Source organism: Mesonia sp. K4-1 (assembly GCF_008017825.1).
Taxonomy (GTDB): Bacteria; Bacteroidota; Bacteroidia; order Flavobacteriales; family Flavobacteriaceae; genus Mesonia.
Map to the genome: position 1 here is coordinate 1 of NZ_VRLS01000016.1, position 45,415 is coordinate 45,415.

Below are 45,415 nucleotides of genomic sequence, written 5' to 3' on the forward strand. Positions count from 1 at the left end.
CCTTTAGGTGGTTTAGAGCCATCGCCTATACAACGACTCTGATGGACCTACCATCATCTTATTTACAGCATTCAACCCTTTTATTGCCATGGTTGATTCTTGGCACACTATGGTTAGTTGCGTGGTTGGGTAGCTAATTTAGCAAACTTTTACTTGCCAGAGAAAATTCCGCAGGAATTTTCGTAAGTAAGCACAAAAAAGCAATTAATTATACACGTTGTTGCCAACCGTTTTTTATTCAGATCATTAATTTTAATTTCAAATATTATGTCAAAATTCAAACAACTTAAAACTCCAGAAATATTATTTATTGACGATTCCGATGTTCAATATAATTTCCGTAAGCTATTACAAAATCAGAATCGTTATCGGAAAGTTCGATTTTATTCAATTCGGATTGGTCTTTTGATTTTATTTTTTCTCGGAATTTATGGAATCCTGCAACTGATTTAGGCGACATAGAGTCCGCAAACACGTCAAAATGTTTGTCTAAATCCGTTTGATAATTTATAAATCCAATATTCACATTTTTTAAATCCCAACTTATGTTAAACGCAACAACATATTTTCCCGTCGAAAACATTCCAGAAGGTAATTTAGTCGTTTTTGGTGTTTCACTCAATATTTTTTCAAAAGTCAGTCCGTGTACTGCTAAAATATATTCAGCTTTTTTTAAGTCAGTCGTAAAACCTCCTAAATCATATTTTTCTAATTTATCTACGAATAATGTCATTTTTCAGAGTGTGATTGGTAAATGGTTGGCAACTGGTTATATCAACTCAAATATAGTCGTTTATAACTATTATTTGCCGGATAACAACACTTTTTTGTTTTCTTACCCCCTACTCTAATATTATCTAAAATCTATTTTAAGAGGTGAATTTATACTTTTAGATAAAAGCCAGCAATATGAAGTCACTTTTCAAAAAGGTGAATTTGTAGATGCTCATTTAGAAACTAACAAACGTTTTGCCCTATACGCAGTAGATATGTTTTAAGAAAAGAGTGTGAGAAACTAATACGTTTTTAAGATTTCTCAAGCAGCTTTTTTTGACATTGAATCTGTCTTTCTGCTTCCTGAATTACTTGGAGAAAAAAATCTTTAGAAACCGCAATTGCTTTGTAAGCACTTCGAAGCCTTACTCAATGATTTCTAAGTTCTCTATACTTTTTTTTAAGGAAGTAAAGTGGTTTTCTTCGTGCACCTCTAACGCTGCTCGTTTCTTATTAAGCCTAGCCCCCTCATGGCATAATAACCAAGCTGGATTTAATTGTTTACACTTGACATTGATAATTTGTGTCTCAAATTTAATGTAGTGGCAGAGTTGGTTTTTACCTCAGTTCTTTGTTGGGTGTAGTTTTTTTATTCGCTTATTCTATTTTTTAAATCCATTCTCTCGTGTAGAATTCTGATTATTTCTATTCTATCATTTGAGATTTGCTGATAAAATATTATGTGCTTTCCAGATTTTACTCCGAGTAAGTTTTTGTTTATTCCGTAATATTCTTTTCCAATACCGGGATTATCTCCAATTCCATTACAAGTTATTTTAACTGTTGCATAATATTTATCAGCTTGCTTTTCGGACCATTTTTCGAAAGTGTAATCCCAAATACTATTTAAGTCATCAATAGCTTCTTGTCTCAGTATAACTTTAGCCATTCTTTCTTTTTTCTGCTTTTAGTCTTTTCAGATTTTCATCAAAATCAAAATCCTCCACTAATGGACTGTTTAATCCTTCTTGTATGGCGTTTCGTAATGCAATTACTTTACTTTCTTCATTTTCCAACATTCTCAGGCCAGCTCTGATAACCTCGCTAACGTTTTTGTATCTACCAGCAGAAACTTGAGTTTGTACAAATTGGTCAAAATAATTTCCGAGTGATATGGATGTATTTTTCATTGTTTTATTTTTAATCAAATTTACCAAAAATTGGTAAAAAATCCAAATTTAACTCGATTGTATTATACTGATATAGGTTGACTCTTTTTTGATGTCTTTTTTGTAGTTTTTAGATATTGAGGTGTTGTAAATTTATTTTATTTTTTCGATAGGTCGAAGGCTTCCTAAGGATATTTGATCTATTATTTAAAAAGACATGACCTATTTTTCATGTGCGTAGTAAAATCAAGAAAAAGCTTAGCCTTGGATGGAGAGGATAGCTTAGCGAAGCGATTTGCTATCCGCAGGATAAAGTTTTTTAGCAGATTTTCAAGTTCAGGAAAATCAGTCTAGACTCCTGCCCGTACCGGTCGGGCGGGTTTGCTTAGCTCACGCATTGCTATTTTATTGGAGTTCGTGCATCTTCTATCGAAGAGGTCTTTTCGGCAATGGAAAAGAAGAAATGTTTCATTAAAAAAGAAAATTTCTAATAAAATTGTCATTTGCCCTAAATCCTACCTCAATCATTTTAAAAATCTTCTCATCTATTGAAAATGAAAATTGCATTAAAAGCATTCCTGTTAAAATCGGAACGAGAAGTAAATAAAATCTCTACACTCTGTTCTCGATAGAGGGGACTTTTATCTGTAATTTCGATGAACGGAGGACTGAGAAATCTGCTTCAACTGGAATTCAGAGTATTGATTTAAAAGATATTTCGACTCCACTGCGCTACGCTCAATATGACAGGTTCTTTATTTGTTACTTCGAGCCCGCCCTACCATTACGTACGGGTGATTACGACACATGGAGTAATCGTATTCAGAAGTATTTCGTAGTTCTAAATTTATCGTTTGAGGTCTAAGCCTCGTACGTCTAAAAGTCATATGTCCATTTTCTATAAAAGTCTTATATCTATTCTTTCCATACTTAATACCAAACTATTCCCCTTCAAGTTTTCATTACTTTTAAAATTCGTACGGGATGACATTGCTTATGGTTTAATAATATTTCTCCCACAACCGGATCTAATTTGTAATATAATAAACTCGCAGCGACAATAATCAAACTCTCCGTGGGAAAAGCATCGCTTATAAAATTTTGAATAGGTACCTCGGTATAATTTGGATACACCTCGAATTTTATAAAGTGCTGTTGCGTGGGCTTATAATCTTTTTTATGAAATGCTCCTATCCAATAGGCTACTTCTAACCGTCCCGTAAAAGGGAGCCAATGAAGATGGGTTTTGGGAACAAATGCCTTTTGTTGAAAGTGTACTCGATTTTCCACATCCAGCTGCCAGTTGACTACCCATAAATCAGAAAAATCTTTATACTGACTTTCATGGTTAAATTCAAAACCTTCAAGAAGTTCGGGAGTGCCATCCCACAAATTCTTCTCACCAAGAGGTAAAGAAGTATGGGTGCGCATCCCTTGTAAAATTTTACTTCGCATTCGATTATACATATCCGGACTGTGATAGCCTTGTACAATTTCCTGTAACCCTGCATTAAACTTTTGAGTGACGGTGGAAGCCCGACCAAAATCTGTTGCGGACTTCTGAGTGGCCTTGGTTTGTTTAAGTTTAGCATAATCAGGTTTCGTCTGTACAATGACTTTGCCTTTGACAATGCGAAAAATTAAATTGCCTAAACTGCCTACCAATTGATTGTTTTCATTTAAATGTGCCATAGTATATAAATTAAATAGTTATTCATTAAAGATTTTATTTTCATAGCGAGTCCACTATCCTCCCACATAATCCTAGAGGATCGTAATACTGTCCTAAGAGCAATCTAGTCGTACCGTGGACTCACTAGGGCTTTGCCTAGAGGATGCTATAAGTTAGCGAGGTGTCTTCTCGCTTGTAGCCTAAAGCTTTCTCCCATTCTGCTGAAGAATTACCCAATGTTTTCTCACTGATATTAAGTACCATAAAGGTTTAAGCCATTTTCTAACAGACTCGTGTTCTCATCCAATTAGGGTGATGGATTTTTAATACCCATTCTATATAATTTTTTAGTGCTTATGCATCGGCATTTTTCATACGTTGATGTAAGGAAGCTTTTAAGTGATCTAGAAATTTTAACTGATTGATTTTTCTAGAACGCAATTCTAAAAAAGTACGATAGTAGTCTCCCAGTTCAATGGTAAATACCCGCTCAAACAGCAAGGCTATTTCATTGATGCTCGCTGCTCCTCCATTGATCGCTCTAGTGGTGTGTAAGGCATAAATAAGTTCGATAAGGTCTACTTTATTGCAAGACCACTTTACTGGGGGAATTGATTTTTTTACGGGGGTGGTGAGCCGACTGGTGCATTCCAGTTGTTTTTGTAAATAAGCAATGAGCATATCATAGGCCATGATCGTGGCTACAGAACTGTCGTGACTTGTTGAAAATTGAGCATCGGTGACAAAGTGAATGGTATCGGGATGCAAACGGAGGTTCGCTCCTTTTCTTAGAAAGAAATGATGATCTAAGTTAACCGCTCCTCTACGGTAGTAGTGGTAAAATTCTAAATTCTCATTAAAATAATGCTGTAGCTTATCGATCTCGGTATGTAAATAATGCTTTTGAGCTTTTCTACTACTGCGAGGGCGTTTGCTTTCAATAGTGAATAGCTTAATGTAATAAATCAGCTTGCTCACTAGTTTGGGTTTTAAGCTTTTAAAGAAATAACACTCCTCCTCTTCACTGGCAAACCCTAATTCGACTACTAAGCTCCTTAGCTTCCTTAGGTAAGATTTACTCAACTGCACCCCTTTTTCTGAAAGCATAAGCGGATCATCAAACTCCGTTTCTATTGCTATTAATTCCTCTTCCAACTGTACTAAAATGTGACGGTAATTTTCCATAGATCTTATATTGAACATACGGCAGAAATCTACCTCAATCCATTCATATTAAAGTATGGTTTTACCCTACAAATAGTATAGGATAAACCTACTCCATCATCGTTTCTGAGAAATAATTTTGGTCCTACCTAGATGCTTTTACTCCGCTGTGAAAGGGCTATAAGACTATTATCACTTCGCCTAGCATAATCATAGTAAAGACATCAAAAACAACAACTATCAACCAAAAACTAGTATGATGATCTGTAAAAAACACCACTTAATTGGAATTATAATTATAGGCACTGCCCACGCATGTACTCCTGTACCTATTCACGAAGACCTCTCTCCTCATAAAAACCAGCAAGCCAATAGTACCGAATCTACTAGCAACCATTCTTCCAATGATACAGGTGATGATCAAAGTCAGGAGCCCGATGATGATAAAGATGCTTAGGGGTTATAAGTACAAGGGATTGAAAATTAGCAAGTTTAAAATCCTTTGCTTATTTTAGTAAGCCATTTATTCGCTATGCTTTCAACCGGCGTTTCTTTTATGAATTATCTCCTTAGGCTACTACTTTTTCTTGCTTTTGGGATAGCTTGTACCGAAAAAAAAATACCTCCCGTCCCCGCAACGCATTTAGAAGATTATATACATCAAATCGAAGAGATAGAAAATACGCGAGAAGAACGTCTTCAATTTTTCGATACCTTGGCTAAGGAGGTGAGCCAATTACCTACTTCTCCTCAAAAATTGAGGTATCGTTTACAGCTAGCAGATCTAGCATTGAACATGGCAGACTCCATCACTTTTTACACCTATAATCAGGAAGCTCTAGAAGAGGCTGTAAAGCAAAGAGACACGATAGCCCAAGGTGAAGCACAGTGGAATTTTGGCAGTTTCTTACTCCGCCAAGAACATTATGCGCCTGCCTTTTACCATTATAGTAAGGCACGTGAAAATTATGGGCAAAACCGACATCCCTATTATGAAGCTAAAATGTATTATAACATGGCTTTTATCAAGGGTAGGCTATTGGATTATACGGGAAGTGAACATTATATTTACAAGGCGCTACCCTACTTTCTAAAAGCCAAAAAACAATTACAAATCTTTCGTTGCTATACCCAATTGGGTTTACTCTATGAAGATTTAGAAGGCTTTGATAAGGCACTGCATTACCATCAATTGGCCTTTAAGCATATTCCCAAAAATAGTACTGGCTATTTAAAGGAAGAAGCCTATAACAATATAGGGCTGCTATGGTATAAAAAAGAAAATTTTAGAATGGCCACCCACTACTACGAAAAAGCCCTACAAAGAAACACCCTTCCCATAAAGAACCCTGCCCTATACGCCAGATTAATAGACAATAGAGCCGTAAGTCTTATAGAACAGCAAACAATGCCCTCCCCCCACTTACTCACAGATTTAAATAAGGCTAAACATTTGCGCGATAGTCTGCATAACCAAGCAGGGGTCGCCATCAGTAACCTACACCTGGCCACTTACTACCTCCGCCATCAAGATAGCCTTCAGGCGATCCACTGGGCAAAAAAAGCGCTACACCTTTCTAAAAGTATAGACTTATACCGAGAAAGTCTGGCATCGCTCGTATTTCTTACCAAAGTAGACCCCCCACAAACCAGCAATTATGTGCAGCAATGGGAAGATCTACAACGAGAACGCGAGCAAAGTCTGCGTCAACAACGGCATAAAGTCGCCAAGATTGAATTTGAAACCCTACAGTATCAGCAACGAAGTGAGCAATTGGTTCGTCAAAAAAGGGGCTTAATCATACTCCTAGGTGTAGTGGGGGTCTTTATCATAGGAGGTTATATGTATATCCGACAAAAAAATCAATTGAAAAAACTTCAAAGAAAACAAGAACGAGAACAACAGCTGCGTCACGAAAGAGAAGAAGAACGCTACCGCATTGCAGAAGACCTCCATGATGGGGTTTTAGGAAAACTATTTGGATTACGCTTGCATTGGTCGATGTTAGACCTCCGTCATTTGCAAAGAGCAAACCAAGAACAACAACAGTATTTAGACCAATTGCATCATATAGAAAAAGAAATTAGAGATATTTCCCATAATTTAAAAAAGAGACCTGCCAACAAACTTTTTTTAGAAAACCTGGAAGCTTTATTAAGCGAGCAATGTCCGGTTAACGGTCTTGCTTACCATACTTCATTTCCTATGGAACTAACTAAAACCAAATGGCCTGCTCCTATACAAGCCCATGTGTTAGCTATTGTACAGGAAGTATTATTAAATACAATCAAGCATGCCAAAGCGACCCAATTTCATTTGTTTTGGAAAATAAGAGAAGATGATGAAATTCTCTTAAAAATGTGGGATAACGGGATTGGGTTTGATGCTCATTCGAAAAAAGAGGGCATTGGACTTTCAAATATCCAACACCGCATAGAAAAAATAAAAGCGATTTGGAGTCTTGAAACCCATGTAGGAAAAGGAACTCAGATCAGCATACGTTTTTACCCCCTAGATTGGCAATATATAACCCACTAAACTTTTCATACATGATACCTCCACTACCCGTTTTATTAGTCGATGACCACCCCTTAATTACTACAGCCTATAAAAAAGCCTTTGAATGGGTTGAGCAACAACAGACCTCTATACAATTTGACCTGAATGAAGCTCATAGCTTATCTGAAGCTATTCATGCGCTAGAGCGTTTCCAACTTCACCAACCCTTAGGGATTCTTTTTATGGATTTAAAGTTACCTCCCCTGCCCCAACAACACCTATATTCTGGGGAGGATTTTGCGTTGAAGGTAAGAGAAAAATTTCCCACCACCCAAATTGTCATTGCGACCACCTATAATCACAATTTTAGAATTCATAGTATTTTTAAAAGCATTAACCCAGAGGGATTTTTAGTTAAAAACGATGTCAACGAAGGCGAAATTAAACAGGCCATCCTAGACATTCTAGAAGGCATACCCTACTATAGCAAAACGGTTCGCCAAGCCTTAAGAAAATATGTGAGTAGCGATTTACTGCTCGATCAAATGGACCGGCATTTACTCTATCAGCTTTCTATAGGAACTAAAACCAAAGATTTAACCCATTTTCTACCCCTTTCACACCCCGGTGTACAACGTAGGAAGAAAAATTTGAAAGAAATATTTGAAGTCGAAGATCAAGATGATAGGGCGCTGTTGCAAGCCGCTAAGGAATTGGGTTTTATTTAAATGGACTTATGACTTATGACCGCTGTGGTTTTTGACGTAAGACGTAAGATGTAAGACTTATGACCGCTGCGCTTTTGGAGGTAAGATGTAAGACGTATGATCGCTGGGGTTTTGGAAACAGGAAACAAGAGACAGGACTTGAGGCTGATTAAACGATTAAAGGTGGTAGGTAAAATAATATCTTTATTAAAAGGACTTAAGACTGCTGCGCTTTTTTTAGACTTATGACTTAAGACTGCTGCGCTTTTGGAGGTAAGACGTAAGACGTATGATCGCTTGGGTTTTGGAAACAGGAACCAAGAGACAGGACTTGAGGCTGACTAAACGTTTAAAGGGAGTAGGTGAAAATAATATCTTTATTAAAAGGACTTAAGACCGCTGCGCTTTTTTTAGACTTATGACTTAAGACTGCTGCGTTTTTGGAGGTAAGACGTATGATCGCTGTGGTTGTGGGACTGAAGACGGAAGACTTATGACCGCTGCGCTTTTGGAAACAGGAAACAAGAGACAGGACTTGAGGCTGGCTAAACATTTAAAGGGGGTAGGTGAAAATAAAATCTCTATTAAAAGGACGTAGGAGCGCTACGCTTTTTTTAGACTTATGACTTAAGACTGCTGCGCTTTTGGAGGTAAGACGTAAGACGTATGACCGCTGCGCTTTTGGAACCAAGAAACAAGAAACAAGAAACAGGACTTGAGGCTGATTAAATGTTTAAAGGGGGTAGGTGAAAATAAAATCTTTATTAAAAGGACGTAGGAACGCTACGCTTTTTTTTAGACTTATGATTTAAGACTGCTGCGCTTTTGAACTTATGACATAAGACTGCTGTTCTCTTGGACGTAAGACATAAGAATTGAAGCTATTACCATACTTTTTGTATGGGAAAACCCTACTGGAAAAGACGATATGCTTTCTACCTTGCTATTCTAATGCAATGCCTTATGAAAGCAAATCATACACATCCTTATTTCAATTGGGGAGTTGGCCTCCTTATCTTTTTATATTTCTATCTAAGCAGTTTTATGCTGTTTCATTTAAAAGATTGGAAACTCCAGTTATGGAATGCCCCCTTATTAGATCTCGGCTCCACCGCTGTCGAGGCACTCACTTGGTTCATTCCGACTCTCTTATTGTTTACGGGCGGGGCGCTAGCATTTTTCCGCACCCAGCGTATCGGGTTATATGTTAGTCTGGGTCTGTTAACGATTTACACCAGTTATGTGGCCGTCCGTCTTTTCCATACCGTACCCAACTCTTGTTCTTGTGGTGGGGGATGGATTACCCTTTCCTTGCCTTGGCAATTAGGTATGGGTTTGCTAAGCATAGGCTTGACTTTTACCCTTCTATTACAAAGAAAGAAAATATAAGTGTTGCGCAACACGCCAGGGGTAGCCGAAAACCTGTAAAAAAGAGTAGGCCTATATATTAATTTAAAATTAGAAATTATGAAAAATAAATTTTTAATTCCCGTGTTAGCGATGATATTCGCAACGGGACTATCCTTTGCGACCGCAGAGAGAAATGACGAACAAGCACTAGATTATATTCGTGTGAACAATCAGTGGATGGCCATTCCTGAAATTGATTGTGGACAAGCTGGAGAAAATGAATGTCAAGTCGAGTTACAAGATGGTACTGTACATTCTATTTTTGATACCCAAAGCTCTATTCAACCCAAAAAAACAACGAAAACAGAGCCGGTTAAACTGTAATTTTTATTCACCTTTTAAAATGAAGAGAAGCACATCAAAAAGATGTGCTTCTTTATATTATTATATATCATTATCACGCAAGATCACTTCCACTTTATTCTCTTCTTTTAAATACCTTTGAGATAATCTCACCATATCATCCATCTCAATTTGATCGATAAACTTTGCATAATTCTCTAGAGGCACCCAAGTTTCTACATAACGTAAATGTTGGTAAAGCAACTCATGAAACTGACGGTGTTGCATTAATACGGGCTTCTTATACCAACCTTTTATTCTTTCCTTAGCTTGCTTTAAATCAACCTTTGAGATCTCTCCTTTTAATAATTCTTCTATCATCAATTGAATTTCAGTCTGGATAGGTTGAAGCTCCTCTGGTTGACAAGCAACTTGAAAGTGAGCTCGATATTGTTTTTTATCAGGATTGTATCTTCCATATCCACCAAAATTATAGACAGAAAATCCCAGTTCATACCGTAAACGATTTAATTTTCGTTTAATCAATTGGCCGAGAACTTTTAATTCTAAGGTTTCCTTCCAGGAGTTGGTTCCTTGTTGACTTTGATAGTAACTTAGATCGTACATGACATTTTCCATAGACCTGTTAGAATACATTTCTTTTTTAATGGGGCCCGCTACTTGAATTGGTTTTTGATCTTTTTCAACGCACTGCTTTTTCTTAGCTACTTCTTTAATATTCCCAAAGTAGCGTTGTAAAAGTGGAATAATATTGCTGTTTCTAAAATTTCCAGTCACTAAAAATGTCCACTCTCCAGGGGCTCCAAAGACTTGTTGATAAATCTCTATACTACGTTTTCTATCGGTTTGCTCTATACTTCTAATCGCTTCCTCTCCCTTGAGGTATCGAAGATTAAAACTAGGCGGTATGGCACTATCATTTACCACATATCTAATGCCATTTCTAAAATCTTCTCGTAGGTTTTTCTGAGATTTCCGAAAATCTAAAGCATCTTTTTTCCAAGCATCAAAATTAATAGCTTGTTGATCTATAGGTTGAAAATAAAGGCTCAATAATTGTAAAATCTCTTCCGTATGCATTAAACTTCCTTCTGCTTGAAGACTAGCTTCCTGAAAATCTATATACGATTGGCAGTTCAAAATTTTAGCATATTCCATCAGGTTCTTAATCTCTTTAGCCTTTACTTCACCCACTCCGTGATGGGTAACGAGGCTTGGAGCATTGAGTGCCGAATAATAATCAGATTTAGAAAAGCAACTCGCTCCATGGGTAGTAAACCCAGATATTTTTATGGAATTTTCCCGAAGACCAGGAGTCGGCTTATAAGGCTTCAGCACCACCCTCACCCCATTGGGGAATGCGATTTCTTGAGTATAGTCAATCAGAGGTGCCTTAAAAGTATATGGCGCCAAAGGAAGCTCTTTTATTTGAGTTGGACTATATAAACTCCTCACCACTTCTGGTGCCTTGTATTTAGGTATAGGTCTGCGGTAAGCTTCCTCTATCCAAGCTCGAATCTCTTCTTCTGTATAGTGTAAAGCTTTATTTCCTTGAGGAGCAATCATACCTATATCTTTTGGAGAGGAAGATAAAAACTGTGGAAGATAAGCGTTCATCTTTTCTATAGAGAGTTCTTGCACCCAATGGTAGAAAAATTCGTCTTCCTGTGGGAAAAGGACTTCGTTTTTTATCCAATAATCTCTAAGTGCTTCTTCCCAATAGGATACTTCGTTTTGTACGGTTTGTGAGAGGTAAGCTTCTTTAACTTTTTTCCATTCCTGCTCTAAAACCCCGTATTGTTTAAGCTGCAAAAGCGTCTCTACCACGAGTTGAAAAGCTGCTTGGGTCTTGTCTGGGTAAGTAGAAAAATAAAGTGCTAAAGAGAATGGGTTACCTCCATATTTATACGTATCAAAACTTGCTACCGTTCCTATAATATCTGGAGTATTTATCTTTTTAAAACGATAAAACAACACATCGCACATCAACTGAAAAGCCAAATACTTCTGATAACCTTTCCGGGTATGAAGACTATTGACCATATCAGGTTGTCGAATATAGAATCGGTATTCCACCTCCTCTTTCTTTGAAGGATCAAAGCCTTTCTCCCAAACTTGTTTCTTAAACTGGGAAGGCCTCCCTTTATGGGCAGCGTGAATATCTACCTCAGGATAAGGTTCTTGGTTGGCAGGAAGATCTTTAAATTTAGATCTAATCATCTTTTCAGTCTCTTGAATATCTTTAAAATTCCCCACCACTATAATCGCCATCAAATCAGGCCGGTACCAATCGTGGTAAAAACGTCTTAAATCATTGTGAGAAAAGTTTTGGATGTGATCTAGAAATTGATCGTAAGGTTTCCGAAAAGGAAACAATTGTGCCGTTAAATTTTTTTCCGTTATAAAAAAGTCTTTATGATCTTGTATTCCAGAGATGAATTCTTGTCTTACCGCACCTTTCTCTAGATTTATATGTTCGCTGGTGAGCGGTAACTGCATAGCTATATCTTTAAACCAATCCAAGCCGGTTTCAAAAGCTTTAGGATGGTGTTTAGGAGCATGAAACTTATAACGGGTATGCAGGTTGGAGGTAGAACCTCCTATATCTCTAATGTTCATTCCTAATCGAGCTAAAAATACTTCATCTTTAATACTGGTTGGTGTATGTTCCGTAGGCTTAAAGGCTAAGTGCTCAATTAAGTGAGACAACTGCTGTTGCAAGGAGGCTTCATGGTCAAAACCTGCTTTTATATAAAATTGCATCTTAGTTTTAGCCACGGGTTCATCAACATTTTTGATAAAATATTGAAAACCATTAGTGAGAGTTCCGTATCGAAGGCCGTCGATCTTCTCAATCCCTTCTTGTGCCAGTACTAAGGGATGGATAAGTAGGCAAGCCATAAAATAGAGCCAACATTTTTTAATTGCCATCATCTTATTATTTTTTTGTATATTTTTAATAACCGGGATTCTGGTAGAGGTTAGGGTTACTTAAAAGTTCTTCTGCAGGGATAGGATAATATATATCGGTAGTTTGCCAGTCTGTATTAATGGAATTTAATACCTGTTGTGCACGATCTGTTCTTTTTAGGTCTAGCCAACGATGTCCCCATTCAGTAAAGAGTTCTTTTCTACGTTCTAGATAAATTTCATCCAGTAACACCTGTTGATTTATACCAGGATTGGAGTTGGCAAGCAATGGAAGTCCTGCCCTAGATTTAATTTGATCGAGGTCAGCGATCCCACCTTGAAGCTCATTTTGATGTGTTCTGGCTTCTGCCCGTATCAAATACTGTTCTGCCAAGCGTAAAACCATGGAATATTCGGTCGCTTCTCCTGTTGCATTTTGAATTTTGTATTTAAAAGCGTGGTGTACGCCAAGACCTTCATGATAATTTACCCAATCCACTTTTCTTAAATCTTGGTTTTCAAAACTCTCCATCAACTCATTCATGAGTTTAACATAGGATAAAGAAGGGATATAGGGATTAATGATAAATACCGAACCTTCATTGGTATGGGTTGTTATGTTTCCTGCTCCAACGGGAGATAATTGCCATATGGCCTCTGGGCTGTTGGCTAGGAACACCTCATTTAAATCGGTAGGCAAACTGTAAGTTCCGCTAGCGGCGATCACTTCACTACTGTAAATTTCGGCTAATTCCCAATTCTCTAAATAAAGGTGCACCCGCGCCAATAAGGCTTTAGCGGTATAGGCATTGATTTGTGTACGCTCTCCCGAGGGGTAGGTATTTCCCAGGGCATTGGCTGCAATTCCTAAATCCGCTAAGATGTTTTCATAAATGGCTTGTTTAGAACTTCTAGGTTCTACAGCATTTTCTTGGTAATCGGTTCCTAATACCAAGGGTGCTTCTCCGTATAGATTCACCAAGTAGAAGTAGGTAAAAGCACGAACAAAGCGAGCCTCTCCTTCCAATCGCTGTGCTGTTTCTGGCGATACTTTGGTGGAGACCTCTAGCCCTTCCAATAGTGAATTGACCATATAGATCATATTATAAGCGCTTCCCCAAAGGTTTTTATTATAGGGATTATCGGGTTGTAAGCTATGCTGATGAAACTGTAATAAATCTAAAGTATTACTATTGATCAGCTCTAAATTATCTGCCGATAATCCTGCCAATACGGTGGTACTCCCCAACCAACCTGCACTAAAACTAGCTTGGTAGAGTTGATTGTAAATCCCTTGCATGGCGGCTTCTGCGGTTTCTTCGGTTTCGAACACTTTACTGCTCACTAATTTATGGTCGGGTTCCTCGATGTCCAGCCAGTCTTGGCAGGAGATCAAGAGCAGTATGATGATTATACTGCCTAATGCATGTATGTAGCTATTATTTTTCATGTGATTTCATTTTAAAAGTTAATTTGTACTCCAGTCGTAAAAGTGCGTAGCCCAGAAAAAGAAAGTCCACCCATAGGGGTATCGGGATCCATTCCTCTATACTCGGTCAACGTCCACAAGTTTTGTCCTGCGACAAAAAATTTGGCCTCCATAATTCCTAAAGCTGTTGTCCAATCTGCTGGAAGCTGATAACTTAAATTGAGCGTTTTCAATCGAATAAAAGAAGCATCCTCGATCACTAAATCTGAATCTACCACCCTAGAATAGGCTAAAGAAGCCTCTGGAGTCTGTGATATTTGATGCGTGGTTCCCGAAGTGTTGATTAACTCTTGTAATTGGTTTTCTGGAAACCCTGATTTAAACATTGAAGTTAAACTTCCTTCTTGTTGGACAAACTGAAATAAAAATTGCAAGGAAATTCCTTTATAGCTGAGGCTATTTTGAATGCCCCCAAAATACTCGCGGGTGCGGTCTTGAATCACCACCTTGTCCTCTTGATCATAGACGCCATCCCCATTTTGATCTATGACTTGATAATACCCCGTTTCTGGATCTATACCCTCATATTCATATAAGAGCGCTATATTTAGCGGATGTCCCTCTCGGTAGGTATGGGCATAGGGAGATTGCTCTAGACCAGGGTAACTGATCAGTTCGTTTTTCGGGAAGCTCATGTTCAAGGAAGTCTGCCAACGAAAGTTTCCTTTACGGATATTATCACTAGAAAATTCTACTTCCCACCCCCTATTTTCTACAGTCGCCGGTAAGTTGGCTTGTACGCTATTAAATCCTGTAGTCGCTGGTAATGGATAGGCCACCAATTGATTGGAAGAACGGTTGCGGTAGACGCTCACCCCCAAATGGATCCTATCCTTTAGAAACCCTAACTGCATCCCCACTTCTGCTTTTTTATTGACCTCCCATGAATAAGCAGGGTTAGCCAAACCCGTGGGGTAAAGTCCACCCGGACCAGGAGTAGCTTCATAAGCATCTAGGTATCCATAATCTGGAATCTGATCACTCCCCGTGGTTCCATAACTCCCTCGCAGTTTCCCGAAAGATAACCATGCGAGGTGCTGTTTAAAAAAGGACTCTTCGGTAAAAATCCACCCCGCACCAATAGCTCCGAAATTAGCAAAGCGATTTCCTTGGGCAAAACGAGAAGAACCATCCCTTCTCCCGGTAAGGTTCAGGTAGTATTTTTTATCCCAGTTTATTCCGAGTCTGGCAAATGCTGCTTGGTAGCGGTATTGGGTGTTTCTGGCTTGTGCATTGATCAGGCTTTCTGCCGCCCCAAGATTTCCAATTAAAGCTTCTGCCACATAATTTTCTCCTTGTACGCTAAAGGTATCGTACTGATTCTCTTGAAGCGTACTCCCCAATAACGCGTTAAGATTTAACTTTCCCCATTGGTGTTGGTAATTAAGTTGGGGTTCTATGATCCAAGACTGACGCCGACTTTGGGTATTTAGGGATCGGTGCAACGGCATGGATGAAGGGTTATACGAGCGTTGGGGCATTTTTACGACTTCATCACTATTGAAATGGGTAAAACCAAAGTTGGTTTTCAGCTCTAATCCTTTGGCTATTTGGTAAGAGAGGTTAAGGCTGGAAATTAAATTATGTGACTTGATAGTACCCGTATTAAATACACCCTCTAATGGATTATTTAATCCGGCTTCTCCCCATTCTTCCCAATTAAGGCTGCCGTCTTCTAGGTAAATTGCTGGCGCATTGGGGGCGAGTTTAAAAGCTTTACTCCTAAAATTAACTCCGCTCGCCATCAGTTCATTTTGATCTACTCCATAGTTGAGTGCCAGCCCCAATTGAAATTTTTCATCTTTAGAACGATGGTCTAGGTGTGCCCCACCTGTAAATTTTTGGTATTGTAAATCTACCGGGTAAATTGTCCCTTGTTGGTGAAATGATCCATTTAATCTAAAATGCGTCTGGTCACTTCCGCCTTGAGCGGAAATATTCACATCGCTAATATCGGCCGTACCTCCCAAAAACTCTTCCTGCCAATCGGTTTCTCGGTTTTGATCCCAAAGCAACAAATCGTAGGCATTATATTCATCGGGTTCTACCCCATCATTAGCAAAAGCTTGTTGTCGTATTTCAAGGTATTGTTGGGTATTTAATAGATCTAGTTTATTGGCAACGGTCGATACTCCATTATAAATTCTGGCTTGAATCCCTTTTTGCCCCTTCCCCTTTTTAGTGCTAATCAAAATCACCCCATTGGCTCCTCTAGAGCCATAAATCGCCGTAGCATCAGCATCTTTTAGCACCTCAATACTTTCTATATTATTCAGGTTCATCGTACTCAGTGGGTCTATTCCAGAAAAACTTAGACTACTATTACTCTCTACAGGAGTGGAGTTGATAGGAACCCCATCAATGATATATAAGGGGTAATTCCCTTCACTGCGCAGACTATTTTGTCCGCGAATACGAATGCTGGGCGCTGCGCCAGGGGTATCGGTTCCCGTGCTGATCTCCACCCCTGCCATTCTTCCTTGGAGGGCTTGTAACGGACTTACCACGGGCTGCAGTTCTATCTCTTTGGCTGTGACCTTGGCGATATTACCTGTGCGCTCCCTCTCGGTAGTGGTATAATAACCCGCATTGATCACCAAATCGCCTAAAGAGTTCTCGTTTTCTTTTAGCTGTATATTAATTTGGGTCTGCTCTCCCACTGCAACTTTTTGCGAGACATAGCCCATATAGGTATAGACCAAGGTGTCTTGCGGTGATGCTACCAATTGGTACTCCCCTTCAAAATTAGAGGTGGTTCCTCGGTTAGTCCCTTGTATTTGAATGTTCACCCCTGGGATAGGGAGATCTTGGGGACCAGTAACCTGTCCCTCAATGATTTGTTGGCAGAACCCGCTTAAGGAAGTAACTCCTATCAATAAAAGAGTTATCCTTAACAGGTACTGCCTGTAAGAAAATTTCATAACTTTGTACTGTTAATTACGTTGAGTAAATTAATGTTTAGCCTTCTCTTGCCGGTCAAAGTATAGAGGGGGCTTTTTATTGTCCTCCCCCTAGCCCCCTCCGAAGGAAGGGGAAAAGAAAGGCTTGTTTATTTTAGCTATTTGCAATTAGCGTCATGCAATACTAGGTACGTATGTCATGCTGCACTTGATGCAGCATCTCATCCTGTTAATGCTTGCATTTAGCAATAGCAACTAATATCATTCAGGGTAAACCCAAAATCTCATGTTTCTTTTTAACTCATAGGCATTAGGGTGTTAGTTAATTTGTTTTATCATTTTTCTTTTACTCATTCACTTTACTATTGCTTAAGTATTCGTGAATCCCCAAAGTCGATTTCCATCGCCGAAAAGACCTTTTCGGTAGAAGATGCACGAACTCCAATAAAACAGCTAAGTGTAAGCTAAACAAACCCGACCGGTACGGGCAGGAGTCTAGGCTGATTGATGCTCTCTTCTTTTCCATCGCTGAAAAGAAGCAAAAATCTAGGCTGATTTTAGCCTTCTTGAAAACCACATAAAAGCTTTATCCTGCGTATAGCAATCGCTCCGCTAGGCTATACTCCTCTGCCCGCGCTGCAGCTTTTACTCGTTTTGCTACGAAAACTAAAAGTAGGCCACAATATGCTATACTTGGATATTTGGAATTAAATTTAGCATTCCAAAAAGTTCAATTCAACTCTTAGCTTTCAACATTTACTGTCATGCTAAACTTATACGAACGTCAGCTGAACCTGCCCGAATTAAATAATTCATTTAGGCGGGCTTGATGCAGCATCTCATCCCTTTAATTTTCTCCTCCTTGTCATTTTGAGCGGAGTCCAGAAGTCCTCTTATTGTTTCGTTTTATATCATAGGCATTCGTTTTAAAGTTTATAAGGTTAAATACAGCTTTGGTAAAATTTTAAAATAGGATTTTAATTTTGATTAAATTTTTCCTCATTGATAGCGTGCATGACCTTCTGTATAAGTTTTTGATAATCACATTTCAAATTGTCTGCAAATGAAGGGTGGCGCTCTTCTTTTAAACAATACCTAACATACCGCATACTGATTTGATATTTTTCTGCTAAGAATTTGATAATGGCAGCCTGACAGGGTTGTTCCATTTTTTTGTATATTTAACAATTTTAAAACTTGTTCCTCCAGCGGAACACTAACCAATTCATTAGTTTTCAAATATATAAACAATTTGTGTTTAAACAAAATGTTTATAGTTAAAATACACAAATTGTTTTCTATATGCTTAACAAAGCTCAAATGTTGAATAAGATTAAGGAACATTATGGTTTTCAAACCGATAGTGAATTTGCTAATCATCTAGGTGTACAACCTCAAGTACTTTCCAATTGGAAAAGCAGAAAAACCTTTGACGCTGAGCTTATCTATAGCAAGTGTAAACAATTAAATCCAGCTTGGTTATTATGCCAAGAGGGGTCTATGCTTAATAAGAAACGAGCAGCGTTAGAGGTACACGAAGAAAAAACACCTTACTTCCTTAAGAAGAGTATAGAGAATTTAGAAAAACAACTCGTAAGGCTTCAAGACACGTATCAAATAATCGAAGAATCTAAAGATTTTTTCCATAAAGTGATCCAAGAAACAGAACGACAGCTTCACCAGCAAAAAAAGTTGCTTAAGGAATCTTAAAAGTATTTAATTTTTTCACATTCTTTTCCTTAGAAAATATCTACTGCATATAGTGCAAAACGTTTGTTGGTTTCTAAATGAGCATCTACAAATTCACCTTTTTGAAAAGTAACTTCATATTGTTGGTTTTTATCTAAAAGTATAAATTCATATAGTGTCATCATCTTAATTTTTAAAATGAGTTTTTACAGCATTAGAACCTTGGTACAAACCCGAACAGAATTATATTTTTTGTATCTTTGATTAAATCAAGAAATTTCAAAATGGATATTCAAACGGCAAAACTTGAACTGTTAAAAACGATTTTGGAGACAGAAAACACTGATTTTATCCAAAAAATAGCGGATTTTGTAAAAAAAGAAAAAGTTGATTTTTGGGAGGAATTAACTCTATCTGAACAATCTGAAATAAAACAAGGTATTGAGGAATTGAATAAAGGAAAAAGAGTTTCGTATGAATCATTCTTAAAGAAAATTTCTTAATGAAAGTATTCTTATCTGAACTTGCCGAATCCAAACTTCTAAAGTTATCTCAATATTTACTGGAAGAGTGGAACTTAAAAACACGTGACAAGTTTCTTTCAAAACTGAACGATAAAATTAAGCAAATATCAATCCAACCACAAAGCTGTCCGAAATCATCGCAATTTAAAAATCTTTATAAATGTGTTCTCACTAAGCAAACTACGATTTATTACCGAATAGCAATTGAAAAAAAAGAAATTGAAATCATTACCATTTTTGATACAAGACAAAATCTTGATAAACTAAAAAAGGACATCAAATAAAAACATTCTCTCCCTTTCTATATTTTTTTAATAATTATTAATCGAAATGATAAAATTGTCGGAATGACAATCATTTACTGTCATATTGAGCGCAGCGTAGTGAAGTCGAAATATCTCTTTAATTAACACTCTGAACTCTTTTTTATAAAGATTTCTCAGTCCTCCGTCCATCGAAATGACAGATATAAAACAACCTGTCATGCAGAATGGAGAGAAACGAAATGAAGCATCTTTCACTTTAATATAACGAACTTCTTTTTAAATAGATTTCTCAGTCCTCCGTCCATCGAAATGACAAGTAACCTGAGCCAGAACAAAACGCAATGGAGTAAAGGATTTTTATTTTAAAGCAATTATAACGAAATCAAAAATCACTGTCATACTGAGTATAGCACAGCGGAGTCGAAGTATCTTTTCATTAAAAACTCTAAATCCTTTTAAACAGATTTCTCAGTCCTTCGTCCATCGAAATGACAGATATAAAACAACCTGTCATGCAGAATGGAGAGAAACGAAATGAAGCATCTTTCACTTTAATATAACGAACTTCTTTTTAAATAGATTTCTCAGTCCTCCGTCCATCGAAATGACAGACATAAAATAACCTGCCGTATTGAGCTTTCATTTGTGAAATAGAAATAACGTTAATGATTTCTTCATTTTACTCATCCCTTTCCTATTGCTTAAGTATTCGTGAATCTCTAAAAGTCGATTTATCTTGATATAAAACGAAGCAAAAGATCAAGACTGACTAAAAATCTATAAGAAAATACTACGGAATCCCCAACCACAAATGAAAAGAACTCATCCTCCTTATCAGTCGGTCTCAAACAGCTTTTCATTTTCTTGCCCTCACTGCTTCCTTGATTTTCAATATATTTTTAGATAGGTCAATTTTTACGGAAGATGCAAGAATGCAAAAATAGGACGTAGGACTTAAGACATAAGGTCCCGTTCTATTAATAAATATAAAATATTCTTTGAAAGCATTCGGCCTATCGAAAATTGCTCGTGAAATTGGCAGTGCAGTAAGCGTAAAATTTTAGGCTGTCTGAGACCGATGGCAATCGGGCGAGTTCCTAAAATTTAGCTTACAAACATACAATTTAGAGTAAGGTTCGTGAGCCTAGACCTTCCTGCCCGTACCGGTCGGGCGGGTTTCTTACTTTTTCTGGCAATGAGAAAAAGTAAAAATATTAATATTAGTTAGAAATTACTGTCATATTAAGCGCAACGTAGTGAAGTCGAAATATCTTTTTATTAGCACCTTGAATTCCTTTTTAAAGAGATTTTTCTAAGATAAAAACTTAATCTCTACGGTTTACAAACTTTACAAGCCGTATACCCCGCATCTTTAGCTTCCGCTTTGGTAGTTTTAATCTTACTGCTTTTTAAATACCGACAGCTACTCTTATGAAATTTCTTTCCTGTTTTAGTCACATAAACTACTTCTGTAAGAGGCTGAATGCCCTCTACCCGTGTAGGTGTTGTAGTCGCAGAGAAGTTCGGACTTAACGAGCTGAACAGGAATAAAAGGAGAAATATAAAGTTTTTCATAATTAGAGGATAATTTTATTAGATGACAAGTACGAATACCTAATCATTTTAATGAAACTTAATAGCCTTTGCTGGTATGCCTACGGCGGTACAATTTGCAGGAAGTGATTTAGCTACTACTGCTCCTGCCCCTATTGTGGTGTTTGCTCCTATCTCTAGTTGGTTGATGATCTTAGCTCCAGTTCCCACATACACAGCCTCTTTAATATTAACCTCTCCAGAAATGTTAACAGAGGGCATAAAAGAACTATAATCACCAATATTAGAATCATGTCCAGTAGTACAGCTAAGGTTTAACGTTACAAAACTACCAACAACAATATTACAAGTTAAAATATTATTAGCACAAATAACCGTTCCAGCACCTATCTTCACGTCATCACCTATATAAACATTTGGATGTATAAGAATAGGAAAATCAAAGTTTATACTTTTTAATTGTTCTACGATATTTTTTTTCACTTGAGGGATTCCCACCCCCATGGCTACACAAATATCTTCTTCCCTTTCAAGTAAATTTTTAATAGATCCTAACAGAGGTAATCCGTTGATAAGGTGAGGAAGATTTTGATCATCATCATAAAAGCCTTCTATATGATATTTAGGCTTATCTAAAGACGCATTAATTTGATCGATAAGCACTTTAACTTCTCGGCCAAATCCTCCCGCTCCAATAATTACAATTTTTTTCATAGTTATCAATTTTTACCGTTAAAAGCAGTAGTGGTCGCTTGTCCGTTGGTATTGATTCCTTCAGAAATTATCACTTTTTTTATCGTTTTAAAAAGAATCTTTAGGTCTAAAGATAAACTACACTGTTCCACATACCAAACGTCATATTCAAATTTCTTTGTCCAAGAAATCGCATTTCTTCCATTCACTTGTGCCCAGCCTGTAATTCCTGGTCGCAGTTCGTGTCTTTTCTTTTGCTGCTCTGTATATAAAGCTAAATATTGAGGTAATAAAGGTCTCGGTCCTATTAAACTCATATCTCCTTTTAATACATTGATGAGCTGTGGGAGTTCATCTAAAGAGGTTTTGCGTACAAATTTCCCTATAGAAGTTAAACGTTGAGCATCTGGAAGCAACTTCCCTTCCTTATCTCTCCTATCATTCATCGTCTTAAACTTGATGATCTTAAAAAGTTGCTCATGTTTACCAGGTCGAACTTGAAAGAAAAAGGGTTGGCCGCTATTCGCAAAAAACAAACCAATAGTTACTATGATAAAAATTGGACTCAATAAGAGTAAACCGATGAAGGCAGCTAGGAAATCGGTTAAAGGTTTTATGATGTTAGTGTACATGAGTTAGAAATTAGAGACTCAGGACTAGAGACTAGAGACTAGAGACTAGGTATTAATATTTTGATTTTCTATAAGAAATTAGACCACTGAGCATTTTTCCGATTTCATCAACTTTTCGATGACAATTATCATAATCCACTTCATTTATAAAATTTAAATTATAGGCAATTAACAACTGAGTTTCAAATTCTGTATTACTTCCTAAAGCAATATACAAAAATTGAATAAATTCTTTGTTGGTTTGCCTAGCGGCACCTTCTGCTATATTGGACGGTACAGAAACTGCGCATCTGCGTATCTGATTTGTCAGCCCATACATTTCTTCTTTGGGAAAAGACTTTGTTATTGAATAAATTTCAGTAACTAAGCTTATGGACTTCTTCCAAACCTCTAAATCTTTATGTGTTTTCATAGTTTATTCAATTCCCAAATCCCTAATCTCTAGTACCTAATTCCTAATCACTAGTCTTTATTCCCTATTCTCCCAGTCCCTTCTCTTTTAATAAAGTTTGATACTCTTCTAATAAAGCTTGCCAAACTTCCTCTCTTTGATACCGACTTACAATCATATTACGAGCATTTTTCTGAAGTTGGGTGTATAGATCTCGATCATCGACTAAAAATTTCATCGCTATTTGTAATTCTTCTCTATTTTTGGAAGGAACAATGAGGCCGTTCTCTCCTTTCACTATAATCTCATTACAACCATTAATATCACTTACAATACAAGGTAAACCCATCGCACCCGCTTGCAAAACCACATTGGGGAATCCCTCTCTATAGCTAGGAAAAACCAAAGCATCGCTAAGAGCAAAATACGGACGTACATCTTCCTGGTAACCTACCGAAATGATATTCGGGTTTTGGTAAATTTCTTGTAAAGTTAAGGGTTGTAGGGGATCTAGGTCAGGTTCTTGAGGCCCCACCAATAATAGTTTTGAATTTTGAATTTTGAATTTTGAATTATTGAAAGCTTCTACTAATTCATTGATGCCTTTATCGCCTACTAAACGACCCACAAAAACAAATACAAAGTCATTTGATTGTATACCTAATTCATTTCTTAATTTCTGTTTTGTATCTTGATTATATAGTTGTGGATCAAAATGGGACGTATCAATACCATTAGAACTTCCTTGGCCGATAATTTTCAGTTTATTGGGATTGGTAAAGCCTTGTTCAACTATAAAATCATATAAACCTTGGCTGTTTGAATATACGCTGGTGGCACAACGATAGGTCATTTTTTCTACCGCGTTCAAAAGCCTACGCTTTTTACCTGTCGCTTCCATTAGGGGTAAACCCGCTACTGTATGTAAACGATGTGGCACTCCCGCTAATTTTGCTGCCAACATGCCTACGATTCCTGCCTTAGGCGTATGCGTATGCACTATTTGTGCGCGTTCTTTTTTTAAAAAACGCACCAATTTTACCAAGGCTTTTAGATCTGCCCAAGGGGTAATTTTGCGGGTCATTTCTAAAGGAAAAACTTTAAGTCTATTTTTCTTACCGAATACTCTTAGCCTAGACTCATCTGCTGAAACAGCTGTAACCTCAAAATGCTCTTGCATAAAGGATAACTGTCCTTCTAATAGTTTTTCTAGAGAAAGAGGTACTGTTGTGATGCGAATGAGTTTAGTTTTTTTCACTTAAAACATTTTTGATAAAATTTGAATATGTAATACTATACTTAGAAATATCAAATAATTTCATTTCTTTACAATAGTCTTTCATTTTTAATATTGTTTGAGGCCCTAAATCTAAAACAATATTCAATTGTTTTTTTATTGCACTATCATCTTCTATATTGATTAAAAAACCTGTTTTGTTATTAACTAAGAATTTTTCAATATTACTAGACGAATTAGTTATAACAGGAGTACCACAAGAAATGGATTCGACGAATTTTGTAGGAAACCCTGCTGTATTTGTAAGATTTCTTTCTCTGATAAAAATGGAAAAATCCGACTTTTTAATTTCTTCTAAAGTTTCTAAATGAGGTAATCTTCCTTTAAATAAAATAAAATCATCGGCATTAATAGGTAGCCTATTTAGGCCAAAGGATGTAAGATATTGTTCTCTTGTTATGCCAACTATTATAAGTTCAAAATTTTTGTTCTCTAATTCTCGTATATTAGATAAAATTTGAATTATTTTATCAATTCTATCCTTATTACCATTACCTGGTGAACCAGCGTATATAAACTTTACTCCATCTTTTTTGGTTTTACTCTTCAATTTCCACTTTTGCATACTCAAATCTACTAATGGCGGAACATTAATAACATTTTTAAGTTTATCTTTATAAAAATCAAATAAATAATCGCTAATTACGATCATTCCATCAATTTTAGGATGCACCAGTTTCATTCTAATATGAACATCTAAACCTTTAGCTATTTTGAATAAAGGATTCCCTTTCGGTTCGTACCACTCAGTGCAATCTGCCACCAATTTGATATTATTTTTCCGACAGAATTTATGCAATTTCCATAAGGCAATACCCGGATAATTATATGCTATAATTAGTTTGACATTTGCAATTTTTTGTAGATTGATAAATTTTATGGAAGTAAGATATTCTAACCATTCTTTTAAACTAGTTGGATATGGAATACTTCTATAATGCAGCCCCTCAAACTCTTTCCATTCAGTTACATTTTTTGCTTTATTTTTGTTGTTTTTAAGTATCCCAATTAACAGAGTCTCGTAACCCAACGAATTAAGAATTTTTGCATTAGCTAATACTCTATGTGCTGCAGCATTTTTATCTGGCAACTCAAAACCTCCAATATATAAAATTGTTCCTTTTTCCAAAGCTAGCTCTTTTATTAATGAACGGTTTTACTCCAAACTACCCGATTAATATAATCTGTATAACTAATAATAATGCGAACCACTTTTTCAGAAACGTTAGGCATACTATAATCCGCTACCTCTCTAAAGTTGCGTTCACCTTCTATTTTTTGTCTCTCTAATTGCACCAAGCCTTGAAGTATTCTTTCTGTATTCATACCCACCATCATAACCGAGGTCTCTTCCATAGCCTCAGGACGTTCGTGAGCATCTCGTATGTTAAGTGCTCTAAAGTTTAAAATAGAAGATTCTTCACTGATGGTACCAGAATCGGAAAGAACTGCAAATGAATTCATTTGCAAGGCATTATAATCATGAAACCCTAAAGGTTTTAAAAACTGGATATTCTTATGTGTCTCCATCTTTTTCTTTTCAAGCATCTTCCTCGTTCTTGGATGTGTAGAAACGATAACAGGATATTCATATTTTTCTGCTATTATATTTAAGCTTTCCATAAGACCTTTAAAATTTTTTTCAGAACTAATATTTTCTTCCCGATGGGCAGAAACCACAAAATATTTTCCTTGTTCTAACTCTAATTTATTTAACACCCTTGATCTTTTAATTTGAGGTAAATAATGATTTAACACCTCAAACATTGGCGAACCTGTTTTGATCACACGATCGGCTGATAAACCTTCTCTTAAAAGATATTCGCGTGCAATACTGGAGTATGTTAAATTAACATCAGCGGTATGATCAACTATTTTCCTATTGGTCTCTTCTGGAACCCTCTGATCAAAACATCTGTTTCCTGCCTCCATGTGGAAAATTGGAATCTTTCTTTTCTTCGCAGCTATGGCACATAAACAAGAGTTGGTGTCTCCCAATACCAGAAACGCATCTGGTTTTTCCAATTCTAAAATTGGATCGATATTTATTAAAATTTGCCCTGCGGTTGTAGTCGCATTAGAACCTGCAGCATTCAAGAAATGATTGGGTTTACGTATGCCGAGATCTTCAAAAAACACTTCATTTAATTCATAATCATAATTTTGACCGGTATGTACTAGGATATGTTCTATAGCCTCAGAAGAATCTAATGCCAATAAAACCCTTGAAAGTCTTATAATTTCTGGTCGAGTACCTACAACGGTGATCACTTTTAATTTCTCCATGTTTTATAATTTTGTAAAATAATTTTCTTTAAATCTATATTCATCAGCGACCTCTCCAAGCATATAATCTGACATGGCCAATAATTTAGAATTTTCTGCTAATGCTTGTATACTCGTTACAAATCCTGGGGGGACATATAAAATATGAAGTCCTTTATCATCAATTTGAAATGTGATAATTTCGGATTTGGGATCTGGCTCTTGCCAATTATTAATTCTGATTAATTTTATTTCAAAATTTCCCTGTATAACGCTAAACCATCTTTTTTCAATTTTATGTCCTTGCCAAGCCCGAATGAATTCCAGTTCTTTATTTTCAATCGTATATATGCGTTTTACCTCTATTGCATTAAACTTGTTATTGAATTGAATTTCCCCTCGATCGTCGCGATGGTTATTTCCTTTGATAATTTGAGGCTCTCTCATATACAACTAGCTATTAGACCACATCAAAATAAGTATCTGGACGCTTTGGGTCAAAAATTTCATTGACCCACATTACGGTAACCATATCTGATTCTCCCAAATTTTCAATATTGTGTGTATAGCCAACCGGAATATCTAAAACCTCTAACTTGTTGCCCGAAACGAAATATTCAATTATCTTAGATGGTTCATCTACTCTTCTAAAACGTATGGCACCTTTTCCTGAAACTACTAAAAACTTCTCATTTTTGGTATGATGCCAATGATTGCCCTTTGTAATTCCTGGTTTAGAGATATTAACAGATACTTGTCCCCGATCTGATGACTTTATAAACTCGGTAAAAGAACCTCTTTCATCTATATTCATCTTTAGAGGATAGGAAAACTGATCTTCTGGCAAGTAACTTAAATAAGTAGAATAAAGTTTTTTGGTGAAAGGATCTGAAAATTTAGGAACCTGCAAAGTTTTTCGACTTTCTTTAAAGGATTCTATTAATTTTACTATGCTACCTAATTTAATTTTATGTTCGCTAGAAACCTTGTAGTAATTTTCAGTTTTATCTTCTTGAGCACTTAAACAGTTAAGTAACTCTCTCACCACATCATCAATATACACTAAGGTCATATCTACATTTGGATCATTAACTTGTATGGGTAAATCGTGAGTGATATTATGACAAAAAGTTGCTACCGCACTATTATAATTAGGTCTACTCCATTTACCAAAAACATTTGGAAATCGATAAATAAAAAGCTCAGCACCAGTTTCTCGGCTGTATTTTAAAAGTAAGTCTTCTCCTGCCTTTTTAGATTTACCATAAGGATTATCTAATGTTGCTTGGGTAGAAGATGAAATCATTATAGGGCAAGCATTATGGTGCTTTTTTAAAAGTGAGAGTAAATCATTTGTAAAATTATAATTTCCTTCCATAAATTCTCTTTCCTCCCTAGGCCTATTTACACCAGCCAAATGAAAAACAAAGTTAGCTTCTTTGCAATATTCATCTAATAAACTTACATCGGTATCTCTATTAAATTCAAGTATGCTGAGTTCAGAACTTATATGGGCCTGTGTAGATTTCTTTTCTTGAATGTTTTTAAGTTCTGCAACTAAGTTTTTTCCTATAAATCCTTGTGAGCCTGTGATGAGTATTTTCATAATTGAATTTCGATTTTGTCTTGTGTATATTCGCTTCTTGTAAACTTAGTCTTTTTAAGCTCGAAAGCCTCATACTGAAATTGATTAACAATGTTGAATCTTCGATTTCAGCATCCCATTCTGCTGGAGATGAGACCCTGAATCAAGTTCAGGGTGACGAAAATTATAAGTTAGGACACTTAAAATACGTTAAGTATTTATTTCATCATTTTTTGAACAATTGGCAAAGACTTTAAGAGTTTTTTCATTCCCTCCACATCTTGCTGTTTGGTGTTAGATGAATTATAATCTTCAATTTCTGCAATAGTCTCATTCCCTTCTGAAAAGTACTTATCATAATTTAAATCACGATTATCAGCAGGTATTCTATAAAACTCCCCCATGTCTTCAGATTTGATCATCTCTTCCCGTGTACACAAAGTTTCATATATTTTTTCGCCGTGACGGGTTCCTATAATTTTTATGGGGGCATCTGATTTGCAGAGTTCTTTAATAGCTTGAGCTAAGTCTCCTATCGTTCCTGCAGGTGCTTTATTTACAAATAAATCACCAGGATTAGCATTTTCAAAAGCGAATAGTACTAGTTCTACCGCCTCGTCTAGGGACATTAAAAAACGTGTCATAGTAGGATCTGTAATCGTTAATGCTTTCCCTTCTTTAATTTGTTGTAAGAACAAAGGAATAACAGACCCTCTTGATGCCATTACATTTCCATACCTCGTTAAACAAACCGTGGTATCTTTTAAGTTTCTTGAGGCAGCAATAGCTACCTTCTCCATTAAAGCTTTTGATATCCCCATGGCGTTAATAGGGTAAGCTGCCTTATCAGTACTTAAACAAATAACTTTTTTAACTTTATTAAATGCTGCGGCATCAATCACATTTTGAGTACCCATCACATTGGTTCGTGTAGCTTCTAATGGAAAAAACTCACAAGAAGGTACTTGCTTTAAAGCGGCTGCATGGAATACGTAATCTACTCCTCTCATCGCTCTTTCAATACTGTCATAGTTCCGTACGTCCCCAATATAAAATTTAAGCTTTTCACTTTGTAAGACATTTCGCATATCGTCTTGTTTTTTTTCATCTCGTGAAAAAATACGGATCTCTGAAAAATGCTTTGTATGTAAAAATCGCCTAAGAACCGCATTTCCAAATGATCCTGTTCCTCCTGTAATTAGAAGCGTTTTATTCTGTAACATATATAAAATTTTAAATAATTTTATTTTATAAATAACTTTTTAAGCTCCGTTTCTTTTTCACCTCTACCTAGATGTCCTATACCCAAAGATTTATTTTGTAAATCACCATAATACTGATCAATAGATTTTATTTTTTTAGCAGGAATACCTGCTACCACTAAATTATCTTCTATGTTTTTAGTAACTATTGATCTTGCACCTATTATCACATTATTCCCAATATTCACATTAGGCATAATCATAGTTTCCATACCTAAATAAACATTATTTCCAACATTAATAGGTGCAGTATATTCTAACGTTTGGTCTTTTTTTCTTAGAACTAATGTTCCTCCATCATGATTTATAAATTTGCAACCATCTGTAATGAAGACATTATCTCCAATTGTAATTAGAAATGGCTCTGTTCCCCACATATTAGGTGAATTACCGTAAATTTTACAATTTTGTCCAATTCTAACACCCATTAATCTTGAGCAACCAATGGGATTAATCTTAAAATAAATGAATAAAAATATTTTTCTAAATATTTGTACTATTCTAAACCTATATTTCATTTTGAAAATATTTTCTTTATTATTTTTTTTTCTTCTAAATTTAAATATAAAAACCAAATAAGAATAAAGTAAAAAAGACCCGTCAAGGTAACACAAAGTATAAGGCTAAACCAAGTGCTTATTTGGCCTACATAATAATTTTTAAATAATAGAATAGTTACAATTATGATTGTTAACAACAAAAATGCTTTACCCCAGACTTTAATGAAAAATAATTTTAAATCTAGACCTACTTTCTTCCAAAGTAAAATATTAGTGAATATATAACCTATAATTAGACTTATGGAAGTAGAAAGAGCTGCTCCGTCTATACCTATTTCATTTAACAAAACATATGTTGCACCTATATTAAGAATTGATATTATAAAAATTATCAATGCGCGTATCCAGTACAATTTATAAACTTGTAATATTACATTCCTTACATTCCCAATATTTTCAATTGTGAAAGGAATCAAGATTAGCAAAAGAACCAAATAAGATTTTTTGTATTCTTCCCCTAACCATATAATGAGAAACTCTTCCCCCCATAGCGCTAAATTTAAGCTAATAACACAAATGACCGCTAATTGTAATCTAGATATTTTTATATATTCATTTAAAATTTCAATTTTAGAACCGCTATCTATCTGCGAAATTAAGTTGGGTGTCATTATTCGTGAAATTGCGGTAGAGAAACTTAAAATATACTTCTGAAATACTAGACCCATTGCATAATAAGTAACATAAGTTGTTCCCAAAATAGCTCCTATAAGAATATTATCTAGCTTCCAATAGATTTGCTCCACTAAAACAACAACAAATATTGGAGACCCATAAAACACCAGATCTTTTATGTATTGATTATTTTTTCCAAAAACGGGAAAACAAATTTTTAATTTAACCCTACAATAGCAATATTTAATAAATTGGGCAATAATATTGATAGTGCCTGTAATTACTATCATTTCTAATACTCCATAGCCTTCATTTAAAAAAATTACAATAATAATTGTAGTAATTACAAAGCTTATCAGCTCCACAAGTTTTAAGAAAATGAATTTTTCGTAAGCACTTAAAATTGCACCTATTGGGTTTAAAAAAATCGTAAAAAATATACTTACTCCTGAAATTATGTACATTTTTTTCAGCAGTGTCAGTTCTACAGTAGTAAATTTGTTGATAAATACTAGATCTAGATAAAAATAAACTAAAAATAGGGCTACTATAACTATTCCTCCTATTGTAGTATAAATTTTACTTACGGCGGATAAAATAGAAATTTTTTGGTTTATATCAACGCTATTTCTAAATTTTACAAAATATCGTAGTGTACTATCATTAAGACCAAAATCTAAAATAGATATATATGCTATTATTGAACTCACTACAGTAAATAAACCATAACTATCTTTACCTATAGTTTTTAATACGAATGGAACATAAAAAAATACAACAAAAATTTTGAGGAAAATTATAAAATATGATAAAACAACACCTGCTTTTTTTTGCATTTTAATTTTTTAAGTAATCAATTAAAGAATCTAATTTCAAATTATCATCAATGATTTCTCGAGGCATTCCATTTATTCTCATTTTTTTTATGCTACGAGGATTATCGCATAATTTTTTTATTCCTTCATAAATACCTATTCTTGAGTTTTCTACTATAATACCGTTCTCCCCATTCTTTATTTGTTCTCTAATTCCTGAAAACTCTGTGGCCAAAACAGGTATATTAAGCACTTTGGCTTCATTTACAACCCCGCATAATCCTTCATAATATGACGGTACGGCAATTAAGTCTGCTAATAGCATATAAGGATAAGGGTTGGCCTTTCTACCAAGTAATATCAAGCAATCCCCAACTCCATCTATTTCAATTTTTTCACGCAAAATTTGCATATCCTCTCCTGCTCCAATTAAATACCATTTAAAGTCAATATTATTCTCACATAAATCCTTGACAACATCTACTATTCTCAAGATTCCTTTAGACTTTTCCTGAAGCCTACATACCGAAAAAATCTTAAAAGAATCATTTTCAAAAAATTGTAAATCGTCAACTTGCTTTCTAGAATTTACTATAATTGACTGAGCTGATAATAGATTATAAACCACCACACTTTTAAAAGATAAAGATGGATATTTTTCATCAAAAGATTTTTTACAAGTTTGCGCCACACACACATAGTTGTCAACTATTGATCCGTATTTTATTATATGATTATGTGCTTTATTATTTTGATCACAGAGCGCCAAGTCACTTCTTATAAATTGAATTAATTTTTTAAACTTCAGATTTTTAACAATTAATTTAGGACTTAAACCGTGTAGACCTACAAAAACACATTGATAAGTGTATTTCTTAAGTTCAAAAAGATTTAAATAAAATTTTGGATAACTTAAAGAGTGAAGAAATAAAAACTCAATTTTTTTTAAAACATTACTGGTTTTTAAAAATTCAGTCTTATAATTTCTAGATCTCAACTTATGTATATTTATCCTTTTATCAATTTGCTTTTCTAAGTTACCTTCACCATATAAAAGTAGTAAATCTACAGTATATCCTCTTTCTATAAATCCAACCATTAATTTAAGTAAAGATCTTTCCGCTCCTCCCATATTAAAAACGGAATAATAAAATAAAATTCTACCTTTCATAATTCAAAATTATACTTAATAACTCTTTTACTTTTAAATTTACAGAACTACCATAGGCTTTTTTGAAAAAGGAAATAGCTTCTTCCGTCTCTTCCACAATCTTTGGTAAAACAGATAGATTTAACGCCCCCGTTGCATCTATTGTATGGTTTAAGAGCACAGGTTTATTTGAATTGTGGGTGCCAGTACCATCCCAACCAATATTTTTAAGGTAACTATGTATAGGGTATATAGTCAATTTATTTTTTAAAAATAAATCAAAACCAAATTTCACTGACCAACTTTGCGCGTTCCTTTGCATTTGTCTATCTAATCTAACAGATCGATCTAACCCAGTTTTATTAAACATTTTACGCAGTCTAACATCCGTTTTAAATTTCGCATAGCTTTTAGCCTCCCAGTCTACTTCAGCCCAAATTCTTGACCAAGTCCCCCAACCGTAGGAGCATGTTCTTTGGGAGAAATAAACCTGTGCCTCTTTATCTATTTTGATATTTTTTATAGGGTTATACCCTGTGATCGCACCCACCTTAGAAAAATCCTTATAAACAAACAATAATTGATTCATATATTCTAAATAATGAGGTGAAACCTCTAAATCATCTTCTAACACAATAACCTTGTCGAATTCATCAATTATCTCAGAAACACCATTTATAATTGATCGCTCCAAGCCTAAATTGTTATCTCTTTCGATAATGGTTATATCAACGCCTATATGGATTAATTTAAATTCATGTAGATATTTTCTTAATTTTTCAACTTCGTATTTATCACTATTATCACGAAATCCATCTGAATAAATAAAAATATTACTATGAAAAAATTCTTTATTACGAGCCAATGACTCAAGAGTTTTAATAGTATGATCTTTTCTATTATAAGTAAAAACTATAACTGGTGCAAATTGCTGTTTCATTTCTCAATAATAGTTTGGTAACAATTAATTAAATCTCTATAATTTTTTGATGAATTGTGAGTTAAGGAAGCTTTTTTATATGCATTTTCACTCAACAAGATAGCTAAGTCTCTGGATTCAAAAATTCTTTTTATTTGGTAAGCTAACATTTTAGGATCGTCAGACCGATAAAGCAACGATTCCTTTTCATCATTAGCCATTTCACTAACACCTCCATTATATGACGCGACACATGGCACCCCTAGCATCATTGCTTCTCCAAGAGTATTGGGACTATTTTCAATAACTGAGCTCATAACGTATACGTGCATCTTAATTAAAGTTTGAGCCATTTCTTTTTCATTAAGAATTCCTACAAAATTAATATATTTCGCCAGTTTCAATTCTTTTATTTTTCTATTAAGATAGGAGCGATAACCAAAATAGGATTTAATATCGGAAATGGAATTACTATATTTCAAACCAGCAACGTAAAGTTTAAGATTTGGAAATTCATCTTTTAATAGAGCTACAGCCTCAAGAACAAAATGAGCTCCCTTTCTAGCCTGCGAGCTATTTCCTAAAAAGATACTATAAGGTTCATATTTCCTATTTTTTTTATAGTTCGAATAAAAGCTTGACCTCAAAATCCTATTACATCGAAAATAAGAAGCATCCTTGTTAAAATAGTAATAATGAGATCTATCCCAAATAGTCCTACCTAAAATATTTTTTGCTAAACCGATGGTCTGTTTTTCAATTATAACTCTTTTATTGAAAATTAAAGCTTTATTAATAATCATCAAAAAGGCAAAAATAATATCTTTTATATGGGTAGGCCTAAATAATAACCTATGAAGCTTCAAACCACCAAACTCATAATTCTTGTAACCATTTAGAACACCTTGCAGACTCACAACATTTTGCCCATTCCAATTCTCTAAGAATGTCTTTGTGAATTTATGCTCAGTACCCTCCGCATGGAGTATATCTGGACAAAAATCTCTTAATATAAAATTACAAGTATCTATATCAACATCTGAAGAATCTTTCTTTTTTGTAGGTAAAAAGTAATAGGTTATATTTTTATCTTCAATTTTTTTTAATTCCTTAACGGAAGATTTCATAGCTATTGCAAGGTCAATCGAAGAATCTGATTTTAATTTCTCTATCATTTCACCAATCCAACCTCCGAAAGGTGTTTTTTTTTCCCCAATAAATTTGCTTGCCTCCGGCAATACAAATGCTATAACCCAAAGAACTTTCATATTTGCAGATTTTTAAAAAATTTAATAATATTCTCTTCATGGTTCTTGTAATAAAATGGATTGTTAAGTACACATTCTTCTTTCATTTTTTTGAGATCTGTTGAAGGCATATCTATCGCTTTTTCTAAAACTTCAACAAATTTATCAACATTTAATTCTTTGATTAAAAAACCATTTTTATTGTTAATTATATGCTTATCTAAATTAGATGTTCTATTAGTGATTACAGGAATCCCCATTTTAAAAGCTTCAAAGACTTTTGTAGGGTAACCAACCTTTGTAATCCGTTTGACATTTCTCGCAAAAATCACAAAATCAGTAGATTTCATAATATGTTTAACCTTACGATTGGGCACACGTCCGTAAATCTTAATCTTTTCACTTAACATCTTTAAATCCTTAGCAATACAAGAAGAAAATAATTCTTGTTTGCTCGGACCAACTATATGTACTTCAAACTGTTTTGCATTTAATTTTGCAAATGCTTTTATCAATATATCTAATCTATCTTTAGAAAAATTTTCACCTAAAGTTCCAGCAAAAATGAATCTCCTCATATTATTGGACTTAAAAGAAGTAGGCCCTGTTTTATCGATAGTCACAAAAGGTAGTATTAATTGATTGCTTTTTCCATATAAATTACTCAAATGATCCGTAGCTAATATTATATTTTTGCATTTTTTATTTAAATGACGCATTTTATAATTATTCAAAATGTATCGCAAAATTTTCAAAATAGAAATCCTACCATCTATCCCATGCCATTCAGTAATATCTGGTATTAATACTATATTATTATTTTTACAGTATTTCTGCAGTTTATAAAAAGCTATCGTTGGGTAATTATATGCAATTACAATTGGTGGAGTTGCAAAGCTTTCAATTTCACTAATAACACTTATGCAATTTGTTGAAAAATCAATATCTCTATTATTGCTTGTTTGGATGTTTATTAATTTAATATCTTTATAGTATTTTACTAGATTGCATTCCGTCTTGCCCATAACGACACAATTATATCCTAATTGCTTTAAGAAACGTGCATTCTCAATTACCCTTATCGAAGAGGCGTTCTCTGTAACGAAATTAAAACCACCGATGTATAAAATATTTTTATTCAAATTTCAAACTTTTCATGGATTTATTTTCTACACACGAAAGTAGAAGAAAACTACATCCCATTGCAGCACCATAATTATTTAAAATACCGAGTAGTATCAATGTTACCATATAAATATTTAAAAAATATTTTAAATATTCATTATTTGTGGTTCTTAGTAAGTTTTGTGGTAGCATAAAAATGATTCTCAACATTAAAAACCCAAATATTATTCCATACTGAGCAAATTGATCAATAATATTGGAGTGTTTTCCTATTTCATCAAAACTAAAAGTTCCTGTAATAGGATTACTTGCTAATAAATTTAAGCTTCTAAAATACCTACCGGTTCTTCCGTCAATAGTATTATTATTTCCATCTACACCTCTGAACATATTAAATATGTCTTCCTGTTTATATCGCAACGAACTAAACTCCACCCAAGAATAGGTTAACTTATCAAAATAATTCAAATTGTTATAAAACAATAACAATGTAACCAGCAAAATACCTATAATAATAATTCTGTCTGCGTAAGAAGCTTTTATAAAAAGAAAAGTTAAGAGTTGAAAAATTATCAATATGATAGCAATTAGGTAATCCGCCAAAAGTATAAATGTTATACTAAACAATATGTTTGCATAGATTAACACTTGTTTATACAAATTATTTGTTCGTTTTCTGTAATAAAAAAAAAGTGGCAACATTAAAACATTTGCATAAATCAATCCATACCCCCCTAGACCCTTATTAGACAATTCAACAGCCTCATCCGTACTTTTGGCTAAAAGTCTAGCTGCACCCATATTATCCTTTAAGACATATAACGAACTTAAAAGTGCTATTAAGTTTAATGATAATATAATATATTTTATTTTATTTTTTATAGCGTCCTCTTGTTTTGTTATTATATAAGCTATTAAAATACAACCAAAGAGTATATATAATTGTAAATGCCGTAGCATATAGGAATTAGCAGAAAAGAGCGCATTAATTGTGAAAGTATATATTATATATAATAAAATCCCAAACAATAATTTTTTATTTATTCTTTTCTCATTTTTAAATAAAAAAAATGAAAAAGCTAAAAATGCTAATAATCGGGCATAATTATTATAAGCAAAATATGGTATCAGTAACCATATTGAAATCAAAAATATAGCTAGGTTTTGCTTTAAGGTATTAAATATTCTAATTAGCAATTTATATTAAATTTTATGAATAATATTTTTCAAACCATTTTACAAAATCGTAAACACCTTGATGTATGGTAGTACTTGGTGTATAATTATAATCATTTTCCAATGCATTAGTATCTGCCCAAGTTTGCTCTACATCTCCCGCCTGCATGGGCAACATTTCTTGTTTGGCTCTTTTACCTGTTTCTTTTTCAATGGCTTTTATAAAGTCTAATAATTTTACCGGATCTCCATTGCCTATATTATATAAACTATACTTTTTATTGTGGGGTTGTGGTTTTAACAAAGTTTTCTCCACCCCCTTTATTATATCTTCGATATACGTAAAATCGCGTGACAAATTGCCATTATTAAAAACCTTAATGGGTTTGTCGTTTAAAATAGCATCGGTAAACAAAAACATGGCCATGTCTGGTCTACCCCACGGGCCGTAAACCGTAAAAAAACGTAACCCTATAGTCTGTATATTATATAAGTGACTGTAGGTATAAGCCATAAGCTCATTACTTTTTTTAGTAGCCGCATATAAACTGATTGGTTCGTCCACAGTATCAATGGTCTCAAAAGGAGTTTTCTTAGCATTACCATAAACACTTGAACTAGAAGCATAGACTAACTTTTTAATTTTTGCGTGCCGCATACACTCCAGCAAATTAGTAAAACCCACTATATTCGAATCAATATAAACATTTGGGTTTTCTATACTGTAACGTACACCAGCTTGAGCAGCTAAATTGCAAACCGAGGTAAATTTAAATTTTTCAAATAGTTGAGGTAATTCATTTCTGTTTTCTAGGTCAAGCTTTATAAATTGAAAATCTTCTTTAAACTTTTCACCTGTCACTAACTCTCCCTCGATTACCTCTGTAATACCTAGTTGCTTAAGTCGATCTAGTTTAAGCTGTACAGAATAATACCCATTTAAATTATCTAATCCTATTACACGACATCCTTGTTCTAACAGACGTTTACATAAATGAAAGCCAATAAAACCCGCTGCGCCTGTTACTAAAATTATTTTTTCCTTCATAAGTTGGAGCTATTAAGTCACCGTTTCCCCCATAGTCATTACCTTAAAACCTATTTTTTCTAACTTTTCAACATCCAATATTCTCCTCCCATCAAATATAAAAGCAGGTTTAGGCATTTGGTCGTATATTTTTTGCCAGTCTAGTGCTTTAAATTCATCCCACTCTGTTAAAATCGCAATGGCGTGTGCTTCTTGACAACACGCATACGCATCAGCAGCAGTGGTTAAGTTTTCTTTATTCTCTTCTTCTGTACGGGATTGCAGGTAATTTAAGTCCCGCTGCATCTGCGCTTCTTTTACTTGGGGATCATAGACTGTTATCTTTGCTTGCTCATCTAACAATTTATCGGCTACATAGATAGCTGCCGATTCTCGGGTATCGTTGGTGTCTTTTTTAAAGGCCCACCCTAAAAAGGCGATCTTTTTATCGGCTACCGTATTAAATAGCGTACTCACGATTTTTTCGGCAAAGCGGTTCTTTTGGTGGTCGTTCATAATGATCACCTGCTCCCAGTAATCTGCCACTTGTACTAAGCCTAAAGACTTAGCGATATACACCAGGTTAAGAATATCTTTTTGAAAACAAGAACCTCCAAATCCTACCGAAGCATTTAAAAATTTAGGTCCGATTCTCGAATCCATCCCAATGGCTTTCGCCACCTCTCCTACATCGGCTCCCGTGGCTTCACAGAGTTCTGATATGGCATTGATGGAAGATACACGTTGTGCTAAAAAAGCATTGGCGGTGAGCTTGGATAACTCTGACGACCATACGTTGGTGGTCAAAATACGTTCTTCGGGTAACCAGGCTTTATAAATATTCACTAAAGCTTGAATCGCTTCTTCTCCTTCCGGACTTTGCTCTCCCCCGATCAATACGCGATCTGCGGCTTCTAAGTCTTGAATGGCAGTTCCTTCAGCTAAAAATTCGGGATTGGAAAGAATTTGAAAATTCACTCCGTTTCCGGTTTCTGATAAAATGGTTTTGATGGCTTGTGCGGTACGTACCGGTAAAGTTGATTTTTCAACGACAATTTTATCGCTTGTCGCTACGCGAGCGATTTGTCGGGCACATAATTCTACGTACTTCAAATCGGCTGCCATACCTTTTCCTTTTCCGTAGGTTTTGGTAGGGGTATTTACTGAAATAAAAACCATATCTGCTGCCGCTATCGCCTCATCTACTTGTGTAGAAAAAAAGAGGTTTTTACCACGGGCTTTTTGCACCACTTCAGGTAAACCTGGTTCGTAGATAGGGAGATTCGTTAAATCTTCATCATTCCACGCTTTGATGCGCTCTTCGTTGATATCAACTACCGTTACGTTGATGTTTGGATTCTTACTAGCGATCACCGCCATGGTAGGTCCGCCTACATATCCTGCGCCGATACAGCAGATGTTTTTTATTTTATTCATCTAATAATATTCTTAATATATTTCAATTCTCTTCCCGGATTATGTTGATATAATCCAAAATTGAGCATCTGAATTTATTCCGTTTTTATTCTGAGTGCGAATTTAGCTGATTATTATGAATTTAATTCCTTTGAACGGACAAATTTTACGGATTATCGCAAGGCACGATATCAAAACCTCCCTGTTCATCAGCATCTTATTCTCTCCTTTACTATTTTTTAAAGTTTTGTTGTTATAGGTAGTTAGCTGTTAGCAGTTAGTGGTTAGTGGTTAGTGGTTAGTGGTTAGTGGTTAGTGGTTAGTGGAAAATAGGAGGTCTAGGTTAAAAGGATATAGTTTTTTGTTTTTTAACATTTTGAATTCCTTTTTATAAAGATTTCTCAGTCCTTCGTCCATCGAAATGACATTACCTGATGGATTAAACTTGATGGGATGCTGAAGTTACTTCGAAGCATTCAAGTATAGCACGTGTGGCATATCGAAAATTATTCGTGAAATTTAAAGTGAAAAGGGCGTAAAATTTTAAGCTGTTTGAACGAAGTGAGTTCTTAAAATTTAGACCTCGAACGATAAATTTAGAGTAAGATTCGTAAGCCTAGACCTTTTTGTTACTTTTTCCGGCGATGGGAAAAAGTAAAAATATGAATAGAAATCAAACTTCTACTTTTTTAATAGAAATTACATTAATGACTCCTTCATTTTACTCATTCACTTTACTATTGCTTAAGTATTCGTGAATCTCTAAAATCGATTTATCTTGATATAAAACGAAGCAAAAGATCAAGACTGACTAAAAATTTATAAAAAAATCCTACGGAATCCCCAGCCACAAATGAAAAGAACTCACCCTCCTTATCAGTCGGTCTCAAACAGCTTTTCATTTTCTAGCCCTCGCTGCTTCCTTGATTTTCAATATATTTTTAGGTAGGTCGTTTCTTTAAATTACGAAAAGCATTAAGAGTATCGAAAATTGATTGTAAAATTTGAGTTAATACTTATTATTAAAAGTGAAAAATCCCATTAGAAAACATACGGCCTATCGAAAATTACTCGTTGCGTCGTTATATCTTAAAATAACAAAAATAACTTGTCATATTGAGCGTAGCGCAGCGAAGTCGAAATATCTTTTCATTAAAAACTTTAAGTCCTCTTTAAAAAGATTTTTCAGTCCTTCGTCCATCGAAATGATAGACAAGTTACTCAACTCCGCATAAAATGACAAACTTGTTGGAATGACAATCGCTTCCTGTTATATTGAGCGTAGCGCAGCGAAGTCGAAATATCTTGTTTATAATAAAACATCTCTTCATTTTGTCTTGATACAAAACGAAGCAAAAGATCAAGACTGACTAAAAATTTATAAAAAATACTACGGAATCCCCAGCCACAAATGAAAAGAACTCACCCTCCTTATCAGTCGGTCTCAAACAGCTTTTCATTTTCTAGCCCTCGCTGCTTCCTTGATTTTCAATATATTTTTAGATAGGTCGTTTCCTATAATTATGAATATTACACGGCCTATCGAAAATTACTCGTAAAATTTGAAGTGAAAAGGGCGTAAAATTTTAAGCTGTTTGAACGAAGTGAGTTCTTAAAATTTAGACCTCGAACGATAAATTTAGAGTAAGATTCGTAAGCCTAGACCTTTTTGTTACTTTTTCCGGCGATGGGAAAAAGTAAAAATATGAATAGAAATCAAACTTCTACTTTTTTAATAGAAATTACATTAATGACTCCTTCATTTTATCTTGATATAAAACGAAGCAAAAGATCAAGACTGACTAAAAATTTATAAAAAAATCCTACGGAATCCCCAACCACAAATGAAAAGAACTCATCCTCCTTATCAGTCGGTCTCAAACAGCTTTTCATTTTCTAGCCCTCGCTGCTTCCTTGATTTTCATTATATTTTTAGATAGGTCAATTTTTACGGAAGATACAGAAATATAAAAATAAGACTTCAGGCACAAGACCCCTCTCTATCAATTAATACAAAATACCCTTAGAAAGCACACGGCCTATCGAAAATTGGTCGTAAAATTGGCAGTGCAGTAAGCGTAAAATTTTAGGCTGTCTGAGACCGATGGCAATCGGGGGAGTTCCTAAAATTTAGTTTACAAACCTACAATTTAGAGTAAGATTCGTAAGCCTAGACCTTTTTTGGTTCTTTTTTAGGCAAAAAAAAAAGAACAAATATAAATTGTAGTTAAGAACTATCATTTACCTCTCAATACCATTACTCCTTACGCCGTTATTACTTAAAATAACACAAAATAACCTGTCATATTGAGCGCAGCGCAGTGGAGTCGAAATATCTTTTGATTAAAAAATCCTAACTCCTTTTAAAAAGATTTCTCAGTCGTGCCTCCATCGAAATGACAGAGAAAAGTCTCCTATATCGAAACAAGTTTAAAGATAAACACTAGCCTTTATTTAAAACTCCGCAAAAATCTAATACGACTTGGTCTTTATTTAAGCTTACCTCTTTAAACTCTTGATGCGCCACTAAGAATGCAACGATATCAGCTTTCTCTAGGGCTTCTTGATAAGGAGTAATTTTAAATACTTGATGATTTGTTATATTAGGTTCTACGATATAATAATTTTCATCTTGTGCGTCTTGTAATACTTTTTGCACAATGTATTTGGCAGGTGATTCTCTTAAATCATCAATATTGGGTTTAAAAGCTAAGCCCATTAGAGCAATAGATGGCTTTCTTCCGTGCTTGAGCTGAAAATCATGCTTCGCTGTTTTGATTTGCTCGGCACACCAAAAGCTTTTATAATTGTTGATCTCCCTTGCTTTTCCAATAATCTGCGACTCCATTGGAAATTCTGAAGTGATAAAGTAAGGATCTACAGCAATGCAATGTCCGCCTACCCCGCATCCTGGTTGTAGGATATTTACTCGAGGGTGTTTATTGGCTAAATGAATTAGCTCCCATACATTGATATCCGCTTTTGCGCAAATTAATGACAACTCATTCGCAAAAGCAATTTGTACATCCCGACTTGAATTTTCGGTCAGTTTACACATTTCTGCGGTACGGGCATTGGTGGCGTGTAACTCTCCTTTTACAAATGCACGATAGAAATCGATGGCTTTTTGAGTACTTGCCTCATCTACTCCGCCAATCACGCGGTCGTTATGGACCAGTTCGTGCATTACATTTCCGGGCAGTACACGTTCTGGGCAGTAAGCGATATGAATTTCACCTTCCAATTCTGGACGCTCCGTATAAATCAATTTCATCATTTTTTCGGTAGTACCTACGGGGGAAGTGGATTCGATAATGTATAAATCTCCTTTCTTTAATAATGGAATTACCGCTTTAGTAGCAGCTTCTACATACGAAATATCGGGTTCGTGGTTTCCCTTAAAAGGGGTAGGTACAACAATCAGATAGGTATCTGCCTCTTTAGGTTTAGTGTCGGCTTTAAAAAAGCCTTCTTCCACTGCCTTAGCTAAAATCTCCTCTAAATCGGGCTCAACAATATGAATTTTCCCTTGATTAAGGGTTTCTACAACTTTTGGATTGATATCTACTCCCCAAACGTTTAGTTGATTGGAGGCAATTAAAGCGGAAGTGGGTAAGCCTATATAACCTAGTCCTATGGTGGTAACTGCTGGTGTCAATGTCTTTCTTTTTTTATAAAGTCCTTATACAAGATAATTTTAAGTAATAATAAATCTAATTTTCTTCTTAGCTATTATTTATTACCCTCCAATCACAAAGTAATTAAAACCTATGTTTCTCATTTGTTTTTCATCCAAAATCCCTCTCCCATCAAATATAAAGGCAGGTTTAGGCATGTGGTCGTATATTTTTTGCCAGTCTAGTGCTTTAAATTCATCCCACTCTGTTAAAATCGCAATGGCGTGAGCTTCTTGACAACACGCATACGCATCAGCTGCTGTCGCTAGACCTTCTTGATTCTCTTCTTCGCTACGGGTTTTTAGGTAATTTAAGTCCCGTTGCATCTGCGTTTCTTTTACCTGAGGATCATAGACCGTAATCTTGGCTTGTTCGTCTAACAATTTATCGGCTACATAGATAGCAGCCGATTCTCGGGTATCGTTGGTGTCTTTTTTAAACGCCCAACCTAAAAAGGCGATCTTTTTATCGGCTACGGTATTAAATAGCGTACTTACGATCTTTTCGGCAAAGCGATTCTTTTGGTGGTCGTTCATAATGATTACCTGCTCCCAATAATCTGCCACTTGTACTAAACCTAAAGACTTAGCGATATACACCAGGTTAAGAATATCCTTTTGAAAGCAAGAACCTCCAAATCCTACCGAAGCATTTAAAAATTTAGGTCCGATTCTCGAGTCCATCCCAATGGCTTTCGCCACCTCTCCTACATCGGCTCCCGTAGCTTCACAGAGTTCTGATATGGCATTAATGGAGGATACACGTTGCGCTAAAAAGGCATTTGCGGTTAATTTAGATAACTCTGACGACCATACGTTGGTGGTCAAAATACGCTCTTCGGGCAACCAGGCTTTATAAATATTCACTAAGGCTTGAATCGCTTCTTCTCCTTCCGGACTTTGCTCTCCCCCGATCAATACGCGATCTGCGGCTTCTAAGTCTTGAATAGCGGTTCCTTCAGCTAAAAATTCGGGATTGGAAAGGATTTGAAAATTCACTCCGTTTCCGGTTTCTGATAAGATGGTTTTGATGGCTTGTGCGGTACGTACTGGTAAGGTTGATTTTTCGACCACAATTTTATCGCTTGTCGCTACGCGAGCGATTTGTCGAGCACATAGCTCTACATATTTGAGATCGGCTGCCATACCTTTTCCTTTTCCGTAGGTTTTGGTAGGGGTATTCACTGAAATAAAAACCATATCTGCTGCTGCTATCGCCTCATCTACTTGTGTAGAAAAAAAGAGGTTTTGACCACGGGCTTTTTGCACCACTTCAGGTAAACCTGGTTCGTAGATAGGGAGATTCGTTAAATCTTCGTCGTTCCACGCTTTGATGCGTTCTTCATTGATATCGACTACCGTTACCTTAATGTTTGGATTCTTACTGGCGATCACCGCCATGGTAGGTCCGCCTACATATCCTGCGCCGATACAGCAGATGTTTTTTATTTTAGTCATCTAATGATATTCTTAATATATATTTCAATCTCTTCCAGGATTATGTTGGTATAACCCAAAATTGAGCATCTGAATTTATTCCATTTTTATTCTGAGTGCGAATTTAGCTGATTATTATGAATTTAATTCCTTTGAACGGACAAATTTTACGGATTATCGCTCTACATCATATCAAAACCTCCCTGTTCATCAGCATCTTATCCTCTCCTTTACTATTTTTTAAAGTTTTGTTGTTATAGGTAGTTAGCTGTTAGCTGTTAGCTGTTAGCTGTTAGCTGTTAGCTGAAAATAGGAGGTCTGGATTAAACGGACATGGTTTTTTTGTTTTTTAACATTTTGAATTCCTTTTTTAGCAGATTTCTCAGTCCTTCGTCAATCGAAATGACAAACTTATCGGAATGACAATCCCTTACTGTCATATTGAGCGTAGCGCAGTGGAGTCGAAATATCTCTTTAATTAACACCTTGAATTCCTATTGAAGCAGATTTCTCAGTCGTACCTTCTTCGAAATGACAAACTGGAGATTTGCATCCCAACCAACAAAGGAACTTAAATTACATACTTCCTCACTAAATTCTAGATTACATCGAACCTACTTTACTTTTTGCATTGCCCAAAAAGTAACAAAAAGTCTAGACTGATTTTCCTGAACTTGAAAATCAGCTAAAAAACTTTATCCTGCGGATAGCAAATCGCTACGCTAGGCTATCCTCCCCATCCAACGCTAAGCTTTTTCTTGATTTTACTACGCTCATGAAAAGTAGGTCACTTCTCTTTCTAATAAAACTTGAATTATTTTTAATAATAGCAAAAAATATATTTCAAAAGTATTTGGCACATCGGAATGACAATCGCTTACTGTCATATTGAGCGTAGCGCAGCGAAGTTGAAATATCTCTTTAATTAACACTCTGAATTCCTTTTAAAAAGATTTCTCAGTCCTTCGTCTATCGAAATGACATTACCTGATGGATTAAACTTGATGGGATGCTGAAGTTACTTCGAAGCATTCAAGTATATCACGTGTGGCCTATCGAAAATTACTCGTAAAATTTAAAGTGAAAAGGGCGTAAAATTTTAAGCTGTTTGAACGAAGTGAGTTCTTAAAATTTAGACCTCGAACGATAAATAAAG

General features: G+C 35.2%; 39 protein-coding genes. 8 read left to right on the top strand and 31 right to left on the bottom strand.

All coding sequences use genetic code 11. The features are described from left to right. Positions 1-307: 307 nt before the first annotated feature. The 5 genes from FT986_RS03885 to FT986_RS03905 all read right to left on the bottom strand — a co-directional run bounded on the left by FT986_RS03885 (position 308) and on the right by FT986_RS03905 (position 4,758). A complete protein-coding gene (locus FT986_RS03885) occupies positions 308-733 on the bottom strand; it encodes a hypothetical protein (protein ID WP_147863940.1) in 426 nt (141 codons plus the stop codon). Positions 734-1,363: 630 nt separating this feature from the next. After that, positions 1,364-1,663, bottom strand: coding sequence for a type II toxin-antitoxin system RelE/ParE family toxin (locus FT986_RS03890; RefSeq protein WP_147863941.1), 300 nt, complete (start codon positions 1,661-1,663; stop codon positions 1,364-1,366). Further along, complete coding sequence (locus tag FT986_RS03895) at positions 1,656-1,904, bottom strand: type II toxin-antitoxin system ParD family antitoxin (protein ID WP_034041375.1); 249 nt, start codon at positions 1,902-1,904, stop codon at positions 1,656-1,658. The genes FT986_RS03890 and FT986_RS03895 overlap by 8 nt, the downstream gene beginning before the upstream one ends. A 930-nt stretch (positions 1,905-2,834) precedes the next feature. Further along, complete coding sequence (locus tag FT986_RS03900; protein ID WP_147863942.1) at positions 2,835-3,575, bottom strand: hypothetical protein; 741 nt, start codon at positions 3,573-3,575, stop codon at positions 2,835-2,837. Positions 3,576-3,909: 334 nt separating this feature from the next. Continuing rightward, positions 3,910-4,758 (bottom strand): RteC domain-containing protein, encoded by an 849-nt coding sequence (locus tag FT986_RS03905; protein WP_147863943.1) that lies wholly within the window; start codon positions 4,756-4,758, stop codon positions 3,910-3,912. 220 nt (positions 4,759-4,978) lie between these two features. On the opposite strand from FT986_RS03905, the gene FT986_RS03910 reads away from it, so the two are divergent. The 5 genes from FT986_RS03910 to FT986_RS03930 all read left to right on the top strand — a co-directional run bounded on the left by FT986_RS03910 (position 4,979) and on the right by FT986_RS03930 (position 9,660). After that, complete coding sequence (locus tag FT986_RS03910; RefSeq protein ID WP_222706181.1) at positions 4,979-5,176, top strand: hypothetical protein; 198 nt, start codon at positions 4,979-4,981, stop codon at positions 5,174-5,176. Positions 5,177-5,251: 75 nt separating this feature from the next. Then, complete coding sequence (locus FT986_RS03915; protein ID WP_147863945.1) at positions 5,252-7,258, top strand: ATP-binding protein; 2,007 nt, start codon at positions 5,252-5,254, stop codon at positions 7,256-7,258. An 11-nt stretch (positions 7,259-7,269) separates the two neighbouring features. After that, positions 7,270-7,947, top strand: coding sequence for a response regulator (locus tag FT986_RS03920; protein WP_147863946.1), 678 nt, complete (start codon positions 7,270-7,272; stop codon positions 7,945-7,947). 942 nt (positions 7,948-8,889) lie between these two features. After that, entirely contained in the window at positions 8,890-9,315 is a 426-nt protein-coding gene (locus FT986_RS03925) for a MauE/DoxX family redox-associated membrane protein (RefSeq protein WP_147863947.1), read from the top strand. 78 nt (positions 9,316-9,393) lie between these two features. Beyond that, positions 9,394-9,660 (top strand): DUF6520 family protein, encoded by a 267-nt coding sequence (locus FT986_RS03930; protein ID WP_147863948.1) that lies wholly within the window; start codon positions 9,394-9,396, stop codon positions 9,658-9,660. Between the two features lie 60 nt (positions 9,661-9,720). Here FT986_RS03930 and FT986_RS03935 read toward each other — a convergent pair whose 3' ends face one another. The 4 genes from FT986_RS03935 to FT986_RS03950 form a co-directional block, all read right to left on the bottom strand. Then, a complete protein-coding gene (locus tag FT986_RS03935; protein WP_147863949.1) occupies positions 9,721-12,573 on the bottom strand; it encodes a M16 family metallopeptidase in 2,853 nt (950 codons plus the stop codon). A gap of 22 nt (positions 12,574-12,595) precedes the next feature. Further along, positions 12,596-13,999, bottom strand: a complete 1,404-nt coding sequence (locus FT986_RS03940) for a RagB/SusD family nutrient uptake outer membrane protein (protein WP_147863950.1) — start codon at positions 13,997-13,999, stop codon at positions 12,596-12,598. 11 nt (positions 14,000-14,010) lie between these two features. Then, positions 14,011-16,959 (bottom strand): SusC/RagA family TonB-linked outer membrane protein, encoded by a 2,949-nt coding sequence (locus FT986_RS03945; RefSeq protein WP_147863951.1) that lies wholly within the window; start codon positions 16,957-16,959, stop codon positions 14,011-14,013. A gap of 956 nt (positions 16,960-17,915) precedes the next feature. After that, positions 17,916-18,107, bottom strand: a complete 192-nt coding sequence (locus FT986_RS03950) for a hypothetical protein (RefSeq protein WP_147863952.1) — start codon at positions 18,105-18,107, stop codon at positions 17,916-17,918. Between the two features lie 151 nt (positions 18,108-18,258). Between FT986_RS03950 and FT986_RS03955 the strand changes: the two genes are divergently transcribed. Then, positions 18,259-18,648, top strand: coding sequence for a helix-turn-helix domain-containing protein (locus FT986_RS03955; protein WP_187248569.1), 390 nt, complete (start codon positions 18,259-18,261; stop codon positions 18,646-18,648). A gap of 29 nt (positions 18,649-18,677) precedes the next feature. Here the strand turns inward: FT986_RS03955 and FT986_RS16115 are convergent, their stop codons facing one another. Continuing rightward, positions 18,678-18,812, bottom strand: a complete 135-nt coding sequence (locus FT986_RS16115; RefSeq protein ID WP_255505899.1) for a hypothetical protein — start codon at positions 18,810-18,812, stop codon at positions 18,678-18,680. Positions 18,813-18,911: 99 nt separating this feature from the next. On the opposite strand from FT986_RS16115, the gene FT986_RS03960 reads away from it, so the two are divergent. Together FT986_RS03960 and FT986_RS03965 are read left to right on the top strand one after the other, a co-directional pair. Further along, the gene (locus FT986_RS03960) at positions 18,912-19,130 is read left to right on the top strand and encodes a hypothetical protein (RefSeq protein ID WP_147863954.1); all 219 of its coding nucleotides are present in this window, start codon (positions 18,912-18,914) and stop codon (positions 19,128-19,130) included. Then, positions 19,130-19,435, top strand: coding sequence for a type II toxin-antitoxin system RelE/ParE family toxin (locus tag FT986_RS03965; RefSeq protein ID WP_147863955.1), 306 nt, complete (start codon positions 19,130-19,132; stop codon positions 19,433-19,435). Before FT986_RS03960 ends, FT986_RS03965 begins: the two co-directional genes overlap by 1 nt. A gap of 1,314 nt (positions 19,436-20,749) precedes the next feature. On the opposite strand, the gene FT986_RS03970 is transcribed toward FT986_RS03965, so the two are convergent. From FT986_RS03970 to FT986_RS04070, 21 genes are all read right to left on the bottom strand, one after another. Beyond that, positions 20,750-20,992, bottom strand: a complete 243-nt coding sequence (locus tag FT986_RS03970; protein WP_147863956.1) for a hypothetical protein — start codon at positions 20,990-20,992, stop codon at positions 20,750-20,752. 48 nt (positions 20,993-21,040) lie between these two features. Next, positions 21,041-21,685 (bottom strand): acetyltransferase, encoded by a 645-nt coding sequence (locus FT986_RS03975; protein ID WP_147863957.1) that lies wholly within the window; start codon positions 21,683-21,685, stop codon positions 21,041-21,043. 5 nt (positions 21,686-21,690) lie between these two features. After that, positions 21,691-22,296, bottom strand: coding sequence for a sugar transferase (locus FT986_RS03980; RefSeq protein ID WP_147863958.1), 606 nt, complete (start codon positions 22,294-22,296; stop codon positions 21,691-21,693). Between the two features lie 52 nt (positions 22,297-22,348). Beyond that, positions 22,349-22,708, bottom strand: coding sequence for a four helix bundle protein (locus tag FT986_RS03985; protein ID WP_147863959.1), 360 nt, complete (start codon positions 22,706-22,708; stop codon positions 22,349-22,351). Positions 22,709-22,772: 64 nt separating this feature from the next. Further along, the gene (locus FT986_RS03990) at positions 22,773-23,945 is read right to left on the bottom strand and encodes a glycosyltransferase family 4 protein (RefSeq protein WP_147863960.1); all 1,173 of its coding nucleotides are present in this window, start codon (positions 23,943-23,945) and stop codon (positions 22,773-22,775) included. Then, positions 23,932-25,113 (bottom strand): glycosyltransferase, encoded by a 1,182-nt coding sequence (locus FT986_RS03995; protein ID WP_147863961.1) that lies wholly within the window; start codon positions 25,111-25,113, stop codon positions 23,932-23,934. The genes FT986_RS03990 and FT986_RS03995 overlap by 14 nt, the downstream gene beginning before the upstream one ends. A 14-nt stretch (positions 25,114-25,127) precedes the next feature. Beyond that, on the bottom strand, positions 25,128-26,270 hold the full coding sequence (gene wecB, locus FT986_RS04000; RefSeq protein ID WP_147863962.1) for a non-hydrolyzing UDP-N-acetylglucosamine 2-epimerase: 1,143 nt from the start codon (positions 26,268-26,270) through the stop codon (positions 25,128-25,130). Between the two features lie 3 nt (positions 26,271-26,273). Next, on the bottom strand, positions 26,274-26,696 hold the full coding sequence (locus FT986_RS04005) for a WxcM-like domain-containing protein (protein ID WP_147863963.1): 423 nt from the start codon (positions 26,694-26,696) through the stop codon (positions 26,274-26,276). 13 nt (positions 26,697-26,709) lie between these two features. Further along, entirely contained in the window at positions 26,710-27,855 is a 1,146-nt protein-coding gene (locus tag FT986_RS04010; protein WP_147863964.1) for a capsular polysaccharide biosynthesis protein CapF, read from the bottom strand. A 197-nt stretch (positions 27,856-28,052) separates the two neighbouring features. Further along, the gene (locus FT986_RS04015) at positions 28,053-29,057 is read right to left on the bottom strand and encodes a polysaccharide biosynthesis protein (protein WP_147863965.1); all 1,005 of its coding nucleotides are present in this window, start codon (positions 29,055-29,057) and stop codon (positions 28,053-28,055) included. A gap of 20 nt (positions 29,058-29,077) precedes the next feature. Further along, complete coding sequence (locus FT986_RS04020; protein WP_147863966.1) at positions 29,078-29,614, bottom strand: acyltransferase; 537 nt, start codon at positions 29,612-29,614, stop codon at positions 29,078-29,080. Then, on the bottom strand, positions 29,611-31,107 hold the full coding sequence (locus FT986_RS04025) for a polysaccharide biosynthesis C-terminal domain-containing protein (RefSeq protein WP_147863967.1): 1,497 nt from the start codon (positions 31,105-31,107) through the stop codon (positions 29,611-29,613). Before FT986_RS04025 ends, FT986_RS04020 begins: the two co-directional genes overlap by 4 nt. 1 nt (position 31,108) lies before the next feature. Further along, the gene (locus FT986_RS04030; RefSeq protein ID WP_147863968.1) at positions 31,109-32,257 is read right to left on the bottom strand and encodes a glycosyltransferase; all 1,149 of its coding nucleotides are present in this window, start codon (positions 32,255-32,257) and stop codon (positions 31,109-31,111) included. Continuing rightward, complete coding sequence (locus FT986_RS04035) at positions 32,247-33,176, bottom strand: glycosyltransferase (protein WP_147863969.1); 930 nt, start codon at positions 33,174-33,176, stop codon at positions 32,247-32,249. Before FT986_RS04035 ends, FT986_RS04030 begins: the two co-directional genes overlap by 11 nt. After that, positions 33,173-34,423 (bottom strand): glycosyltransferase family 4 protein, encoded by a 1,251-nt coding sequence (locus FT986_RS04040; protein ID WP_147863970.1) that lies wholly within the window; start codon positions 34,421-34,423, stop codon positions 33,173-33,175. Before FT986_RS04040 ends, FT986_RS04035 begins: the two co-directional genes overlap by 4 nt. After that, positions 34,420-35,544 carry a glycosyltransferase gene (locus FT986_RS04045; protein ID WP_147863971.1) on the bottom strand — a complete coding sequence of 375 codons (1,125 nt, stop codon included), beginning with the start codon at positions 35,542-35,544 and terminating at the stop codon, positions 34,420-34,422. The genes FT986_RS04040 and FT986_RS04045 overlap by 4 nt, the downstream gene beginning before the upstream one ends. Further along, a complete protein-coding gene (locus FT986_RS04050) occupies positions 35,537-36,724 on the bottom strand; it encodes a hypothetical protein (protein WP_147863972.1) in 1,188 nt (395 codons plus the stop codon). The genes FT986_RS04045 and FT986_RS04050 overlap by 8 nt, the downstream gene beginning before the upstream one ends. Before the next feature lie 13 nt (positions 36,725-36,737). Then, a complete protein-coding gene (locus FT986_RS04055) occupies positions 36,738-37,751 on the bottom strand; it encodes an NAD-dependent epimerase/dehydratase family protein (protein ID WP_147863973.1) in 1,014 nt (337 codons plus the stop codon). Positions 37,752-37,763: 12 nt separating this feature from the next. Continuing rightward, on the bottom strand, positions 37,764-39,167 hold the full coding sequence (locus FT986_RS04060; RefSeq protein WP_147863974.1) for a UDP-glucose 6-dehydrogenase: 1,404 nt from the start codon (positions 39,165-39,167) through the stop codon (positions 37,764-37,766). A gap of 2,422 nt (positions 39,168-41,589) precedes the next feature. After that, complete coding sequence (gene wecC, locus FT986_RS04065; protein WP_147863975.1) at positions 41,590-42,804, bottom strand: UDP-N-acetyl-D-mannosamine dehydrogenase; 1,215 nt, start codon at positions 42,802-42,804, stop codon at positions 41,590-41,592. 81 nt (positions 42,805-42,885) lie between these two features. After that, positions 42,886-44,280 carry a UDP-glucose 6-dehydrogenase gene (locus FT986_RS04070; RefSeq protein WP_147863976.1) on the bottom strand — a complete coding sequence of 465 codons (1,395 nt, stop codon included), beginning with the start codon at positions 44,278-44,280 and terminating at the stop codon, positions 42,886-42,888. Positions 44,281-45,415: the final 1,135 nt, after the last annotated feature.

What these genes read in the sequence shown, in the direction of transcription:
- FT986_RS03885 (WP_147863940.1), bottom strand. Translation starts at nt 733, where the DNA reads ATGACATTATTCGTAGATAAATTAGAAAAATATGATTTAGGAGGTTTT.
- FT986_RS03890 (WP_147863941.1), bottom strand. Translation starts at nt 1,663, where the DNA reads ATGGCTAAAGTTATACTGAGACAAGAAGCTATTGATGACTTAAATAGT.
- FT986_RS03895 (WP_034041375.1), bottom strand. Translation starts at nt 1,904, where the DNA reads ATGAAAAATACATCCATATCACTCGGAAATTATTTTGACCAATTTGTA.
- FT986_RS03900 (WP_147863942.1), bottom strand. Translation starts at nt 3,575, where the DNA reads ATGGCACATTTAAATGAAAACAATCAATTGGTAGGCAGTTTAGGCAAT.
- FT986_RS03905 (WP_147863943.1), bottom strand. Translation starts at nt 4,758, where the DNA reads ATGTTCAATATAAGATCTATGGAAAATTACCGTCACATTTTAGTACAG.
- FT986_RS03910 (WP_222706181.1), top strand. Translation starts at nt 4,979, where the DNA reads ATGATCTGTAAAAAACACCACTTAATTGGAATTATAATTATAGGCACT.
- FT986_RS03915 (WP_147863945.1), top strand. Translation starts at nt 5,252, where the DNA reads ATGCTTTCAACCGGCGTTTCTTTTATGAATTATCTCCTTAGGCTACTA.
- FT986_RS03920 (WP_147863946.1), top strand. Translation starts at nt 7,270, where the DNA reads ATGATACCTCCACTACCCGTTTTATTAGTCGATGACCACCCCTTAATT.
- FT986_RS03925 (WP_147863947.1), top strand. Translation starts at nt 8,890, where the DNA reads ATGAAAGCAAATCATACACATCCTTATTTCAATTGGGGAGTTGGCCTC.
- FT986_RS03930 (WP_147863948.1), top strand. Translation starts at nt 9,394, where the DNA reads ATGAAAAATAAATTTTTAATTCCCGTGTTAGCGATGATATTCGCAACG.
- FT986_RS03935 (WP_147863949.1), bottom strand. Translation starts at nt 12,573, where the DNA reads ATGATGGCAATTAAAAAATGTTGGCTCTATTTTATGGCTTGCCTACTT.
- FT986_RS03940 (WP_147863950.1), bottom strand. Translation starts at nt 13,999, where the DNA reads ATGAAAAATAATAGCTACATACATGCATTAGGCAGTATAATCATCATA.
- FT986_RS03945 (WP_147863951.1), bottom strand. Translation starts at nt 16,959, where the DNA reads ATGAAATTTTCTTACAGGCAGTACCTGTTAAGGATAACTCTTTTATTG.
- FT986_RS03950 (WP_147863952.1), bottom strand. Translation starts at nt 18,107, where the DNA reads ATGGAACAACCCTGTCAGGCTGCCATTATCAAATTCTTAGCAGAAAAA.
- FT986_RS03955 (WP_187248569.1), top strand. Translation starts at nt 18,259, where the DNA reads ATGTTGAATAAGATTAAGGAACATTATGGTTTTCAAACCGATAGTGAA.
- FT986_RS16115 (WP_255505899.1), bottom strand. Translation starts at nt 18,812, where the DNA reads ATGATGACACTATATGAATTTATACTTTTAGATAAAAACCAACAATAT.
- FT986_RS03960 (WP_147863954.1), top strand. Translation starts at nt 18,912, where the DNA reads ATGGATATTCAAACGGCAAAACTTGAACTGTTAAAAACGATTTTGGAG.
- FT986_RS03965 (WP_147863955.1), top strand. Translation starts at nt 19,130, where the DNA reads ATGAAAGTATTCTTATCTGAACTTGCCGAATCCAAACTTCTAAAGTTA.
- FT986_RS03970 (WP_147863956.1), bottom strand. Translation starts at nt 20,992, where the DNA reads ATGAAAAACTTTATATTTCTCCTTTTATTCCTGTTCAGCTCGTTAAGT.
- FT986_RS03975 (WP_147863957.1), bottom strand. Translation starts at nt 21,685, where the DNA reads ATGAAAAAAATTGTAATTATTGGAGCGGGAGGATTTGGCCGAGAAGTT.
- FT986_RS03980 (WP_147863958.1), bottom strand. Translation starts at nt 22,296, where the DNA reads ATGTACACTAACATCATAAAACCTTTAACCGATTTCCTAGCTGCCTTC.
- FT986_RS03985 (WP_147863959.1), bottom strand. Translation starts at nt 22,708, where the DNA reads ATGAAAACACATAAAGATTTAGAGGTTTGGAAGAAGTCCATAAGCTTA.
- wecB (WP_147863962.1), bottom strand. Translation starts at nt 26,270, where the DNA reads ATGGAGAAATTAAAAGTGATCACCGTTGTAGGTACTCGACCAGAAATT.
- FT986_RS04005 (WP_147863963.1), bottom strand. Translation starts at nt 26,696, where the DNA reads ATGAGAGAGCCTCAAATTATCAAAGGAAATAACCATCGCGACGATCGA.
- FT986_RS04010 (WP_147863964.1), bottom strand. Translation starts at nt 27,855, where the DNA reads ATGAAAATACTCATCACAGGCTCACAAGGATTTATAGGAAAAAACTTA.
- FT986_RS04015 (WP_147863965.1), bottom strand. Translation starts at nt 29,057, where the DNA reads ATGTTACAGAATAAAACGCTTCTAATTACAGGAGGAACAGGATCATTT.
- FT986_RS04020 (WP_147863966.1), bottom strand. Translation starts at nt 29,614, where the DNA reads ATGAAATATAGGTTTAGAATAGTACAAATATTTAGAAAAATATTTTTA.
- FT986_RS04025 (WP_147863967.1), bottom strand. Translation starts at nt 31,107, where the DNA reads ATGCAAAAAAAAGCAGGTGTTGTTTTATCATATTTTATAATTTTCCTC.
- FT986_RS04030 (WP_147863968.1), bottom strand. Translation starts at nt 32,257, where the DNA reads ATGAAAGGTAGAATTTTATTTTATTATTCCGTTTTTAATATGGGAGGA.
- FT986_RS04035 (WP_147863969.1), bottom strand. Translation starts at nt 33,176, where the DNA reads ATGAAACAGCAATTTGCACCAGTTATAGTTTTTACTTATAATAGAAAA.
- FT986_RS04040 (WP_147863970.1), bottom strand. Translation starts at nt 34,423, where the DNA reads ATGAAAGTTCTTTGGGTTATAGCATTTGTATTGCCGGAGGCAAGCAAA.
- FT986_RS04055 (WP_147863973.1), bottom strand. Translation starts at nt 37,751, where the DNA reads ATGAAGGAAAAAATAATTTTAGTAACAGGCGCAGCGGGTTTTATTGGC.
- FT986_RS04060 (WP_147863974.1), bottom strand. Translation starts at nt 39,167, where the DNA reads ATGAATAAAATAAAAAACATCTGCTGTATCGGCGCAGGATATGTAGGC.
- FT986_RS04070 (WP_147863976.1), bottom strand. Translation starts at nt 44,280, where the DNA reads ATGACTAAAATAAAAAACATCTGCTGTATCGGCGCAGGATATGTAGGC.